Below are 53,588 nucleotides of genomic sequence, written 5' to 3'. Positions count from 1 at the left end.
GCCCTGGACCGCCACGCCAAACTGACATGGTTGCTTCTCCCGCAAGGGGAGAAGGGCTTTAATGGCGCATGGGTCACAGAAATCTCGTCATCCTGACCGGCGCCGGCATCTCGGCGGAGTCCGGCGTTCCCACCTTCCGCGCCGACGACGGTCTGTGGATGGGGCACCGGATCGAGGATGTGGCCACGCCCGAGGGGTTCGCGCGCGACCCGGCGACGGTGCAGGATTTCTACAACCAGCGCCGCCGCCAGCTGCCGACCGTACATCCCAACGCCGCCCATCAGGCCCTGGCCGAGCTGGCGGCGCGCTGGGACGGCGACATCCTGCTGGTGACCCAGAATGTCGACGACCTGCACGACCGCGCCCATGCCGCGACCCCGCCCGGGCCCGGCTTCGAGCTGATCCATATGCATGGTGAACTGCTGAAGGCCGCCTGCACCGCCACCGGCCGGGTCTGTGACTGGCCCGGCGATCTGGCCACGGACCAGCCCTCGCCCCACCATCCGGCGGGCCGACTGCGGCCGCATATCGTCTGGTTCGGCGAGATGCCGCTGCAGATGGACCGTATCGAGGCGGCGCTGGACCGCTGCGACCTGTTCGTCTCGATCGGCACCTCGGGTGCGGTGTTTCCGGCGGCAGGCTTTGTGCAGCTGGCCCGCCGGTCCGGGGCGCACACGGTGGAGCTCAACATTGAACCGACCCAGGGCGCGGGCCTGTTCGACGAGGGGCGGTATGGCCCCGCGACCGAGGTGGTGCCGGGGTTTTTCGGTGAACTGGCCTGATCCTCCCCTTCAGGGGGAGGTGGCGCGACGCGGAGCGTCGTGACGGAGGGGGTCTTTTCTCGCAACGATGCTGCGGCGTCAGCCCCCTCCACCGCTCCGCGGTCCCCCTCCCCCGTTGGGGGAGGATTTGGAAGCCGCCGCCAGCCTGGCCAGCACCCGGCCCCTCCCCTTCGACAGGGCGGTGATCACGCCGCGGAAGGTGGCGGCCTCCTGATCGGTGAAGGCGACGCGACCCGGCATGATGCCGGTTCTGCACCATCGATGGGCGCTTCTCGGGCGGGTGGAAGACGCCGCCGGCCCAAAAACCTGTTGCGTGCGCGACGCCTTGACTTCTATCTTAGGTGGTGAAACCGTAATGCCGATTACAACGTCATTGGAGTATCGGTTATGCGAATTTCCAGGATTCTTGTCGGCAGCGCCCTCGCTCTCGGCCTTACAGCCGCCGCGGCACCGCCCCCCCCGTCCGCACCGGTCCAATCGCGCACGTTTTTTATAGCCGGCACCTACAACTGGTACGAGAGCGATGCTCACATAAGGCTGGTCGGGTATCAGATCATCGAATGCGATGGCACAGTCCTGGGTCCGTACCCGGGTCCAGGTGGAACGTACGCGGAGATTACGCCGTATGAGGAATACATTCCCCTAACCTGCTGACCGCGACCCGGACCTGAGCCCGTTGTCATCCTCCGGAGGCGGCAGCCTGACCCGAGGATGACCACAACTATCTAGTCCTTCCCGGCCGCCTTCTTCGCCGCCAGCTTGGCCAGCACCCGGCCCCTCCCCTTCGACAGGGCGGTGATCACGCCGCGGAAGGTGGCGGCCTCCTGATCGGTGAAGGCGGCGCGACCCAGCATGACGCGCAGGTTCTGCACCATCGACGGGCGCTTCTCGGGCGGATGGAAGAAGCCGCCGGCGTCCAGTTCGCGCTCCAGATGCTCGTACATCCCCAGCAGGGTCTCGCCGGTGGCCGGGGGCTCGCCCTCGCGGAAGCGCGGCGGCGGGGCGTCGAGGATCAGGGTGCGCCACTCATAGGCGTTGATGGCCACCGCCTGGGCCAGATTCAAGGATTGATGACGCGGATCGATGGGGATGGTGACGATACCCTGGCACAGGGCGATGTCGCTGGTCTCCAGCCCGGCCCGCTCACCGCCGAACAACAGGCCGACGCCGAGGCCCGAGGCCCGGTCATCGTAGAGCACCCGGGCCGTTTCACGCGGCGTGCGCACCGGCTGGCGCGTGCCGCGCGACCGGGCCGTTGCGGCATAGACGGTGTTCAGATCGGCCACGGCCTCGGCGACGCTGTCGAACACCGTGATGCCGTCCAGCACCCAGTCAGCCCCCGAGGCCATGGCCCAGGCCCGTTCCTGCGGCCAGCCGTCGCGCGGCTGGACCAAACGCAGGTCGGTCAGGCCGAAATTGGCCATCACCCGCGCCACCGCACCGATGTTCTCGGCCATCTGCGACTTGTCGAGGATGACAACGGGGGGAAGCGGGTCAGACATGGAGCCTGACTAGCCCTTCCCCCATTTCGGGGGAAGGTGGCTCGCGAAGCGAGACGGATGGGGGCTATCTATTGCGAGCAGACCGCTGACTCATGTTGGCGAGGAAAGCGCCCCCATCCGAGCGGCTCCGCCGCCCACCTTCCCCCGAAATGGGGGAAGGACCCGAAGATCGTCGCGCTACCGGATCAGTCCTCGCCGATCATGGCCAGCCACGGATCGGCGGTGCCGGCCTCGACCTCAGCCACCTTGACCGCCGGCCAGCCGATCGACACCTCGGCCGAGGCGCGCCAGGCCAGCACGGTCAGGTCACGCAGCTCGGCCGCGCCCGCCGCCAGCCGCGCCGTGGCGAAGGTGCCGCCACGAGCGTCCGTCTCGACGAAGCCGCCGGCCTTCTCGAGCCGGTAGAAGGGGATGGTCTCGGCCAGCGAGGCCTTCAGATAGGCAGGCACCCGCAGGCGCAGGTCGAACCCGTCCAGTCGCGGCGCGGGCATGGCCGCCTCGACGGCGTCCAAGCGCACGGTGCGGCGCACGAAGGCCCCCTCAAAGCTGCCGTGCGTCTGCCGCGAATTGGTGAAGCCCTCGGGGTTCGGATAGGAGCCCCAGCCATTGTAGTGGATCGAGGTGTGCAGCGGCTGGCTGCCGTCGCCGACGTAGTGGGACAGATAGCCCATGTCGCGCAGGATCAGGGCCTCGCGGCGCAGTCGGTCCTCACGGTACCAGGCGCGTTTGCCCGGATCGCTCTCGCGCGCCTCGGCGGCGTTCAGCACCCGCCAGGTGGCGAAGTCACGCACCAGCTGCTGATAGCCGTCCATGATCGCATAGGGCAGGTAGCCGGCGTCATCGACGTCGATCCCCGCTGCCGCAAGAGCGGCGTCATATTCGGACTTCAGCACCGGCAGGGCGTCGATCGACAGGCCCTGACCGTTCAGCACATGGCCGTCGTCATCCATGTCGATGAAATGGGCCGTGTCGCGTTCGCGGTCATGCGGCTGGCCGCCGCCCTTGGTGCGGTCCGGTTCGCGCGACAGTTCTCCGACCTCGGCCGCGGCCCCCGGCGTGCGCAGAAAGGCCGGCAGTTCATCCGGCAGGGCGCGCACGGCGGCCATGCCGACCATGCGGTGGCCGGTATTGCCCCAGGCCGAGACCACGGCCGGTACCCCCAGGGCGGCGGCTCCCAGGGTCAGGGCGGACAGGGCGAGGGCGATACGCTTCATCGGACAGCTCCGGGTCATGACGACTGCGGTCGGGGTAAATCCGCACCGCCACCGCGTCCAGCGGATTATTACCCGGCTTGACCTCGGACGGCCACGCGGGTGACAGGTCGATGGTTATACCGGAGGTTACCATGTTCAGACGCAGCGCCGTCGCCGCCATCGCCGCCCTGGCGCTGTTCGCCGCCCCGGTCCGGGCCCAGACTGCCCCGGTCGTCGTCGATCCGGCCTGGGTCGCGGCCCATGAGGCCTTCCTCGCCGGGGATGTCCTGCGCGGCCGCGGCAGCGCCACCCATGACGAGGCCGTAGCCGCCGCCTATGTCGCCGCCCAGTTCCAGGGCTTCGGCCTGCAGCCTGCGCCGGGCATGGACGGCTATACCCAGACCGCCCCCGTGATCCGCACCACGCCGTCGGGTACGGCCAGCCTCAGCATCGGCGGTATCACCCTGTCGCAGATGGACGGGCTGGGCCTGCTGTCGGGGGCCGGAACGGCGCTGCGCGGCCGGGTCGAGGTGGTCACCGGCAACGATCCCGCCGCCCTCCCGGCCGCCGAAATCGTGATGATCGCCCCGCCGGAAGGCCCTGCGGTCGGGGCCTGGATCAATACCGCCTTTCGTCGGGGCAACCGGCTGGTGATCCTGCGCGAGACGGCGGCCCTGCGGGAGGCTGTAGCCCGGTCTTCCCCGAACCGGCCCGGCCTGACCCTGGCCGGGACCGCGCCCCGGTCGTCCCCGGTCCTCGTCGTCGTCCCCGCCATGACCTGGGACCGGATGGCGTTGATGCCCGGCACCGGCGCGGTCTGGGAACCCGGTCCGGCCCATGTCGAGGAGACGGTGACCACCAATGCCGTCGGCTGGCTGCCCGGCACCGACCCCGATGCCGGCGTTATCCTGATCAGCGCCCACCTCGACCATCTGGGCGTCCGTCCCGACGGGGTCATCATGCACGGGGCCAATGACGACGCCTCGGGCGTCACCGCCGTGCTGGAACTGGCCCGGGCCCTGTCGAACGGTGAGCCGCACCGGCGCGGCATCCTGTTCGTCGCCTATGGCAGCGAGGAGGTCGGCGGCCTCGGCTCGCACTGGTTCGGCGACCATCCGCCCGTGCCCCTGACCGACATCGTCGCCAATCTGGAGATCGAGATGATCGGGGCCCAGGATCCACAGATGCCCGACGGGGTGATGATGATGACCGGTTTCGACCGCTCGGACTTCGGTTCCACCCTGCAGGCCCGCGGGGCCCTGATCGCCCCGGACCTCTATCCGGAACAGAATTTCTTCGAACGGTCCGACAACTACCAGCTGGCCCTGCAGGGCGTGGTCGCCCACACGATTTCGGGCTGGGCCGTAACCCCGACCTATCATTCGGCCGAAGACGACATCGCCCACCTCGACATCCCGTTCATGACCCGCGCCATCCAGTCACTGGTCGAACCACTGCGCTGGCTGGCCTCCAGCGACTTCACCCCGGCCTGGACCCCGGGCGGACAGCCGCAACCCCGCTAGGTCGTCAGATCCAGGCGGCGATGGCGTCCAGCGGCTTCTTGTCCAGAGCGGCGACCGGCACGGTGGCGTCGGCGGCCGGATGACCCGCCACCAGCAGCAGGAAGGGCTTGTCTCCCGCCGGTCGGCCGCAGATCTCGGCCAGAAAGCTCATCGGGGCCGGCGTATGGGTCAGGGTCGCCAGCCCGGCCTCGTGCAGGGCCGCGATCAGCAGGCCGGTGGCGATGCCGACGCTCTCGGTGACATAGTAGTTCTTCCGATCATCGCCCGGCTTCGGCCCGCCGCGCTTCTGACCGAAAATGGCGATCAGCACCGGGGCCACCTCGAGGAATCCCTTGTCCGGATCGGTGCCCAGCGGGGCCAGGGCGTCCAGCCATTCCTGAGGGGCCTTCGAGGCATAGAATTCCTGTTCCTCGCTCTCGGCCGCCGCGCGGATGCGGGCCCGGGCCTCGGGACTGTCGATGACACTGAAGAACCACGGCTGGTGATTGGCCCCCGACGGCGCGGAACCGGCCGTCAGCAGGGCCTGTTCAACCACGGCGCGGGGCACCGGCCGATCGGAAAAGTCGCGGACCGTGCGCCGCGTCGCCATAAGGCTGCGGAAGGCCGAGACCCGCGCCAGACCGGTGGCGTCATCGATCGTCGCATAGCCGCTCAGGGGGACACAGGGGTGGTCACGCATCGATCAGGCTCCGGTCGGGTTCGGGACCCGGTCTAGCCGATGCCGGGCGTCGCCTCCACCCGGGCGATCCGATGACAACAGGGGGTGGATCGGGACGATTGTGGACAGACCGGCCTGCGGGGCGGGCGTGTCTGTATTTCGCCACATTTACGGCCAAAAACCCGTCCGCCGGCGCACCTCGACCGGAGTCTCCCCGAGTCGGCTCATGCCGGAAGCTGCCGCTGCCCTTGCCCTGATGCTGGCGCTGATGTTCCCCGTCGCGGGCGAACCGGCCCCCTATGCCTCAGTGGTGGCCGCGGATGCGGCGGCAGCGGAAACGGCATCCAACGTCGAGCTGAACGCCGAACAGGCCGAACTGATGGCCGGGGACCCGGACTGGCGGGCCTCGGCGCGGCTTTATCATGCAGGCGGTGGCGGGGCGACGGGCAACGACTCCCTCGGCTGCCGTCCGATCCCGATGCGTACCGTGGCCGTTGATCCCCGCGTCATCCCGCGTCGCACCCGGCTGTTCATCCGCGAAACCGTAGGCCTGCGCCTCGCCGACGGCACCCGGCACGACGGCTACTGGTACGCCTCCGACACCGGCGGCGCGATCAAGGGCAACAAGGTCGACCTGTATACCGGCACCGGCCGCGCCTCGATGCGACCGGCGATGAGCCTGAACATGCAGACCCTGTCGATCGCCGAAGCCGGCCGTTTCGACGGCTGCCCCCCGGCCTGGAACAACGCCTCAAACTAGAATTTGCGCCGGCCGCTGACGGTTTCGAAGAACAATCGCCAGTCACCCATCAGGCTCCACAGCGGATACTGGAAGGTGGCCGGGCGGTTCTTTTCGAAGAAGAAATGGCCGACCCAGGCAAAGCCGTAGCCGACCAGCGGCATGGCCAGCAGCCACCAGGCATTGGCCGTCACGATCGCCGTGATGAACACCGCAATGACCAGCGCCGTGCCGACCACATGGATGCGACGGCAGGTACGGTTCGAGTGCTCGTGGATGTAGTACGGATAGAAAGTCGAAAACGTCTGGAAGCGTCCGCCCGCCGGCTGTTGCGTGCTCATCGGCGAATGATGCCTCTCCGCCAGTCCTGAGGCAAGCGACCGGGCCCGTCACAACAGGGCTCAACGGTGCCTCACCCCCTGGACCGCCTCGGCGAGGTCAGGGGCCGCCAGATCTCCGGCCGAGACATCGGTGATGGCCTGTAGCAGGGACGCGGGGGTAATCGGCTTCGACAGATGAGCATCGGCACCGGCCAGCCGACCGGCCCGCACCTGTTCCGGCATGGCGTTGGCGGTCAGCATGATGATCGGCGTACGTGGGCCGTCGGTGCGCGCCTCGGTGGCCCGGATTTCAGCCACGGCCGTCATCCCGTCCATCACCGGCATCTGCATGTCCATCAGGATCAGGTCATAGGCACCGACGGCGTGGGCCTGCACAGCCTCAAGACCGTTCACGACCGAGGTCACCTCGATTCCAACATCCCGGAGAATGATCTCGACGACGCGGAGGTTGGTGGGATGGTCGTCGGCGACCAGCAGCCGCATCGCTGACATCATCGTGCCCGACGGGGCGTTCACGCACTCGGGCCCGGGGGCCTCGGCGACCGGCAGGGGCGCCTCGAACCAGAAGACCGAACCGATGCCGGGCGTGCTGTCGCAGTCCAGGGTTCCCCCCATCACCTTGGCCAGATGTTTCGAAATCGCCAGCCCCAGGCCACTGCCACCGAAGCGACGCGTGATCGAGCCGTCGGCCTGCTGGAACCGGTCAAACAGACGGGCCTTGAGCGCCGGCTCGAAGCCCTCCCCCGTATCCGAAACCTCGAAGCGTAGCCGGCCTTCGGTCCCGACCTTCAGCGCCAGCCTCACCTCGCCCGAGGTCGTGAATTTCACCGCATTAGACACCAGGTTGATGATCACCTGCCGGACGCGGACCGCGTCGCCGACATAGGTCCGGTCGGCCACAGGATCGATCTCGATCGTGATCGGCAGACCCTTTTCGTCTGCCCTGGGTCGGCACATGGCAACGACGTTGCGGACCAGGTCGCCCGCATGAAAGGGAGCCGCCTCGATCTCCAGCTGACCGGCCTCAACCTTGGCCAGGTCGAGAATGTCGGACAGCAGCCGCTCCAGCATCTCGCCGGAAGCGCAGATCATGCGCGCCGCCTCCTGCTCGCGCGGCCGCAGGTCGGCCTCGTTCAGCACATGGGCCATGGCCAGAACGCCGTTCAGGGGGGTGCGGATCTCGTGGCTCATATTGGCCAGAAACTCCGACTTGGCGACACTGGCCACCTCCGCCTCATGCTGTTTGTCGACCAGCACCCGGTGCGAACGCCAGGCGTTCAGACAGGAGCTGACGGCAAAGGCCACGACCAGGATCATCGACCAGATCAGGCCCAGCTCATTGGTGAAATCGGGCAGGGTGAATGGCAGCACCAGCAGCATCACGGACGGCGGCAGGCCGGTCACCGCCATATGGGCCAGCGACCGGTGGCAGCTGCGCACGACATACAGCAGCACGCCGGTGATCAGGGCCACCGCCACCACCTGGCTGTGCGCGCCCGGTGCCCACCACCACAGCCAGCCGATCGTCACCCAGGCGCAGGTCGACATGCAGGAGGCAAACAGGCGGAGAACGCGGAAGAATACCGGGTGTCGCGCCTGACGTTCCGGATCGGTGGCGACCCACAGGGTCGAATCGCCGATCAGATACATCGTTGCCCAGACCAGTAGCGAGGCCAGTGGAATTGCCGTCAATCCGGTCAGGAATACCAGTACGCTGATGACGATCCGGGGCGCGGCCTGACGTCGGGTTTCAACCGCCGTCCGGTCGAACGCCTCGTCGAGACCCAGTACTGAAAGGTTCATTGCAATCCTCGGCTGCTTTCCTAATGCACGTCAGCGATGAAGCCATGATTAAGGCCACCGGCATCCCGGATGGCCCGACAAACGGGAGGCGGTGCCTCAGACTCCCGTTCACCACCTTTGTACGCGCCTTGTTCAGCCTCTCCCGGGCACAGTCGGAACTAACGGAACGGGAGTCGCCCATGCAGTCGTTCGCCATCGCCGCCGGCGGTATCGCCGCCGCCACCGCCCGCTTTGACGCCAGCGCCCGCCGCACGGCGGCTGATCCGCTGGAAAATCTGGCCGAGGAAGTCGTCGACCGCCTCCAGTCCGAGGTCGCCCTCAAGGCCAATGTCGCGGTGCTGAAGACCGCCGACCAGATGACCGGCACCCTGCTCGACATGCTGGCCTGACGGCCGTCATCAGGGTAGCTCCGGCCTAATCCGCCAGAATTCGCGTGCATCCCGGATTGGGACCGATGCGCTCGACATAGGTCCGGCAAAGCTCCCGTGCGCCGGTCCGGTCGCCCTGACGATCCAGCAGCGCCGCCAGCCCGGACGTGCCGGCCGGGTGGAACGGGGTCGCGGCGAGCACCCGACGATACCAGGATTCGGCCGCATCCTGACGACCCGACGCTTCGTACCGGCGAGCAATCAGAATGCCGGTTTCGGGCTGCCAGAGCCGGACGCGCGGACCCTGCACCTGCCGCACCCGATCCATGGCCGCATAGGCACGCTCGAACCAGACGATGGATCCCGTCCGGTCACCCTGGATTTCCAGCAGATCGGCCCGGTTGATCATCGCCCCCCATGCGTTGGGATCGAGCGCGACCGCCCGGTCATAGGCTTTTCGCGCCGGTTCGAAATCCTGCTGGGCGGCGGCGACAAGGCCGAGAGACTGCTGCGCGAAGGCGTCATCGGGTTTCAATGCCACGGCCCGCTCGGCCAGCGACCGCGCCCGGTCCAGACGTTGTCGCGCCGCCGGCGTGCCGGTTCGGCCTGTGGCTATGGCCGCACCCAGTGTCGTACGGCTGAATTCGGTCTCACCCGGATCCCCCGGCCAGCGGATCACCGTCTGGACCAGGGTGTTGGACAACCCCGCCAGAGCCGATGACGCATCGGGATCGAGCGCGACGGCCCTTTCATACAGCGTCCGTGCCGCCTGGTTATCCGCCCGGCTGTACTGGAAATAGAAGTCGTGGGCCTGCTGGGTCAGTCGCACGGCCTCCGCACCGTCGGGCGACGCCCTGGACCCGGAGCTGAGCGCGAGGGACCCGATCCCGACCAGTGCGGCCACGACAAGTCCCGCTGCGATCATCGCCCAGCGCCCCGGCCGAAGGCCCTTCACCCGTCCGGCCGCAGGGCCCGTCCCCGAACGGACCGGCGCAACGGCGGCGACCAGCCGGTAGCCGCGCTTGGAAATGGTCTCGAGGTAAAGCGGTTGCCTCGCCTCATCGCCGAGCGCAGTCCTGAGCTTGGAGATGCATCGGGTCAATGTGTCCTCGCCGACCGTCACCCCGGGCCAGACACTCTCAAAAATCTGGTTCCGCCCGAACACCTGCCCCGGGCTCGAGGCCAGAAGGACCAGAACATCCATCATCTTCGGTTCGACCGACCGGATCTCCTGACCGCGAGACAGTCGCCCGGCAGCGGGATCGACCGTCCAGTCGCCGATGAGAAAGGGGTCGCGACCGGGCGCGTGGGCCCGCTCCGGCGGAATCGCGTCCGGGGGGGCTTCATCAGGAAAACAGGATATTTCCATCATTCCCTTATAGGCCTGTGCCGAACAGAAGATCATCATCTGGAACCCGTCGGCGACCGGTTCCGCGTTTTCGGGGGAGCGATGATGCTGAAATTCCTGACGGGCCTGCTGGTGGCCACACTGTCTCTGGCCGTTGCCGGCGTCGCCGGGGCCGCGCCCCAGTCCAACGGACCGCCGCCCGCGACCGACACGATCGGGGCCGCCGTGATCCGGGCCGATTTCGAGGCCCTGTATAGGGACCTCCGTCAGGCGCACTACGATCTGTATGTCCACACACCCCAGGCGGACTATGACCACCTGTATCAGCAGACCCTGGCGTCATTTGACCGTCCCCTGACCCTGTTCGAGATCCGCACCCGCTTTCAGAGATTTGTCGCGGCGGGTCATGTGGCCCACGCCAGTATCGCCTTCCCCGGTGAGGATTTCGGGGCCTACCGTCAGGGGGGCGGCACGGCGATCCCGCTCACCGTCGCCATCGATGACGGGCACATGTACATCGAGGCCAATCAGTCGGGGGTTGCCGGGCTCGATCCCGGCGACGAGATCATGAGCCTGAACGGCACCCCGGCGTCGGACTGGCTGACCCGCCTCGGGCGCAACATCTCTGCCGACACTGACTATCTGAATCAGGCTCTGGTCGAGCTGATGTTCCGGCAACTGCTGTGGCTTGAGGCCGACTCGCCCGGTCGATTCCAGCTCACACTGTCCAAGCCGGACGGACGCCGTGTGGACGTCGAAATCCCGGCCCTGACGCTTGCCGAAACCCGGGCCTTCGCCGATGCCAACCCGGGCACAGGCACCCTGTCCCTGGATCATTCCGGTCGCATCGCGCGCCTGATGGACGGTGGCGTCGCCTATCTGCGGCCGGGCCCCTTCTACAACGCCACGCCCGGCGAAGACTCCTTCGACGCCACGACGTTTCACGCCTTCATCGATGAGGCGTTCGCGACCTTCATCGCCGCAGGAGCCGGCGACCTGCTGATCGATCTCCGGCAAAACCCGGGCGGCTACGACAGTTTCAGCAATGCCATGATCGCCTGGTTCGCCGACGAACCCTTCCATTTCGCCTCCGACCTGCGGATCAGGGTCAGCCCCCAGGCGGTGGCCGAGAATGCCGCGCGTGTCGAGGCCGGAGCCGGCGCGGGCGACGACACATCGCTGCGACTGGCCGCCGCCTATGCCGGGGCACGACCCGGCGACATCATTCATTATGACGTACCCCTGATCGAGCCGCGACCGACGGGCCGGTACACCGGGCGGGTCTGGGTGCTGGTCGACCGCTATTCATTCTCCAATGCCGTCAATGTCGCCGCCGTCGTCCAGGACTACGGCTTCGGCCGGGTGCTGGGCGAACCGACCGCCGATCTGGCGACGACCTACGGGGCCATGGAGCATTTCACCCTGCCCCGCACCGGCATCACGGTGGGCTTCCCCAAGGCCCACATCATCCGTCCCAACGGCACCCTCGAGGCGGCCGGCGTGACACCGGACATCCTGATCCCGACACCGCGCATCGAGGGAAGTGACGACCCGGTCCTGATCGCCGCGCTGAAGGCCATTGCCGACAGCCCCTGATCCGGATGTCTGCGGTTCGCACCCGGTCGTGTCGGTGCTAAAATGTCGGACCCTGCCATCTGACGTCAGGCAATGACCGATGTCCGACCTTCACGAACTCAGTGTCACCCGCCTGATCAGGGCCACGCCCGAGACGATCTGGCGCATCTATACCGAACGCACCCGTGAGTGGTTCTGTCCCCGGCCATGGACCACGCCCGAGGTCGACTGGGACCTGCGTCCCGGCGGTCGTGCCGACGTCGTGCTGGCCTCACCCGAGGGCGAGCGTCACCCCTATCGGGGCGTCTTCCTCGAGGTGGTGCCCAACCACAAACTGGTCTCGACCAGCGCCATGACCGAGGGCTGGGTGCCTCAACCCGGTGAGATGAATTTCGTCCGCATAGACACCTTCGAGCCCGAGGGCGACGGCACTCGCTACACGGCCCGCGCCCGCCACTGGACCGAGGCCGCCATGCAGGCCCACCGCGACATGGGCTTCGAACAGGGCTGGGGTGCCGTCGCCGATCAACTGGCCAAATTGGCGGAGGCAGCGCGATGACCGACAAGATCGTTCCCTGCCTCTGGTATGACGGCGACGGCGAGGCGGCTGCGGCCTTCTACGTCTCGCTGCTGCCCGACAGTCGCATCGACCGCGTCATGCGCGCGCCCGTCGACACCCCCTCCGGTCCCGCCGACACGGTGCTGACGGTGGAGTTCACCCTGGCCGGACAGTCGTATCTGGCCCTCAACGGGGGGCCGCAATTTCATTTCACCCAGGCCGTATCGTTCCAGATTCTGACCGACGACCAGGCCGAGACCGACCGCCTGTGGGCCGCCCTGATCGCCGACGGCGGCCAGGCCAGCGACTGCGGCTGGCTCCAGGACCGCTGGGGTCTGTCGTGGCAGATCACGCCGCGCCGCCTGATGGCCCTGACGACAGATCCCGACCGCGACCGTGCCCGCCGCGCCATGACCGCCATGATGACGATGCAGAAGATCGACATCGCCGCCCTGAACCGTGCCGCCGACGGAGCCGACTGAACAGCCGACGGTCAACGAGCCATCCACCCGCGCTCAAGCAGCGAGCGACCGCGTCGCGAGCGCTAGCGCCCAAAAAAGGAAACCCACCGATGCCCTTCCTCGACATCACCGTCATCCCCGTGCCCACCGCCAACAAGACCGCCTATCTGGAGCATTCCCGCGCCTCCACACTCATCTTCAAGGAGAACGGTGCGACCCGTGTCACCGAGACCTGGGGCGAAGACGTTCCGGACGGCAAGGTCACCGACTTCAAGAAGGCCGTTCAGCTCAAGGACGATGAAACCGTCGCCGTCGGCTGGATCACCTGGCCCGACAAGGCCACGCGCGACGCCGGCTGGGAAAAGATGATGCAGGACGAACGCCTGTCGGCCCTGTCCATGCCGTTCGACGGCAAACGCATGATCTTCGCCGGCTTTGAAGTGTTGCTGGACGGCTAGACCGTCCTCAGACCACCGGCGCGAACCCGTGCGGCTGGTCCAGCGCCCGCCCGCCCCGGGCAATGAAGACCAGTTGTTCCAGCCGACTGAGCGTCGTCAAGACAGCCGCCAGCGGTAGCCAGACCTCCTGGCCGGTGATCGCCATCACCGGCCACAGGACGAACAGCAGCAGGGCCCCGGCCTTGGCCGACCAGAAGTGGAACATCAGCACCCGCCGGGTCAGCAACCAGGACACGGCCAGATAGGCCGGAGGCACCACCGCCAGAGCGATCAGGGCCAGTGCCTGACGCTCGCTCAGTCCCGGGAAGGCCAGCATCAGAAACACCAGGATCGCCAGCGAGAAGACATTGTCGACCGCGGCATCCAGCTGGGCCCCGAAGGTGGAGGCCTGGCCGCTGCGCCGCGCCAGCCAGCCGTCGACCGCGTCGGTCAGGGCGGCGATGACATAGAGACCCAGCGCCCAGACCGGGTGACCCGTCAGCAGTAGACCGAGGATCGGCACAATCAGCACCCCGCGCGACAGGGTCACCAGATTGGCGAGCTTCAGTCCGCCGCCCTCGTCGAGCAATCGCGACAGCGCCCGCCCGCTCATGTCGGCGCATTCGCCGCCCGCTCGTCCAGCCGGATGGTCGTCGGCAGGGCGATCAGGGCCGTGATGGGAAAAACACCGTTGTGCAGTGGACAGACGATGCGGTCCTCGTCATCAACGAAGCCGAATTTCAGCGGCCCGCCGCGATGCGGACAGCGATTGGCGACCAGATAGAGGACGCCGTCGTGGCTCAACAGGAAATACTCCTCGCCGTCGCGCCGGATCGGCGGCAGGTCGCGACCGATCCACGACTCCGCCATCAGACCCTTGCTCCCGATAGCCGACCCCAGGCTCCGGCCGGGAAACCGGTGAACGCCGCGGCATCCGTCACATAGCCGAGCCCCCCGATCTGGATCGGCCCGTCGGCGGCGGTCAGGCGCGCGGCCCCCTGCGGACTGACGCCCGGTCCGAAGCCGGTAAAGTCCGGGGCGGCGTAGACCGCCCGGCCCGCCTCAGCCGCGGCATCAAAGGCGCGACCGATGGCCAGCAGGGTCTCGCCGGCGCGGTCGAAGGCCTGACGGGTAAATTCGGCACCGACCATGATCTCGCGCCCGGCCTCCGCCCCATACTGATCGACCAGGGGCTGCGCGACCTCATCGATCACCATCCGGGTGTGGTGCAGGTCGATGTGCGCATGCTCACCGAAATAGCGGGCGTCGACGTCCGGGTGGTGACGCGACAGATAGCGGAAATGGTCCCGGGTCGACCGCTGGTAGGCGGTCTCGGCGAACAGCAGGAAGCCGATCTGGAGGAAGAAGTTGCGCGGGTTCTGGAACAGGAAATGGATGGTGTTGTGCAGCTCCAGCGCCGCCGTATCGAACAGGGGCCAGCCGGCGTTGTATTCGTCGGGGAGGCCGAAATCGCGCATCACCGCCCGGAACAGAACGCTGTGCTTCTTGGCATGGGAACCATAGCCGAACTCATCGATCAGGATGCGGAACAGGGCCGATTGCGGCGCGCCGAATTCGCCGATCACGCCCAGGGCCGAGGCCGAGGCCTCGGCCAGCAGGTCGGCCGACGACTGCAGCAGGAAATTGCGGTAATGGGCCTCGCGCTGCGGATGATCCGCCAGCCACTCGGTCAGTGGTACCTCGGGCGCGGCTCTCAGCTTCGCCACCAGAGCATCGGCCCAGTCTCCAAACGGGCGGTCATCCACGGCGGCGCGGGCCGGTATCAACAGCGGCGCGATCAGCTCCGCCTCCAGCCCGCGGCGCAGCTCTTCCAGCCCGGCCATCGCCTCGGGGTCATAGTGGCGGTTCAGATGGTCGATGACCGAGCCGGCCGGGGCCTCGCTCGGCAACAGCATATAGCGCGCCTGATAGGCTCGCATCAGCGTCTGGTGCCGGACATGCCGGGCCGCCGCCGCGTCGCCGTCAGCCGTGTCGACGCGCAGGTCCCAGACCGCAGTCGCCCCCGATCGACCGGCCAGGGCCCGACCGGTTCTCTGCAGCGTGACGGCGTCGATCACGCCGCCACGGCCTCGGCCAGCGGGCGGTAGATCGAGACCCCGACGCCACTCTTGACGAACATGTCGTCAAGCCGCCAACGCGACAGGCCCAGGGTTGACCCCGCCTCGCCCGCCTGCAGATAGGTCGGGGCGTCCAGCGCGCCCGATATGACCGGGATGTGCTTGATGATGATCTGGGCCACCAGACCGGCCTCAAACAGGCTGTGCAGCAGGTGCGAGCCACCCTCGACGATCAGGGTTCGCACTCCTCGTCCGTGCAGGATCGACGCCAGCTCGACCATGTCGGCCGTGTGCTCGCCGCAGCGCACCACCTCAACATTGGGCTTGGCCTCCAGAACCTCGACCGTCGCCTGCGGGCAGGCACGCGATACCGTCACCAGTGTCGGATAGCCGTCATTGAGCAGTCGCGACTCCAGCGGCAGCCGCCCCATCGAGGTCGGCACCACCCGCAACGGGTTCGGGCCTTCGCAATAGCGCACCGTCAGTTCGGGGTCGTCAGCCCGCACCGTTGCAGCCCCCACCATGATGGCGTCGCGGCTGGCCCTCTGACCGTGGAACCAGGCCTTCAGCTCGTCGCCATAAAAATCAAACAGATCCTTGCTCGACGCCCCCACGCCCAGAGACAGCTTCCCGTCGATGGTCAGCTCCGACAAGGTGGTGATCTCGATCATGGGCGCGCCCGCGTTGACAGTTGACTGTCGGCAACGGTCAAGGTCGCCATTTGTTGCCTCCCTGTCCAGCCTGACCTCTGATCACGGCACGGATGTCATGATGCAGGACCAGAGTCCGATTGCCGAGAACACGCCGCTCAACGGCAACGCCTGATCTTCGCGGAGTTCGAGGTGCTGTTAAAGGGGGGCCGCCCCCTCCAGCATAAATCGGAACCAACCCGGGAACCCGTAGCCGGTAGAGGTTCGTTCCCACCTCATGGACTATGACCTCGCCATCATCGGCTCCGGCACCGCAGCCTCCGTCGTCGCCGGTCGCGTTCGAAAGGCGGGCCAGACAGTGGTGATGATCGATCACCGCCCGCTGGGCGGGACCTGCGCCCTGCGCGGATGCGATCCGAAGAAGATGTTGCTGAGCGGGGCCGAGGTGGTCGACCAGGCGGTCCGGCTTCACGGCCACGGCGTCGCCGGCGACACCCGAATCGACTGGCCGGACCTGATGCGCTTCAAACACAGCTTCACCGACCCGATCCCCAACAAGAACGAGGCGCGCTGGGACAAGGCCGGCGTCGATGTCCTGCATGGCCGGGCCCGCTTCACCGGTTCGAACCGGCTGGACGTCGCCGGTACCACGGTATCGGCCCGCCACATCGTCATCGCCGCAGGGGCTGAAGCCGCCCCCCTCGACATTCCCGGCAACGCGCTGATGATCACCAGCGAGGCATTCCTCAACCTCGAACGTCTGCCGCACCGGATCGTGTTCATCGGGGGCGGCTACATTTCGGCCGAGCTGTCCAACATCGCCGCCCGTGCCGGGGCGCAGGTGACCATCCTGCAGCGCGGCGATCGCCTGCTGACCGGTTTCGATCCCGATCTGGTCGGCTGGCTGACCGAAGGGTTCGTGGCCGCGGGAATCGACGTTCGTCTCGGCGCGACAGCCAGCTCTGTTGAGCGGAGCGGCGACACCTTCCGGGTTCACGCCACAGGTCCGGACGGGGACATCGCCGTCGAGGCGGATCTGGTCGTCAACACAGCCGGGCGGCGACCGGCTCTGGATAAGCTGGATCTGGCCAAGGGCGATGTGGCCGTTGAAAACGGCCGGCTCAAGCTGAACGAATGGCTGCAGAGCGAGTCGAATCCGGCCGTCTATGCAGCTGGCGACGCAGCATCGGCCGGGCCCCCACTGACACCCGTTTCCGCCCATGACGGCCATGTCGTCGCCCACAATCTGCTGAACGGAAACAATCGCAGCCCGAACTACCAGGGTGTGCCCAGCGCAGCGTTTACCCTGCCACCGATCGCGGCCGTCGGCCTGTCCGAGGCCGGGGCCCGGGTTCTCGGCCGTCCGGTGACGGTGAAATGCGAACATACGCCAGGCTGGTTCACCGTCCGTCGGCTGGCCCAGCCGGTTTCTGGCTACAAGACCATCGTCGATCCGGAGACAGACAAAATTCTGGGGGCCCATCTGGTCGGCCCGGCCGCCGACGAGGTCATCAACATCTTCGCCCTGGCCATACGACACGATCTGACGGTGGCGGATCTGAAATCGACGATGTTCGCCTATCCGTCCGCAGCCTCCGACATCGGCTCCATGCTCTGACCCGCCCGGGGATCGTCCCCCAGCATCTCTATCAGGGGGCAGGCCGGATCCGCATGGGTCGCGCATCGGCGGACCGTCTTGTCCAGAACCGCCTCCAGCCGGGTCAGATCAGAGATCTTGGCACGCACCTCCGTCAGATGGGCCGTGGCCAGAATTTCGACCTGGTGGCAGGACAGGGCCTCAGTCCCGGACAGGCCGAGCAGGGCGCGCACATCATCCAGCGAAAACCCCAGCCCCCGCGCCCGCCGGATGAAGATCAGATGCTTGCGATGCGCGTCGGTATAGCTGCGGTGTCCACCCTCGGTTCGGTCGGGCTCGGGCATGACCCCGATCCGCTCGTAGAACCGGATGGTCTCGACCTTGACACCGGTTCCGGTCGCCAGGGCTCCGATCGAAAGCCGCGCCATGGTCACCTCCTGAAATAAGGACTTGAACCTGTAGTCACTACAGGGTGCAGGCTGGTTTTTAAAGCAGGAGACCGCCGATGACCGTCGATCCGTCGTCAGACCCGAACGCCCGCTCCGCCTCCGTCGATGGCTGGAGCCTTGCCGCCATCGGGGCCTCCCTCGCGGCGATCGTCGCTTGGGCCGCCTGCTGTGTTCTGCCGCTGGGTCTGGCCGCGACGGGCGTGACCTTGGCCGGAACTGCGGTCTTGGCCAACCAGCGCGGCTGGCTGACTGTGGCGGCCGCCGTGATTCTGGCAGCCGGCTGGCTGATGACCTGGCGACGGTGGCACCGCGCCCGGCTCAACCTGGGCTGCGCGCGCCCTTCCCGACTGAATGTGATCCTGCTGACGGTGGCGTCCCTGCTGCTGCTGATCGCCCTGATATGGCAACCGCTGCTGGAGCCGGCGCTCCTCAGCGCCCTGCTCCCGAGACAGCCCTGATGAGCGTCCTCACCGCCTCCACCCTCACCTGCCCGAAATGCGGTACACAGACGACGGGTGAAATGCCGCTGGACGCCTGCATCTATTTCTTCGACTGCCCCGGTTGCGGCACCCAGCTGAAGCCGCTGATGGGCGACTGCTGCGTCTATTGCTCGTACGGCGACGTCAAATGCCCCCCGATCCAGGAACAGCGTTCTTGTTGCGCCTGAGGAACAGCCCCTTGAGGACGCCTCAGCTCTTGAGTGTGGCGAGCGCCTCGGCCAGGTCCGTGAGGCGGTAGGGTTTGGGCAGCAGCGCAATGCCCTCCGCCTCAACCTCGCGTCGCACCGCCTCGGCGAAGCCGCTGGTCAGCAGTACCGGCAGGTCAGGTCGCCGTTGGCGGACCTCGCGCGCCAGATCGACCCCGTTCATGCCACCCGGCATCATCACGTCGGAGAAGACCAGATCGATGTCCCGGCCGTCGGCCAGGGCTCCGAGGGCAGCACCCGCGCTGGCGGCACGGATCACCTCATAGCCCAGCTGCATCAGCATCTCACCGACCAGCACGCCCACTTCAGCGTCATCCTCGACCATCAGGGCCACGCCGACCGAGCCCGGCGCGGCGCTGAAGGGCGCGAAGGCATGTTCGGGGGCCGACGGGGCCGCCACCGGGGCCACGCGCGAGCGGGGCAGCAGGATCGAGATGATCGTGCCGACGCCGACCTCGCTCTCGATCTTCAGCGCCCCGCCAGACTCCCGGGCGAAGCCATAGGCCTGGGCCAGGCCAAGACCGGAACCCTTGCCGATGTCCTTGGTGGTGAAGAAGGGCTCGCAGGCGCGGGCGATCACGGATTCCGGCATGCCGGCACCAGTGTCCGCGACCGTAATTCGCACGAACTCTCCGGTCAGCCCGTCCTCGTCCGCGAAACGGCAGTTGTCGCCGCCGATGGTAATCACCCCACCGTCGGCCAGCGCGTCACGGGCATTGACCGTCAGATTGAGCAGCACCAGTTCAAACTCGGTCGGGTCGGCCAACACCGGCCACAGGTCCGGCGCGAAATCAGTACCTACCTGCACCGCCCCGCTCAGCGAGCGGTCCAGAAGTTCGCGCATATCGCCGACCTGCCGGGCCACGTCGATCGGCTCGGGCTCAAGCGCGTGGCGGCGCGAAAAGGCCAGCAGCTGCCGGGTCAACCCGGCTCCGCGCTGGACCGCATTACGCATCCCCGCGAGCAGCCGCTCCTGTCGCGCCGGATCAGGTCCGCGCGCCAGCATGTCCAGGCCGCCTGACACCACCATCAGCAGATTGTTGAAATCATGCGCCACGCCGCCGGTCAGTTGGCCGATGGCCTCCATCTTCTGGCTCTGCCGCAGCAAACCTTCGGTGCGGCGCTGTTCCGTCAGGTCAGTGACCACGCAGCAAAGGGCCCCCGTGGGGCTGCCGGGCGCTGCATCGCCGAGTTCGGAGAAGGTGAAATGGGCCGGGACCGCGCCACCGTCGCCCGCCTTGATGGCGATCTCGCCCCTGCCCGTGCCCGCGCGGATCAACGCCTCCAGCGCCGGAATCTGGTCGTCGGCGACAAAGTCTTGCAGCCGGGAACCGACGATGCGCGTGGCCGCGACGCCCAGCAGGCGGGCCAGGCGACGATTGCAGTACAGCACCGTCCCGTCCGCCATCAGGGTCAGGGCCCCCTCCTGCATCTGTTCGACGAGGATGCGATAGGACTGGTCGGCGGTCTCCAGCGTATAGATCTGTGGCTGACCGTCGCCGCCGCCGATCACCACGGCATCGACATCACCCGAACGGATGGCCTCGAGGGTTTCCTCGGCCTCTCTCAGCCGCTCGCGCAGGCTCGCATTCTCGTGCGCGAGGTCGCCGGCACCCTTTTCAGGCGAGGCGGGAAGGTCAGGCCCGGCGCTCAATGCTCGCCCCCGATCTCGGGCAGCGCCTCCAGCCCCAGCCCCGCCAGCAGCCGGCTGTGGTCGGAAAGGTCGCCGATGATCCGGCGCATGGGCAGGGGGCTCATCTTGACGAGGGTCGGAGCCGCCAGGATCTGGTGGTCAGCGGCCGCGCCGGGTTCCTGATAGATATCGATCACCTCCAGCTCATAGCGGCCTTCCAGCCGCGACTCGCACACTTGCCGCAGGTTGGCGATCGCCTTGGCCGAGCGCGTCGTCGTGCCCGTCACATAGAGGCGCAGGGCATATTCGAAGACCGGTGGGGGCTGGGAGGCAGGCATCATGTCACTGATCGGTCGGACGCAGATCCAGACCCACGAGCACCCGCTCGGTGTCGGACAGATTGCCGATGATCCGCTTCAACGGCGGCGGCAGGCGCCGCACCAGCGTCGGCACGGCCAGGATCTGGTCCCCCGCCGCCAGCTGCGGATGCTCCAGCAGATCGATCACCTCGATGCGATAGCGTCCGGCCAGGTGTGCCTCGCACAGCGCCTTCAGATTGGTCAGCGCCGCCGTCGACTTGGGCGTCTGTCCCGCGACGTAGAGGCGGAGATTGTAATGGCCGTCATCGACGGCTTCCTCGGCATTGTCGCCGATATGATCCTGGAGAGTCATTCTGCGGCTCCGCGACGCACGGCCATCGCCGCCCTGTCCTCAGTGATGGAGCGCTCCTGGGCCTCATCCTGTTCCAAGGCCTCGCGCACCGCGTCTTCCTCGGACGCCAGCTCGGCCTGGAGTTCGGCGATCTGTCGCTCGACCACGCTGCGTTTGCGCTCGATCTCGCGCAGCTTGCGGGTCGAGGCCTGGGCGCGGCGCACCTTGTCCGAACGGTCCGCAGCCTCCTGGGCCAGCCGGGCCGAACCGGTCAGCACCCCCGCGCTGCCCAGATAGGCCTCGATCATAGCGATGCCCTGATCGCTCAGCTGGTATTCGCGGATCTGGTTGGAGTGGCTCATGCCGCGCGACTTCAGCACATAGAGGCCACGGTTGCGCTCGCCATTGGTCTCGATGTGGACCAGCGACAGCCAGGTATCCATCAGCGACGACATGCCGATATCGGTGGTGTCCGTGGCCTGACCGCCCGAGACCAGATTGGTCAGCAGCGCCGTGATCCCCCGGCTCTTCAGCAGGTCGATGATGCGCAGCAGCGCCGAATTGACCTCGCCGTGCTCGCCCCGCAGCGACGAGATCGGGTCCAGCACCACCGCTGTTGGCTTGAACGCCTCAATGTCGCGATACATGCGCGCCAGATGCATCTCCAGCCCGTACAGGCTGGGCCGGGCGGCATCGAATTTCAGCAGTCCCGCCTCGACCCACGGGGCCAGGTCCAGACCGACCGAGCGCATGTTGCGGATGATCTGGTCCGGCGATTCCTCAAAGGCGAAATAGATGCAGCGCTCGCCCCGGGCGCAGGCGGCGTCAACAAAGCGCGCGGCCAGACTGGTCTTGCCGGTCCCCGCCGTGCCCGAGATCAGCACGCTGGATCCGCGATAGAAGCCGCCGACTCCCAGCATGGCGTCCAGCCCGCTCACCCCCGTCGACACCGTCTCGTTCGAGGTCGAATGGCCCAACCCGGCCGAGGTCACCGGCAGCACCGAAATGCCCTCGGCGTCGATCAGGAACGGATACTCATTGGTCCCGTGCGCCGAGCCCCGGTATTTGACCACCCGGATGCGCCGCGTCGAAATCTGGTTCTCGACCCGGTTGTCCAGCAAGATGACGCAGTCCGAGACATACTCCTCCAGCCCGAACCGGGTCAGATCGCCGTCGCCGCGCTCGGCGGTGATGATGGCGGTCACGCCCTGGTCCTTCAGCCAGCCGAACAGCCGGCGCAGTTCGGCCCGCAGCATCGGCGTGTCGCCCAGGCCGGCGAACAGCACCTCCAGCGTGTCCAGCACCACGCGCTTGGCGCCCACGGTCTTGATCGCGTGGCCCAGCCGCACGAACAGCCCCTCGAGGTCGTATTCGCCCGACTCCTCGATCTCGCTGCGTTCGACCCGGACATAGTCCATCACCAGCCGCCCGTCGGCGATCAGCCGCTCCAGGTCATAGCCCAGCGAGGCGACGTTGGCGGCCACGTCGCCACTGGTCTCCTCGAAACTCATGAACACGCCGGGCTCGTCGTACAGCGTCGCCCCGTTGACCAGCACCGTCATGGCCAGCAGCGTCTTGCCGCAACCCGGCCCGCCGCAGATCAGCGTCGGCCGCCCCGCCGGCAGCCCGCCAAAGGTGATCTCGTCAAACCCGGTGACGCCCGTCGGCGCCTTGGCCAGCCCCGGCTCCGTGCGCGCGCCCTGCGCGTCCCCGTCCCGGCCTCTGGATGCACTACCCATTTACACTCTGACTTCTTCTCGTGGCGACAAACGCAGCCGCGCGGACCATGAGCGCCCCCCACCATGGGCGCAAGACACTCAAGCTTTGGCGGACCAAACCGTTCCACAGGCGCGTTCACGAAGCAAACCGGCTCTGACCCTGTCGTCGCCTTCCTACCCCCAAGCCCTAAGCCTCCCCTTCCCCCGCCTCCCCCACGACCACCCCCCGCTCGGCCAGCATCTCCCGGGCCCGTTCTTCGGCCCGGGCCTCGACGATCCGGGCCAGCTTGGCGTCGACGGCGTCCGCCTCGGCCCTGAAATCGAAACCGGACGCGGCGTCCTCGGCCCCCAGCCGGGCCAGCAGTTCGGCGGCCTTCAGCTGGGCCACGGCCTCGGCCGCCCGGCCCCGGGCCAGCAGGGCCCCGGCGCGGGCGATGGCCTCGCGACGCAGGGCGGGCACGTCGGCCGGGTCGGCACCCGGCTCAGTGAACGGGTCGACGACGGGGTCGGTGAACGGGTCCGTCAACGGGGTCGGGGCCGCGCCCAGGGCCCGGTCGGCGGCGGCGGCCTGGTCCTTGCGGCTCCAGCCCTCGCGCCGCGCCTTCTTTCTCAGATTGGCCAGGCCGACGTCGAAGCGCCGCGCCACCGACGGCCCGCTTTCGCCGGCCTCATAGGCCTGACGCACCCGCGCCCACACCTCAGCCCCGCGATATTTCCTCAGCCGGAAATGTTCCATGCGCAGGCGTATGACGGCCGCCTGCGTCAGGGCCGGACGCCCGGGTATCCGGAGTCGTCGAAATCGCGCGAGCTGTAGCCGAAATCTCGCTTCCGGCGTCGTCGAATTCCCACAAAAAGCCCGCCCACTTGAGGGGGGAGGGTTGGGTGAGGGTGAAGGCGATCGGAGCAGGCGGCGCTGACAGCCCTTCATCCGGACAGGCTGTCACCCCCAACCCCGGCCCTTTCCCCATCAAGGGGGAAGGGAGCACAGCCCTAATTCCTAATTCCTAAGCCCTGCCGCCTAACTACCCAGGAACGACCGCAGTTTCCGCGAGCGGCCGGGTGTTTCAGCTTGCGCAGGGCCCTGGCCTCGATCTGGCGGATATATTCGGACGTGGCGGGCTCCTTGACGGTATTGGAAATTCCCGGACGTCCTTCACGCGGGGTCCGCAAGCCGTTCTCCGAATATCGCCATCGCTACGATTACCGGCTCAATTTCGCGGCCCAGGTCAGTGATCCTGTACTCGGTCTTTGGCGGCACGGTCGGATAAATTTTCTTTGAAATCAGCCGATTGCTCTCCAGCATTGCAAGGCGTGACGCCAGCATACGGGGGCTTATGCCCACCACCGAACGCTGTAGTTCTGAATAGCGTCTGGTCCCGGCCAGAAGATCCCTGAGGATGAGAGTGGTCCACTTGCCGTCCAGAATTTGCGCCGCCCGGGCCACCGGACATCCATCATCGCAAGTGTCGGAGGTGGTGGTTGGCATGCATTTCCCACTATACAATTGGTAACTACTTCCTTTTGTATGGCGCCTCGCCTACCTCTCCGCAATCCATCGTGGAAAGGAAATTAGATGAACCGGCTTCGTATCGTTCTCTGGATGGTCGCGATCTCGCAACTCGTGCTCGGTGTCCTGACCCTCTTTGTCCCTGCCCAATTCTTCGATCTGATCGGCTTGAGCACCCCGCCCGCGGACAACCAGTATATGCTCGCGATGCTCGGGGCCCGTTTTCTGGCTTACGGATTCGGGTTGATAGTCCTGGCTCGCTCTACAGAGATCAAATCGTTCTGGATTTGGAACATGGTCGCCGTTCAGCTCATCGACCTGGCTGCCGGCATTTACTACACCGCGAACGACACCCTGACACTCTCGGTTTCAGCGTTCCCGATGTTCAATGCCGCCCTGTTCGCGGCGCTCCTGACAGTTTTCGCCTGGCCGTTGGCGGCACGCCGCAGCGTAGGTTCCGGACCACGATCCGCTTAGCACCAACTCAACAAGGGACGGGGCATCCTTGTTTTTCTATTCGCACCAAGTCCTGTTTGCCGGGAAAGCTGTGTGCCTTCGGATCAGGTCCGGAGTCGAAATTTCAAGAATCCAGGAACGACCGCAGCTTCCGTGACCGGCTCGGGTGCTTCAGTTTGCGCAGGGCCTTGGCCTCGATCTGGCGGATGCGTTCGCGGGTGACCGAGAATTGCTGGCCGACCTCTTCCAGCGTGTGGTCGGTGTTCATGCCGATGCCGAAGCGCATGCGCAGCACCCGCTCCTCACGCGGCGTCAGCGAGGCCAGCACGCGGGTGGTGGTCTCGCGCAGGTTGGCCTCGACCATTTCCTTCTTAGCCTGACGGGCCAGGACGCGCCCTCCGACAGCAAGCGCATAAACGTCACAGAGTTTGGAGGGGGCTGGAAAGGTAAACGATAGAAAAAGGCCCGGCGCGAACGCCGAGCCTCCTCGTAGAAGATGCGGTATTGAACCACATCCCTCAGGCAGCAACTGCAGCCGGTTTAATGCGCTGCCAGAGTTCTTGACCTGCGGCTTCCCAAGCCGGTCGGCCTGAGCCCATCGCTCCGGTTTCCCGGTCGATGAGATTGCCGGCAAAAGGCGTTTCATCCTTCGTCAGCGGTTTTTCCTCACTGGGCTGGCGAGCAGGACGGTCGAAATTGATCGAGGCCATCAGTTCGGCGGCTTCCTCAGCCGTTTTGCCCTCATCTATTGACAGATGAATCGCGTAGGCGATCGCATATTGAACACCCGCTGCCGCCAGCAGGCTGCCTTCTCTCAACTCGGCGACGGTGGAATCTCCATCCAACACCGCCTTAATGGCCGGAACTTTTCCAAGACCACGCCACATCCCAGCCAACGAGGTCATGACCCCCTCAGCGTCCGCTTCTACGGCCTTATTGACGGCAGCCTCCCATCCCTTGGTGCTACGTTCTTTCACGCCGATCAGGGCGGTCCCGCTCGCATACCGGACAGATTTGAAGCTAAAAAGCTTCGTGCTGAACTTCCCGGGAGAGTCCTTCAGGAACTCGACACGGTCGCCACCGCCAAACATGGCAACCGTCTTATTCTGAATCAGGTCGATCATCAGTCGATTTATCGGCTGTCTGCGATCCATGCTCATTCCGAGACTACCGGTGGGTGGCTTCGAATTTCGCTGAAGATCAGTAAAGTCTTGGGCGCGATTTAGATGATTGTCGTCGATCACCACGACTGCCGGTTGGCCGGACTTGCGCAGTCTCAGACGAATGGGGTCATCTTCGTCTTGATGCCGGACGAGGACGTCGGAGTAGGCACCGATACGGTGTTGGCCATCTCCCACATCAAACTGCGCACCGTAGTTCATACGAAGCTTTCCAGACCGAATGTAAGCTTCCTCCGGCTGACCGCTATCCGCGACGAACGCTGCATCCTTAGGGCTTGCATACAAGACGACTGAGCCAAGAACGAAGTTCGTTTCGTCCTCAAGATATTTCCCGATGCCTTCGCGGTGCGCTCGGTCTTGAGGTCGGTTCCCGTGAGCCTGTTGGCCGAGCGGACTCCAAGTGTCAGGGGACTGCACTGCCTTCACGAGCGCGATCGGATCCAATGCGGTGACGACCATTTGGCGATTGCCCTGCTGATAAGCGATCGCGGGAAGTTCGAGGTACATGACAAAATCTCCAAGAGCGGCTGCCCTTGGGTTCTACATCGTATTTGACGTAGCGCAAGTCAATTTTTGCGTAGCGAGGTAAAAATTTCGCGTAGCTAGCTGTCGAGGAAGCTGCGCAGCTTCCGTGACCGGCTCGGGTGCTTCAGTTTGCGCAGGGCCTTGGCCTCGATCTGGCGGATGCGTTCGCGGGTGACCGAGAATTGCTGGCCGACCTCTTCCAGGGTGTGGTCGGTGTTCATGCCGATGCCGAAGCGCATGCGCAGCACCCGCTCCTCGCGCGGCGTCAGCGAGGCCAGCACGCGGGTGGTGGTCTCGCGCAGGTTGGACTGGATCGCCGCGTCGATCGGCAGGATGGCGTTCTTGTCCTCGATGAAGTCACCGAGGTGGGAGTCTTCCTCGTCGCCGATCGGGGTCTCGAGACTGATCGGCTCCTTGGCGATCTTCAGCACCTTGCGCACCTTCTCCAGCGGCATGGCCAGCTTCTCGGCCAGCTCCTCCGGGGTCGGCTCGCGGCCGATCTCGTGCAGCATCTGGCGGCTGGTGCGGACGATCTTGTTGATCGTCTCGATCATATGCACCGGAATACGGATGGTGCGGGCCTGGTCGGCGATCGAGCGGGTGATGGCCTGACGGATCCACCAGGTGGCGTAGGTGCTGAATTTATAGCCGCGGCGGTACTCGAACTTGTCGACCGCCTTCATCAGGCCGATGTTGCCTTCCTGAATGAGATCAAGGAACTGCAGGCCGCGGTTGGTGTATTTCTTGGCGATGGAGATGACCAGGCGCAGGTTGGCCTCGACCATTTCCTTCTTGGCCTGACGCGCCTCGCGCTCGCCCTTCTGCACCGTCTGGACGATGCGGCGATAGTCGTCGATCGGCAGGCCGGCCTCGCTGGCCACGGCGGCGATGTCACCCCGGATGCGGGCGATCTGGGCGGCTTCCTTGTCGGCGAATTTGGCCCAGCGCACACCCATTTCGCGCACGGTCTCGGCCCAGTTCGGATCCAGCTCGGCCCCGAAATAGGCCTTGAGGAATTCCGGACGCGAAATGCCGTAGCCGTCGGCCAGGCGCAGCAACCGGCCTTCCAGTCCCATCAGACGCTTGTTGATCGCATACAGCTGCTCGACCAGGGCCTCGATGCGGTTGTTGTTCAGCTTCATCGTCTTCAGGCGATCCGAGATCGCCTTGGTCAGGCCGGCATAGGTCTTCTGGTCCTTGGTCGACAGGGTCTCGCCCTTCAGGCGCGCCTCGACCAGCTTGTCCTGCAGCTTGCGGAAGCCGCCGAAATCGCCGGCCACGGCGTCCAGCACCTCCATCACCCCGTCACGCAGTTCGGCTTCCAGCGCCGAGATCGACAGACCACCGCCGTCGTCGAAATCCTCGTCGTCGTCGTCGTCCCCCTCAGGCTTGTCAGCCTCGGCCTTGTCGCCTTCGGCGGGCTTGGCGGTCTCTTCCTCGGGTTTGGGCTCCGGCTCGGGCTGGGGCGCGCCGGGCAGGGACGAGGGATTGATGACGCCATAGGTGGCGTCCAGATCGATGACTTCGCGCAGCAGGATGCGGTTGTTTTCCAGCTCGTCGCGCCAGACCATGATGGCCTCGAAGGTCAGGGCGCTTTCGCACAGACCCGAGATCATCGCGTCACGGCCGGCCTCGATGCGTTTGGCGATGGCGATCTCGCCCTCGCGGCTCAGCAGTTCGACCGAACCCATTTCGCGCAGATACATGCGCACCGGGTCATCGGTACGATCATAGGCCGACTTGGCCGGCGCTCCGGCAACGGCAGTGCCCGCGGCGGCGGCGACATCGGTGCTCTGGGGTTCGGCGGCGTCCTCTTCGGCTTCAACGACGTTGACGCCCATTTCGGACAGCATGGCCAAGGTGTCCTCGATCGCGTCGGGGGTCACCTCGTCCGACGGCAGGACCTTGTTCAGCTCCTCCATCGTCACATAGCCCTTGGTCTTGGCCTGTTTGATGAATTTCTTGACCCCGGCGTCGTTCAGATCGAGCAGCGGCCCGTCAGTGGTGGTCTCGGTTTCCTGCGTCTCGGTCTGCGCGCTCATAAACTCGGTCTCCGCAACCAGACAGGGTGATCAATCCCGTCGGTAAAAATACAACGTGTCACGCGCCCGATGGTTACGAACCCGCGTCGTCATTCCAAATCGTCCCGGCTTTGATCGCATGGCGCAAAGCATCGCGCTCGGCCTTAAGCCGGCGGAACGCCTCATCCTGCCCCGGCACATTGCGTGCCGTGACCAAGGCGCCCTCCAACGCCGCTACGCGGGTCAGAGCGTCAAACGCCTGCGACCATCGGGTCCGTGCTTCGGCGAGGGGCGCATTCGCGGCCAGGAAAGGCGCGCCGGACTTTGCCGCCGCCTTCTCGACCTCGCGCACTAAAGCATCGTGTCCCGACTGGGCCAAATGGCGTCGCAAGGCCGCACTGTCAAGGGTTTGACCGATTCCCTGCTGGGCGAAGCGTAACCGCACCAACTCTTGCGCCAGACCATCAAGGGCCGGTTCGCCGAAACCGTGCGCCGAAATCGCTTCCAGATGGTCATCCATCCGTTCCGGGTCCTCGATAGCCCCGTGGGCCAGGGCAGCGGCCACCGGCTCGATCGAACGCGTCAGGGCATGCATGGCATGCGCCCCTTCGGCGGTCTGACCCAATTTAGGCGGTGGCCCCGGCTTCCAGCGCCCGCCGACCGTCTGGCCCCGCGCCGCCGGAGCCCGTGACCGGGCCGGAAACAGGGCGTCGAACCGGTCGAACAGCTCGTGCCGGTACTGTTCCGCCAGATCCTTGTCCTGAATGGCCGCCGCCGCCTGACGCAGCCGTCCCTTCAGACCGGCACGGCGCTCTGGCGTATCCAGCGTCTCGATCTCGGCCTCGCGCCGGAACAGCACCTCGGCGAAGGGCCGGGTGTCGGTCAGCGCCTGACGCAGGGCCGGAGCCCCCTTGTCGCGCAGGATGTCGTCAGGGTCCTGGCCACCATCCAGCAGGGCGAAACGGAACGAGCGCCCGGCCTTGAGCATCGGCAGGGCCCGTTCGATGGCGCGCCAGGCCGCGCGCTGACCGGCACCGTCGCCGTCGAAACACAGCACCGGCTCGGACGAGACCCGCCACAACCGCTCCATCTGCTCCTCGGTCAGGGCCGTGCCCATCGCCGCCACGGCCGGAATGCCCGCCCGCTGACAGGCGATCACATCCATATAGCCCTCGACCACCACGATCGACTGGTCGGACTTGCTCTCGGCCCCGAGGATACGGCGCGCCTCGGGCAGGCCGTACAGGGTTGCGCCCTTGTGAAACAACGGACTCTCGGGACCGTTCAGATATTTGGCCCGGTCGTCGGGGTTCATGGCCCGGCCGCCGAAGCTGACGATACGGCCGCGGGCGTCGAGGATCGGGAAGATCAGCCGGTCGCGAAACCGGTCATAGGGCTGACCGCCGCCCTCGGGCGCGATCAGCAGTCCGGCCTCGACCAGTTCCGCGGGCCGGGCTCCGCGCTGCACCAGCGCGTCCTTCAGCCCACCCCGGCTCTCGGGCGCATAGCCCAGGCCGAACCGGTCCCACTGGTCCTCGGGCAGACCACGCTTGTGCAGCACCTCGCGTGCCGCCTGACCGACAGAGCGACGCAGATTGGCGGCGAACCATTTCTGGGCCAGATCCATCCAGTCCGACAGACCCTGACGCTTCTGCTCGCGCTCAGCGGCCTGCGGATCCTCGGCCGGCAGGGCCATGCCCGCCTCCGCGGCCAGCCGCTCGACCGCCTCGGGAAAGCTCAGCCGTTCGGTCTCCTGCAGGAAGCTGATGACGTCACCATGCTTGCCCGAGCTGAAGTCGTGAAAGAACCCCTTGTCGTCATTGACGAAGAACGACGGCGACTTCTCTTTCGAAAAGGGCGACAGGCCGACGAACTCGCGCCCCTGACGCTTAAGCTTCACCGACCGCCCGATGACATCGGACGGGCGAAGGCGGGCCTTCAGTTCTTCCAGGAAACGGTCATCGAAACGCACCACGCCTCTATAGCCCGGAAACGGCGGGGACGTCAGACTTCGCTGCCGTTAAGGTTTCGCTAACCATTATGTCCGGATCGTGGCCATAACCATCTGAATTTTAGCGTATTTTTTGACTATCCACGGAACCATCCACACCGTTGTGGGTTATTTTCAGTGTCCCGCGCCAGAAGGCAGCGGATTCCGGTGATGCCGGCGCAAAGGTGCAGGCTCGCCAGCCAGAAAGACCCGACTACCATGTTCATCGCCATCGCCCGCCCGGCGGTGGAGCCCACCGGCCCCGATGCTGTCGCCGTTCCCGGTTCCCCCGCCGTCGCCCCCCTCACGCCCCGTGCCCTGCACGCGCGCCTGCTCGACAATGCCGCCGCCAGGCGGATGCGGGCCCAGGAACGGCGCCGCGCCCACCGCGACGAGGACGCCCTCTACTGGTTCGCGGCCGCCCCGATGGCGGTCCGCAAGGCCGGTGAATTGCGCCGTGAGAACCGCAGCTTCGCCCCCCTGCCCTGAAACTCCCGCCGACACCTAGCGCCAGATCGAGCCGTCCAGCGCCCCGGCGCGGCCGACGTCATAGACGCCCTGCATCGCCTCCATGCTGAAATCCAGCGGGTCGGCGGCGTTGTCGTCCGGCAGGGCGGCGTAGTGGAATTCCAGACCGTTGCGTTCCGCAAAGGCGCGGTTGCCGGCCAGGGTGCTGGCGATTGAGGTCCGCAGCATGATGTCGAGACTGCGGCCCAGCACCGTGCCCAGACTGTCGCGGGTGATCTTGAAGCCCGGTCCTGTGCGGCCGTTGACGATCACATGGATACGGCCGCCCCTCAACTCACCGGTGTCGTCCTGATAGGACCAGAAGGTCTCCGGCAAGGCCAGAAAGGGCGTGGCTACCCCGCCGTCGACGTGCATCTCCTCGAAGCGGTGACCGCCGCCTTCGGATGGAATCAGCACCGGTGGAAAGGCCCCCGGCACGCTGGCCGAGGCGATCAGCACAAGGCGGAAAAGGGCCAGGGCCTCCGGTCCGCCCCGCTGGGCGATCACGCCCATATCCCAGACTACGCCGCGCTGGGAATCCAGGTCGGTGGTGGCGACCAGCAGCATCCGCCCCTTCGCCGCCTCGACCGCCACGGCCCGCAGGACCCGGTCGTCGATATAGTGTTCGATCAGGGCGCGCAGGGGCTCGCCGCGGTAAATACCCGATCCGAACAGGGCTCCCAGCCCTTGGGTTTGCAGCAACCGGCTGGCCGCACCGCCGGTGTAGGCCTCGGTCAATTCGTCGTCCCAGTCCGGGCCGAGGAAGACGAAGGACGCGGCCAGAGCTCCGGTTGAGACGCCGGTGACAACCTCCATGTCGGGCCGACTGCCCGAGGCGGTCCAGCCGGCCATCAGCCCGGCCGCGAAGGCCCCATTGGAGCCTCCCCCGGACAGGGCCACCAGGTCGCGACGTCCGTCGGGCCCGATCGGCATTCCGGCATGCAGTCGCGCCTCGAACACCGCCACCTGGGCGGGGTCATCAAGATAGAAGCGATACGGCTTGTGGTCCGGAGCGACGACGCCCATCGGGGCCGCGCCCAGACGATCTTCGGGCCCGAAGCTGGACCGGGCACCGCTGATACAACCCGTCGTCGCCAGCAGCAAACACAACAGGATCAACGCCCGGGCCATCAACGTCGCTCCGCATCCGTCGGATCAATGCCGAAGCGTGAGCCTCCGGCGCGCATTCGTCTAGCCGCGCGGGCCCATCAGGTCACGGAAGCGGTCGAACAGATACAGACTGTCGGTCGGCCCGGGTGAGGCCTCGGGGTGATGCTGCACGCTGAACACCGGCCGGTCCTTCAGGGCGATACCGCAATTGGTGCCGTCGAACAGACTGACATGGGTCTCGACCACGGCGTCCGGCAGACTGTCGCGATCGACGGTGAAGCCATGGTTCATCGACACGATCTCGACCTTGCCCGTGGTCAGATCCTTGACCGGGTGGTTGGCCCCGTGATGGCCCTGCTCCATCTTGACGGTCTTCGCCCCGAGGGCGAGGGCGAGCATCTGGTGGCCGAGGCAGATGCCGAACACCGGCTTGCCGCTGTCGACCAATTTCAGGATCTCCGGCACCGCATAGACACCGGTCGCGGCCGGGTCGCCCGGGCCGTTCGACAGGACGACGCCATCGGGATTGCGCGCCAGAATGTCCTCGGCCGAGGTCGTGGCCGGGACCACGGTGATCTTCGCCCCCGTTGAGGCCAGGGCCCGCAGGATGTTGCGCTTGACCCCGTAGTCGATAACCACCACCGACTTGCCGGCGGCGTCAACGCGCGGATAGCCCTCGGGCCAGTCCCACAGACCCTCGTCCCAGTCGAACGATTGCAGGGTCGAGGCGTCCCTGGCCAGATCAAGCCCGACCAGTCCGGTCCAGGCCTTCGCCTGGGCCACCAGGGCCTCAATGTCGAAATTGCCGTCCGGATCATGGGCAATGACCGCATGCGGCGCGCCGCCGTCGCGGATGCGCGCGGTCAGGGCCCGGGTGTCGACGCCTGACAGGCCGACCACGCCACGCCGCTTCATCCAGCCGTCAAGATCGCCGCCACCGGTCTGCTCCGCGCGCCAATTGGCCGGATCCGTCGGCAGATCGCGGAAGATCGCGCCCCGGGCCGAGGTTTCCGCCCCGCCGCCGATCTGCTCGACATCCTCCATATTTACGCCGGTGTTGCCGACATGCGGGAAGGTGAAGGCCACGATCTGGCTCATGTATGACGGGTCGGTCAGGATCTCCTGATAGCCGGTCATGGCGGTGTTGAAGACCACCTCACCCAGGGCCGTACCGGTCGCGCCGGAGCCGATTCCCTGCAGGACTGTGCCATCCGCGAGGACGAGGACGCCGGTGGCGCCGGAGAGAAGCTGGGTCATGGCGCGTTCCTATCACCGAATCCGGGCGGACAAACGGCGCGTTTGAAAGGGCGCGGCGGCTCCTTCGTCAAGGTGAATCTCGAATTCCATGTCGGCCAGGTCACCATTCCCGTGCGAAGGTCAGGTTTTTCAGCTGTTTTTCAGGTGATTGTCGCACCCGTATCCCGCCATAAATTTGACGCAACACCACCAGAGGTTCAATCGCATTGAACGTCTTTCATGCATCGTTTCATAACCCGCCAGAGTCGGGCCGCACCACCACCCCTTCAAGGACATTGTCGATGCGTGCACGTTCCGGCTGGCTGAATCCAGCATTCGCCGCCCTCTGCGCCACTGGAGGCCTGCTGGCCGTTTTCGACCCGGCATCGGCGCAATCAGTGCCCTCGGTCCTGCCGGATATCGTCGTCAATTCGCACCGCGCACCGGCCGGTGAAACCTTCGTGGTCGAGCGCGCCGAACTGTCGCCCGATGGTCGGCGCATCGCCTATGTGGCAGCCTTGGGCAACGTGCGTCGCCTTAGGGTTGAGGCATTGGACGGCAGCGCCTCAACGACATCGGATCTCGCCGGAATCGACCTGCGCGATCTGACCTGGGCGGGCAACACCCACATTCTTCTAACCCTGATGCGCCAGAGCCTGACCGACACCAATGTCGACAACGGCATCTTCAGCGCCATGGCCTTCAACGTCGATCGCAACGCCTGGGAAACTCTGCTGCTGAACCGGACGGCAGGCAACGAGCTCGGCGTTGCGTCAATGCACGCCATCGGAACCCGTATACCCAACCAGCCGCGCCTCCTTCCGATCATCTTCGAACGCCCCTCCGTCCGCACCGTCGACGGACGAACCGAAGTATTCATCAGCACGCTCAGCCTCGACGGTTCATGCCGCTATGGTGTCTACAGCATCGATCTCGACACATCCGCGACCCGCCGCAGCGACACGGGCACCACGCGAACGGACGCCATGGTGCTGCACGGCAACGGCGAACTGGGAGCCCTGACCCAACAGGGGCACCTGCGCATCCGCGATGGCGTTGCCCTGCGTACCGTCAACCTGCCGCGGGACGTGGCGATAGAACTGATCGGGCCGGGCCGGGCCGACGGCACATATCTGATCCGCCTCGGAGCCGGTGAGGCAACGCAGCTGGTCGAGGTTTCCGGCAGCCGTGGCGAACAGCGCACCATTGTCGACACGGGTGGTATGGTCGACCCCCTGCCTCTGCTCGATGATCAGAGCGGTCGACTGATGGGGCTGATCGGCCATGATCGTGAAGGGCACACGGCCCATCTCTTTTTCGACACGACTCTCGCGATTCACTGGTCGGACATCAAAGCCGCCTTCCCGGATGACGAACTGACCATCGCCTCGTGGTCGGCTGATCTCGACAAGATCATCGTCTACGCCGAGCGGGAAGATGGTGCCGATTTCCATCTGGTCGATTTTTCAAGCGGCGTTTCCCGGCTGCTGGCCCCCAGCTACCTTCCGCGCGGAGACTTCGACCTGGACCGCACCGGCAATACGGCATCGATCGACATCCGGCGAGCAGCGGCTGCCCGCATCGTAGACCCCCGGATCCTGTGCCGGGACGCCCGGGATCCCGGGGAATAGATTGTCCCGCCGCCATCTGATCCACGGGGTGCCGTGGATCAGTCGCTAGGCAGCGGGCACCGTCGACACCCGCACGTTTTTCCGCACCCACAGCCAGGCCAGGCTGGTCACCGCAAAGAAAGCGACTGTCGGCAGAATATAGCCCGGCGCGGCCGCGGCCACGGCGGCCACGCTGAACGCCAGCCCCAGGATCGCGACCACCCGGTCACGCGGCCGTCCGGCCAGCCGGAACAGACTCACGGCGCACAGACCGTAGATGGCCAGGCTCAGCACCGAGGTCAGGCCGACCAGGACGCCGAACTGACCACCCAGGGTCGGTTGGTTCGAAATCACCGCCACCACCGACATGATCGCCCCGCCCAGCAAAGGATTTGCGATCGGAGTCTTGTCTCCAAGACCGAAGCCCGACGGCAGGAAGCCCTGCCGTGCCGCCGCCCGCGCCGTCTCTCCGCCCAGCATGACCCAGCCACTGAGGGTGCCAGTAGCCTTGATTACGGTGCAGGCTGCCGCCACCCCGCCGATTGAGGCCCCGAAGACCCGCGCGATCAAGTCGGCATAGGGGCTGGACGACTGGACCAGCACACCGGCCGGAATGACTCCGAACACGGCCACGGTCGCGGCGATATAGACCACGGCCGCCAGCAACACCCCGGCGATCGTCGCCCGGCCGACGTCGCGAGCCGGATCCTTGACCCGGGCCGACAGCACCGCGGCGCTCTCCACCCCCAGGAAGGCCCAGAAGATAATCGCCAGCGAGGCCGGTACGCTCTGGGCCAGCGGGGCATTTGACGGACTCCACGAGGCGGCGAAAACCGCGGGGTCGAAGGCCACTACGCCCGCGGCCACGGCAACGGCGATCGGGGCCAGACCAATGGCCAGGGCCAGGGCAGCGAACCGCGCCGCGACCCGCGCGCCGACGATATAGGCTCCGGTCGTCAGCCAGATCAGCGCCAGACAACTGAACACGGCCCCGACGGGCGTCTTCAGCACGGGAAAGAAATAGCCGAGGTAGCCGGTGGCCGCCACGGCGATGGCGACGTTGCCGACGAGGCAGGCGGTCCAGAAGGCCAGAGCCGTCTGAAAGGCGAAGAACCGCCCCAAGCCCCGCTCGGCATAACCTGACAGGCCGTCCGCGTCCGGCTGCAGTCGGCCGAGCGCGGCGAACACCAGGGCCAGGGTGACGGCCCCGATCGCCGCCACGACCCAGCCGACAATGCTGGAGCTCCCGGTCGGGGCCAGGGTCGCGGGCAGCAGGTACAATCCCGAACCGATCATGTTACCGGCCACGACCAGGGCGGCCAGGCCCCAGCCCAGATGATGGGCAGAGTCGGTCGTGTCGGTCATGGGTGGACCTTTCCTATGCGGTCCTGAAACCAGGCCACCGCGACTTCATGTTTCGGACTCAGTATGCCCCGATCATAGGCCCCGGCTGACAGATTGCGCTGCACCGCCTCGCAGATCGTCGCATCCTCGGCCGTCAGCCGGTCCGATGCGGACAGGACCTCGCCCAGGGCCGCCGCACCGCCGTCATGCAGGAACAGATAGTCGAGCCGGGTTCGGCCGGGCCCGGTCGGGGTGATGCGCTCAATCATGGCGCTGTCACGATAGACGTTGATACCGAGATTGGGCCACAGCCAACCCCAGACCCCGGCCTGTGGACCGTCATTGACCCCGACCGCATCCTGTACCACCAGATCGTCGTCGATGCGGACGCGGTAGTCGGCCCCGCCCAGCTCATCGGCCAGCATCGGGTGGACGGCCCCGATGTGGTAACCTTCGAGATAGTTCTCGGCATAGACCTTCCAGTCACAGTCGAGATCGTGGCTGCGGCGCAGCGCCGGAGGAGCGATGGTCAGACCCCGCTCGTCGAGCAAGGCTTCCAGCGGGGCTACCAGATCAGACAATGGCCCGGCTTCAGGGTCAGTATTAACGAACACCAGCCCGCTCCAGGTCTCCAGCCTCAGGGGGAACAGGCCGAATTCGCGCGGGTCGAACCCCTCGGCCGCCCCGAAGCCGGTCGCCGCCCGTAGCCGCCCGTCCAGCGCATAGCGCCAGCCGTGATAGGCGCACACCAGTTCGCCGTCACACCGGCCGCGTTCGCCGGTGACCAGTGGCCCGGCCCGGTGGCGGCAGACGTTGTGAAAAGCCCGCAACGTCCCGTCGGCCCCGCGCACCACCACCAGACGCAACCCGGCCATGTCCGTGGCGATCCAGTCTCCGGGATCCGCCGCCTCGGCCTCATGGCCGATGAACAGCCAGGCGCGCCTGAACACCCCCTCGCGTTCGCGAGCCCAGGCCTCGGGGTCGCCATAGAGGTGGGCGGGAAGCGTGAGTTGCATCCAGTGACAAGGCCCTCCCCCCGGCGCGAGGTCAACGGTACCGCTGGCCCCCCTTGCGTTTCGCCCCGGTCCCGGGCGATGGACTCGTCATGAGCATCACCACGGTCGGCCTCGATGCCGACGACACCCTCTGGCACAACGAAACCATCTTCCGCCTGACCCAGGCACGGTTCCTCGACCTGCTGACCGACCACGACAATGACGCCATCGCCGCGCGTCTGGCCGAGGTCGAGCGCCGCAACCTGCGGCTCTACGGCTACGGGGTGAAGGGCTTCACCCTGTCGATGATCGAGACGGCGATGGAGCTGTGCGACGGCGATCCGCCGCCGCGGGCCCTGCGTGAAATCCTCGCCGCCGGGCGCGAGATGCTGGCCCATCCGGTCGAAACCCTCCCGGGCGTGGCCGAAACCCTCGCCGACCTGGCCGACCGCTACCGGCTGGTGCTGATCACCAAGGGCGACCTGATGGACCAGGAACGCAAGCTGGCCGCCTCGGGCCTGGACGAACTGTTCAGCGGCGTCGAGATCGTCTCGGAAAAGGATCGCGCGACCTATGACCGGGCCTTCACCCGCCACGGCACCGGCGCGGCGCAGGCGGTGATGGCCGGCAATTCGATGAAGTCCGACGTGATACCGGCGCTGGAGGCCGGGGCCTGGGCGGTCCACATCCCCTATCACATCACCTGGGCCCACGAGCTGGCCGACGCCCCCGAGGCCCATCCGCGCTTCGGCCTGCTGGACACCATCGCCGCCCTTCCGGCATGGATCAACGACCGGCCGGACCGATAAGCGCTTGTCGCGCGGCGGTCGCGTCTCTAAACGGACCGCTTAACCGACAACCAGAACGCCAAGGGCCCGCATTGCGCGTCCCTGACCGTTCGCGCGCGAGGATCCGAGGCCCTGTCCGACGCCCTGACCAGCCACGAAGACCGGGATGCGATGATCCGCGCCTCGCTCGCGTCGCATGGGGATTCGGGGGTCACGCCGCGCCACACCCTGTTCTATTTCTACGGTGAGGGTGACCACGACGATTTGAACGAGGTGGCGCGTCGCGCCGGCTTCCTGACCCGGGGCCAGGACGACTGTACCATCCTCGAAACCACCATGGCGGTGGACGCGGCCTCGTTCGCGCCCGTTTCTTCCATGATGCAATCCTGGGCCGCGGCCTTCCAGCTGGACTATGACGGCTGGGAGTGTGCGGTCGTGACGAACTGAAGACCCAAGAAGAAGAGCCTCAGGCCCATGCCCAAACGTACAGACATCCAGTCGATCCTGATCATCGGTGCCGGACCGATCGTGATCGGGCAGGCCTGTGAATTCGACTATTCGGGCGTGCAGGCATGCAAGGCGCTGAAGGCCGAGGGCTACCGGGTCATCCTGGTCAATTCCAACCCCGCCACCATCATGACCGACCCGGAGGTGGCCGACGCCACCTATATCGAGCCGATCACCCCGGAGTTCGTCGAGCGCATCATCGCCAGGGAACGCCCCGACGCCCTGCTGCCGACCATGGGCGGGCAGACGGCCCTGAACACCGCCCTGGCGCTGGACGCTTCGGGCGCGCTGAAAAAATGGGGCGTCGAGATGATCGGCGCGAAAGCCGACGTCATCGACAAGGCCGAGGATCGCCAGAAATTCCGCAACGCCATGGACAAGCTGGGCCTGGAATCGCCCCGCTCCAAGGCCATCCACAACATCGACGAGGCCGAGGACGCCCTCGCCTTCGTCGGCCTGCCGGCCATCGTCCGACCCAGTTTCACCCTGGCCGGCACCGGCGGCGGCATCGCCTACAATGTCGAGGAATACTACGAGATCGTCGCCCACGGCCTCGACCTGTCCCCGACCACCGAGGTGCTGGTCGAGGAGTCGGTGCTGGGCTGGAAAGAATACGAGATGGAGGTGGTCCGCGACACGGCGGACAACTGCATCATCATCTGCTCGATCGAGAACATCGATCCGATGGGGGTGCACACCGGCGACTCCATCACCGTGGCCCCGGCCCTGACGCTGACCGACAAAGAGTACCAGCGGATGCGCACGGGCTCGATCAATGTGCTGCGCGAGATCGGCGTCGAGACCGGCGGGTCGAATGTGCAGTGGGCCATCAACCCGGCCGACGGCCGCATGGTGGTGATCGAGATGAACCCGCGCGTGTCGCGCTCCTCGGCCCTGGCCTCCAAGGCCACCGGCTTCCCCATCGCCAAGGTCGCCGCGCGGCTGGCCGTCGGCTACACGCTGGATGAGCTGACCAACGACATCACCAAGGTCACCCCGGCCAGCTTCGAGCCGAGCATCGACTATGTCGTCACCAAGATCCCGCGCTTTGCCTTCGAGAAATACCCCGGTGCCGAGGCCACCCTGTCGACCTCGATGAAGTCGGTCGGCGAGGTCATGGCCATCGGCCGCACCTTCCAGGAGTCGATGCAGAAGGCCCTGCGCGGGCTGGAGACCGGCCTCAACGGCTTCGACGAGATCGAGATCGAGGGCGTCGCCGGGGCCGAGGACGACGCCGGGGCCCGCGCCGCCGTGCTGCGCGCCCTGGGCCAGCCCACCCCCGACCGCATCCTCGTCATCGCCCAGGCCTTCCGCCACGGCCTGACCGTCGAGGAGATCAACGCCGCCTGTTCATACGAGCCGTGGTTCCTGCGCCAGATCGCTGACATCGTGCGCGAAGAGGGACATGTGAAGGTCAAGGGGTTGCCGGGGGGCGACCTCAACAAGCCCTTCCCCCTTGATGGGGGAAGGGTTGGGATGGGGGTGAAACCGGCCGGAGCAGACTCCACCGCCACCGCCTCATCGTCCGACACTTTCACCCCCATCCCCGGCCCTTCCCCCATCAAGGGGGAAGGGGGCGATGTGGCGGCGAAGGAGTTCAGGCGTTTAAAATCCAAAGGCTTCTCCGACGCGCGTCTGGCGCAACTGACCGGCACGACCGAGGCCGCCGTCCGCACGCTGCGCCGGTCTCTGAACGTCCGCCCGGTGTTCAAGCGCATCGACACCTGCGCGGCCGAGTTCGCCTCGGCCACCGCCTATATGTATTCGACCTATGAGACCGGGGCCCTGGGCCAGGTCCCACAGTGTGAGTCCGCGCCAACCGACAGAAAAAAGGCGATTATTCTGGGTGGCGGGCCGAACCGGATCGGGCAAGGCATCGAGTTCGACTACTGCTGCTGCCACGCGGCCTTCGCCTTCGCCGACATCGATGTCGAAAGCATCATGGTCAACTGCAATCCCGAGACGGTCTCGACCGACTATGACACCTCGGACCGGCTGTATTTCGAGCCGCTGACGGCCGAGGACGTGCTGGAGCTGATCGATGTCGAGCGGTCGAACGGCAATCTGATCGGCGTGGTCGTCCAGTTCGGCGGCCAGACGCCGCTGAAACTGGCCCATGCGCTGCAGGAGGACGGCGTGCCGATCCTGGGCACCAGCGTCGACTCGATCGACCTGGCCGAGGACCGCGAACGTTTCCAGAAGATGCTCAATGACATCGGTCTGATCCAGCCGCCCAACGGCCTGGCCCGCTCGGCTGAAGAGGCCGCGCAGAAGGCCGATGAGGTCGGCTATCCCGTCGTGCTGCGACCCTCCTATGTGCTGGGCGGGCGCGGCATGGTCATCGTCCACGACCGCGAACAGCTGGACCGCTATGTCGGTGAGGCCATGCGGGTCTCGGGCAAGGATCCCGTACTGATCGACCACTATCTGAACCGCGCCACCGAGGTCGACGTCGACGCCCTGTGTGATGATGAGACGGTGTTCGTGGCCGGGGTGCTGGAACACATCGAAGAAGCCGGCGTCCATTCCGGCGACAGCGCCTGCTCGATGCCACCCTTCTCGCTGCGGCCCGAAATCATCGACGAGCTGAAGCGCCAGACCGAGGCCATGGCCCGGGCCCTGAAGGTGCGCGGCCTGATGAACGTCCAGTTCGCCATCGAGGAGCCGCACAGCGCCGAACCGCGCATCTTCGTGCTCGAGGTCAATCCGCGCGCCAGCCGCACCGTGCCGTTCGTGGCCAAGACCATTGGCCATCCGGTCGCCTCGATCGCCGCCAAGGTCATGGCCGGGGTACCGCTGAAATCCTTCGGCCTGACGGACCAGCCGTACGACCATATCGCGGTCAAGGAGGCCGTCTTTCCGTTCGCCCGCTTCGCCGGGGTCGACACCATCCTCGGCCCCGAGATGCGCTCGACCGGCGAGGTCATGGGGCTGGACTGGAAACGCGACGGTGAGGCCGACATGGCCCCGGCCTTCGCCCGCGCCTTCGCCAAGTCCCAGATCGGCGGCGGCACCACCCTGCCCGTCTCCGGCTGTGCCTTCGTTTCGGTCAAGGACGCCGACAAACCCTTCATCGTCGAGGCGGTGAAGACCCTGATCGGCGAGGGTTTCACCATCTTGGCCACCGGCGGCACCCACAGCTATCTGGTCGAGCAGGGGCTGGAGGTCGGTCATGTGAAGAAGGTGCTGGAAGGCCGCCCCCACATCGTCGACGCGATGAAGAACGGCGAGGTCCAGCTGGTGTTCAACACCACCGAGGGCAAGCAGTCGCTGCAGGACAGCTTCTCCCTGCGCCGCACCGCCCTGATGATGAAGATGCCCTATTACACCACCGCCGCGGGGGCCCTGGCCGCCGCCCAGGCCATCGGGGCCATCAAGGCCGGCGAGCTGGATGTGCGCCCGATCCAGGACTACGCCCACTGAAGGGACGAAACGGTCAGTTCGTGACCATTTTGACCAGTCAGTCGGGCCGGGACCGGCGGTAATCCGGCCAGTCCGGCCAGAGACATGGGCCACAACCGGGGTCGATAAGCGCGACAATCCGGGGGGACACCGGAGACAATCCCGGGACAAACCGGCGACAACGGGCCGCGACAACAGGGACAACGGGGACAAGGGCGCGCCAGCAGCGGCGTGCGGCCGTTCCTGACGCAGGCACGGGCCATACTGTCGGCATGGAGCACCATCGTCTGCGCAAATATCGCGGGCCGGAAACCTGGGCCATGGTCAAGGCCGCCTATGTCGCCGGAGAATCGGCCCCGTCCGTGGCCCGGCGTTTCGACGTCGGCCTGTCCAATCTGCGGCGGCGGGCCATGGCCGAGGGCTGGACCCGCAGCCGCATCGCCGAACATCTGGACCTGAAACCGGTGCGCGGCGGGGCCGATGGACCGGGGCCGGGGCTGGGGCCCCTGACTCCCTCGCCGTCGCCCGCCGATGCGGCCGAGCCGCCGTGGATCGATCCGGACCTGGCCGTGGCGCGCGCCATCCGCCGCGCCGCCTGGCTGGTCAGCGAAGGCCGCGCCGGTGAGGCCCGGGCCTTGATCCGGGCGGCGGAGGCATTGAGGCAGCTGGACGCACGACGTGGTACCTAGAACCTCCGCCCCCGCGACCGGGCGCGGCAGGGGCACGGACAGAGCACAGACCATGACATTCCCGCCGGTTATCGCCCTTGCCCTGTCCGGTCTGACAGTGACCAGCCTCGGCAGTTTCGGCCTGTTCTGGTTCGACAAGGTCCGGGCCCGCAACCACGGCCGCCGGGTGCCCGAACGCACCCTGCTGTGGGCCGCCCTGTTCGGCGGCACCGGGGCATGGCTGGGCCAACAACTGCTGCGTCACAAGACCCGCAAACAGCCGTTCCGTTCGTGGCTGGGTCTGGTGTTGATCCTGCATGGGCTGCTGGTCGCGGCGGGTCTGGTGGTCCTCGTCCTGCGCTGACACCAACGCCGCGGCAGATGAACCAGACGTAACTCGACCCCGTCACATGACCGTGGTCTCTGAAGCGTCCATCGGGGAGCGGGTTCATGCGAAATGTCACACGGGTCAGTCCCGGCTTCTATCTGCTGCTGTTCGTCGTCGCCTTCGTCACCTTCGTCCTGCACGAAGGGGCGCACTGGCTGGCCGGAACCACGCTCGGCCATGACATGGTCGTCAGCCTGAACGGCAGCCACGCCACCACGCCCACCAGCGCGCTGGACGGCATGCTGATCTCGGCCGCCGGTCCGGTGGTGACCCTGATTCAGGGCCTCCTCGCCCTGGTTCTGGTCCGGATGTTCAACAGCACGGCCGCCTATGCCTTCCTGTTCTTCGCCGCCTTCATGCGGTTGATGGCCGCCGGGGTCAGCCTGTTCAATCCCAATGACGAGGCCCGGATCAGCCTCTATTTCGGTCTGGGTCAATGGACCCTGCCCCTGCTGATGGTCGCGGTTCTGGGGATCATGACCGTGATCGGCAGTCGGCACCTGCGGCTGTCATGGCAGACCAATGCCCTCGCCTGGTTGACGGCGTCGGTCGCCGTCTCGGCCATCGTCGGCCTCGACATGCTGCTGACCCGGGGCTGACGACCTTGGCCGGTCCGGGACCGGCCGCTAATGTGCGGTCTGTTGGCCGGACGGAGCCGCCCCCGATGACAGGATCGCCGATCAGTGCCGGGGTCGTGCATGCAGGCGTCGACATCGGCCGCACGGCACCGCTGCGCCGTTGTCATCCCGGACGCCGCGCAGCGGTGATCCGGGACGCTTGAGCGCAGAAATTCGATCCTCCCGGAAGCGGCGTCAGCCGCTATCCGGGAGACAGGTCAGGATCCAGCGCGGCGGAACCCGTCTCCCGGACAATCGCGCCGCGATTTCCGGGAGGTTCGGATCTATGCGGGCATGCCGTCCCGGGTCGCCGCCTTCGCGGCGTCCGGGATGACAAGGTGGCTGGCCTTTGCGCAGGTCGATTCGCCGCTACCGACCCGTTGCGGCCCTAACGGGAAAGCGGGCCAGCACGCGGCCTCATCCGCGCATAGCGGCCAGTTGTCGTTCGAGACTTTTGCTCAACGGGGCCGTGCAGGCGGCGAACAGTTCTTCGAATTCGGCCGGGGCCACCGCCTGCTGAGCAGCTTTCGCTGATGCGGTCCATTTTCCTTCCGGGTCGCCTGCGTCGAGCTTCCCCGTGTAGTAGGACTGCATAATCAGGAGGTCAGGGTTGCTGGGCCGTCCTTTGGACGCCAAGCTGGCGACGGCCCAGCACTTCAAGTCAGCTTCCTGTGAAGTTCCGCTGCAGCCCGCCAGCAAGAACCCTAACAGGCTGAGCAGCAAGAACCGAGGCATCATCTCACTCCATTGGGCGAACGCGTGTCGTTCGAAGCTTGTGAGTAGAGACCGGCGCTGAATGAATGGTTAGCGGTTGGAGCAAGTCGGCATTTTGCCAAGTTTTTGGGCCGCTTCCCCCCTTAGCTGACCTTCCGCGAGTCCGCTTTTGGCGACTTCCCAGCGGCGACCGGACTGACTTGTCCTGCCCCCCGCACGGCCTCACTCCAGCCCGCTGACCATCTCCGCAATCACCCCCGCCGCCCGCGCCTGATCTTCGACATCGAGCGTCGTCAGCGCCACCGTGCCCAGCACGGTGCGGTCGCGGCGGTCGCTGGTGCGGGCATAGGCGGGGTCGTAGTGGGCCTCCATCAGCTGGGCCGCCAGAGGTTCAATCTCGCCGCGCGTGGCCATGGCCCGCCAGTCGCTGATCGTCGCCTTCGCATGGTGGCGCGGCAGGCGGCTCAGCGCCCGGTCCAGCCGTGCGGGGTCGGCGGCGATCTCGACATAGGTCTCGACGATATGACGGGCGCGCGCCGCCAGCGGGGCCGACAGGGTGATGACCTGTCCCGTGCCCATGGCGGCCCACAGGCCGGGCGGCACGGTGCGCTCGCCGACGCGACTGCTCTCGGCCTCGACCACGATCGGCCGCGCCGGGTCGAGGCGCTGGATAGCGTCATACAGCCGGCTCTCAAACGCCTTTTGCGACGGCTGGCCGTCCGGCATGGCTCCGAACAGCGAACCGCGGTGATTGGCCAGCCCCTCCAGATCGATCGTCTGGACCCCGTGGGCCGCCAGTCGCTTCAGAATCTCGGTCTTGCCGCAGCCGGTCGGGCCGTCGATCAGCACGATGCGCAGGGCCGGCGGGGCGTCATACAGGCCCGCCACCACCTGCCGTCGCCAGGTCTGGTAGCCGCCCTCCAGCAGGGTCACCGGCCAGCCGACCTGATCCATCACCGTGACCATGGCCCCCGAGCGCTGGCCGCCGCGCCAGCAATAGACCAGCGGCTGGAAACTGCCGTCGCGGTCGGCCAGCGCGCCTTCCAGATGGTCGGCGATATTGCGGGCGACGATGGCCGCGCCGCTGCGCCGGGCGAGGAATTTCGAGGTCTGGACATAGGTGGTGCCGACTTCGGCCCGCTGGGCGTCGTCCAGCACCGGCAGGTTGATCGCGCCCGGCACATGGTCCTCGGCGAACTCGGCCGGGCTACGCACATCGATGATGGCGTCAAAGGCCTCGCGCGCGGCCGGGTCCAAGTCGGTGGTGCGCCGGATCATTCAGCCGAAAACCCGGACCACGGCCGGACCCGCGACCACCCGGCCGACCACCGCTGCCCGGTCGAAGCCGTCGGCCCGCACCAGATCCAGCACCGCCCCGGCCCGGTCCACCGCCACGGCGATCAGCAGGCCGCCGCTGGTCTGGGGGTCGGTCAGCAGGTCGCGCCGCCAGTCGTCGAAGCCGTCAGGCAGGACCACGCCCTCGCCATAGCTGGCCCAGTTGCGGCCCGAGGCCCCGGTGCGCATGCCGTCCCGGGCCAGGGCCTCGACCCCGTCCAGCAGCGGCGCGGCGGCGGCCTCGATCTCGACCGTCAGGTTCGAGCCGCGCGCCATCTCCAGCCCGTGCCCCAGCAGGCCGAAGCCGGTGACGTCGGTGACCGCATGGACCCCGGTCCTCCCAGCCAGTTTCGCCCCCGGGGTGTTCAGCTGTGTGGTCGAGCCGATCAGGGCGGCATAGCCGGCCTCGCGCAGCTTCTCCTGTTTGAAGGCGGCACTGAGGATGCCGACTCCCAGACCCTTGGTCAGGATCAGCACGTCCCCGGCCCGGGCCCCGCGATTGGTCAGGACCTGATCGGGATGCACCAGCCCCAGGGCGACGAGGCCATAGATCGGCTCGACACTGTCGATCGAATGGCCGCCCGCCACCGGAATGCCCGCGGCGGCGCAGACGCTGGCCCCGCCGGCGAGAATCTGCCCGATGGTCGCCGTCGACAGGGTGGCGACCGGCATCCCCACCAGGGCCAGGGCGAAGATCGGCGTCGCCCCCATCGCATAGACATCGGACAGGGCGTTGGTCGCGGCGATCCGGCCGAAGTCGAACGGATCGTCGACCACCGGCATGAAAAAGTCCGTGGTCGCCACCAGCGCCTGCTGATCATTCAACCGCCACACCGCCGCGTCGTCGCTGGTCTCGGTCCCGACCATCAGATTGGCGAACACTGCCGCCTGCGGCATGCCCGACAGAATGTCGCGCAGCACGGCCGGGGCCAGCTTGCAGCCACAGCCGCCACCATGGGCGAGGGAGGTCAGTCGGGGTTCGGGCGTGCTCATGGATGCAGCCATAGCCGACCCGGGCCCGCCGCCAAAGCCCGACGCCGATTGACCGCCCTGCGGCGATGGGCAACGGTGGCCGGACATTCACAGGCGGGGGCTGACACCATGCGATTCCGGACCACACTCGCGGCGGCGACCGCCGTCCTGGCGCTTGCCGTCGCCCTGCCGGCCTCGGCCCAGGACGCGGCGCTGAAATCCGCCATCCAGCAGGACTACGACGCCAACCTGGCCGCCCTGTTCGATGACTTCCACCGCCATCCCGAGCTGTCGGGGCTGGAGGTCCGCACCGCCGGCATCATCGCCGCCCAGCTGACCGCCCTCGGCTATGACGTCACCCCCGGCGTCGGCGGCACAGGCGTGGTCGCCGTGCTGCGCAACGGCGACGGGCCCACTGTGATGATCCGCGCCGACATGGACGGCCTGCCGCTGCAGGAGGCGACCGGCCTGGCCTATGCCTCGACCGTGCGTCAGGTCGACAGCGACGGGGTCGAGAAGCCGGTCATGCACGCCTGCGGCCACGATGTGCACATCACCGCCCTGATCGGCACCGCCCGCCAGCTGATGGCCCGCCGCGCCGACTGGTCCGGCACCCTGGTGCTGATCGCCCAGCCGGCCGAGGAACGCATCTTCGGGGCCCGGGCCATGGTCGAGGACGGCCTCTACACCCGCTTTCCCAAGCCCGACTATGCCCTGGCCTTCCACGTCGCCGCCGGTGTGCCCGCGGGCCGGGTCTCGGTACCGCTGGCCATCCATTCCTCCAGCTCGGACAGCGTCGACATCGCCGTTCACGGCGTCGGCACCCACGGGGCCTACCCCAATCTGGGCGTCGACCCGGTGCTGGTCGCCTCGACCATCGTCGTCAATCTGCAGTCGCTGCGCAGCCGTACGGTCAACCCGCTGGAAGGGGCCGTGGTCACGGTCGGGGCCATCCACGGCGGCATCAAGCACAACATCATCTCCGACCGGGTCGACATGCAACTGACCGTCCGGGCCGACAGCCCCGAAGTCCGCACCCTGCTGCTGGACGGCATCGACCGCGTCGCCCGCGGCACCGCTATCGCCCTGGGCGTGCCCGAAAACCTGATGCCGACCGTGGTGCGCTCGGCCACCGAGACCACGCCGCCGACCCTCAATGACACCCCGACCGCCACGCGGGTCCGCGCCGCCATCGCCGGGGCCATGGGCGAGTCGACGATGATCGATGAACCACGCAAGGGCATGGGGGCCGAGGATTTCGCCTATTTCGTCACGCCCGAGAGCGGGGTGAAAGGCGTCTATTTCGACGTCGGCGGCACGCCCGTGGCCGATCTGGACACCGCCGCCGGTCACCATTCGCCCCTGTTCCGCATCGCACCCGAACCCTCGGTCACCGCCGGGGTCGAGGCCATGGTCGTGGCAGCCGAGAGCCTGATGCCGAAGGGGTGAAGGCCCTTGCCGGACGTCGCGTCACCCGCCCATGGTGATGTGACAGTCCGGAGCGCCCCCATGATCATCGTCCATCACCTGAACGACTCCCGCTCGCAGCGGGTGCTGTGGCTGCTCGAGGAGCTGGGCCTGGCCTATGAGGTCAAACGCTATCAGCGCGATGCGAAGACCAGCCTGGCCCCGGCGGCGCTGAAGGCCATCCATCCGCTGGGCAAGTCGCCGGTGATCGAGGACGGCGACGTCCGCGTGGCCGAGACTGGGGCCATCATCGACTATCTGCTGGACGCCCACGGCAACGGCCGGCTGAAACCGGCCGCCGGCACGGATGCGGCGCGGCGCTTCACCTACTGGCTCCACTATGCCGAGGGTTCGGCGATGACGCCGCTGTTGCTGAAACTGGTGTTCAGCCAGTTGCCGAAACGCTCACCCCTGCTGATCCGCGGCGTGGTCAAGGCCGTGGCGAACAAGGTGCAGCAGACCTTTATCGATCCGCAGATCGCCACCCACACGGCCTACTGGGAAGATGAACTGGGCCGGTCCGCCTGGTTCGCCGGCGACGAATTCAGTGCCGCCGACATCATGATGAGCTTCCCGCTGGAAGCCGCCGGCAGCCGCGTGCCGTTCGGACGGGACAAGCCGCGCATCACCGCCTTCCTCAAGACCATCCACGCCCGGCCCGCGTGGCAGCGGGCGCTGGAACGCGGCGGACCCTACAGCTACGGCTGAGCGACCCGCGGTCTGCAACCGCCCGCCAGGTTCGGCGTTAACCGGCCATGCACCTGCACACCACCCACGTTGTCGCCGGCCTGCTTGCCGCGATCGCCTTCTGCCTCGCCTTTATGGCGGCGGGGGTGTTTTTCGTCTCGTTCCTGTTCATGGGACTGGGACTGGTCGCAGTCGGCTGGCTGGCCTGGAGCCTGATCCGTCAGGTCCGTTCAGGGTCACGAAATCGAGTGGCTTGAGTCTTGGGCTCCGGTGCCCTACCCTCTTTGGCCGGTCGCTAGCGCCCAGCGACTATCAGTGCCGAGTAAGTCTCTCAGTCGGGCGAAGCAAGAAACTCACGACACTATGGAAAAAGTGCCCATGACGGGCGAGGGCTACCGTGTCCTCGACGATCAGCTGAAGCAATTGAAGTCGGTCGAACGGCCAAGCGTCATCGCGGCAATCTCCGAGGCGCGCGCGCACGGCGACCTGTCCGAAAACGCCGAATACCATGCCGCCAAGGAGCGGCAAGGCTGGATCGAGGGTCAGATCGCTGACATCGAGGACAAGATTTCGCGCGCCCAGGTCATCGACGTGTCGAAACTGTCGGGCTCCACGGTCAAATTCGGAGCCACGGTCACCGTGGTCGACGAGGACACCGAGGAAGAGGGTCGCTACCAGATCGTCGGCGAACATGAAGCCGATGTGAAACAGGGGCGGATCTCCGTCTCCTCGCCAATCGCCCGCGCCATGATCTCGAAAGAGGTCGGCGACGTGGTCGAGGTCAACACCCCCGGCGGGGTCAAGGCCTATGAGATCCTCAAGGTCGAGTGGAAATAGACACCGCCACGCGACCGCTCACGGTCTGGGTCGTCTCCGACGGCCGGGCCGGAATCGAGAATCAGGCGCTGGGTCTGGCCGAGGCCGTCCAGCGCCTGACCCCGGCCGATATTGTCGTCAAACGCATCCGCTGGCGGCCCCGGGCCGACTGGCTGCCGACCGCGCTCAAAATTCCGGCCCTGCTGGACCCGTCCTCGGATTCCGTCACCCCTGACCCCGGTCAGGCCTGGCCCGATCTGTGGATCGCCACCGGCCGTGCCACCCTGCCCCTCAGCCTGACCGCCCGTCACCGCTCCGGTGGTCGCACCTTCGTGGTCCAGACCCAGGACCCGCGCCTGTCACCGTCGCGCTTCGACATGGTGGTGGCCCCGGCCCATGACGAACTGGCCGGCGACAATGTCTTCCGCATCACCGGCTCGCCGCACCGGGTCACGCCCGGCCGGCTGGCGGCGGCGGCCCCGGCCTTCGCCGAACAGCTGGACGCCCTGCCGCGTCCGCGCGTCGCCGTGCTGATCGGTGGCCGTTCGAAGGCATTTGACCTGCCCGCGGCCCACGCCGCCGGCCTGGCCGACCGCATCACCCGGGCCGTTCGCGCGGCCGGTGGCTCCATAATGCTGACGTTCTCGCGCCGCACCCCCGCCGCGGCCCGGGCCATCATGATCGACCGCCTCAAGGCCCTGCCCGGTCTGATCTGGGACGATCAGGGAGCCAATCCCTATTTCGCCTTCCTGCACGCCGCCGACCACGTGCTGGTCACCGAGGACAGCGCCAACATGGCCGCCGAGGCCGCCGCGACCGGCCACCCCGTCCACATTCTGCCGATGGTGCCGCTGAAGCCCGGCGGCAAATTCGCCCGGTTGCACGCCGATCTCGAGCACCGTGGGGCGACCCGGCCGTTCGCCGACGGCTTCCAACCCTGGACCTATACGCCCCTGACCGAGACCGACCGCGCCGCGCGCGCCGTGCTCGAGGCCATGGCGGCACGTTAGGCACCGGTTCGCTTCAACCGCGAAGGCAGTGCCCCATACAGGGTAGCCGGTGTCGTCTGGAGCACGCCCGCCGCAGGGCGACGACGGAGACCACCCTGTTTTGCTCTAGCTGAGGGCGATCCGCGCCAGGTTGCGGTCGCGACGCTCGCAGGTCGGTCCGTCGGCCTCGGCCAAGGCCACGCCCATCGTGGTCAGGGCGGCGACGAACCGGGCCTGCGCCCCCGGCGGCGCGACCGTGCCTTCGGCCACCTCGGCTGCCGGTTCGGGGCGGCAGAAGCTGACCCGGGGCCGGGCCCGCCAACGCCCCAGGGCCCAGGCGGCCAGCTGAACCGCTTCGGGGTCGCCCAGATCGACCGTGTTCAAGGCCGTCAGCGGCGGCGTGACCCATATGGCCACACCCTCGAAACGCCCCTGCAGCCCCTTCTCCAGCGCATAGGCGCTGGCCAGATCGAGGCCGGCGTCAGGACGCAGAAGCACAATGGCCTTGGTGCCGGAATCGTCGGTCATCACCGCGTCGGTGGCGAAGGGTACGGCGTCGGTCAACCGGGTTCGCAGGGTCTCGGCGGCCGTGGGGGTCGACACCGGACTGGCCTGGACCGCCCGCGCCGCCGCGCGCGGATCAGCGACCACGATCTGGTCGAGGCTGACCTTGACCGGGGTATGCAGGGCCGCATTCAGCCGCTCCTGCAGCCGTGACTGGGCATCGGGGATCAGGGTGCGGGTGCTGATCAGGGCCGAAACCGTGGTCTCGTTGTGGGCGCTGCGGACCTCCAGCAGGGTGACCCGCGAATCCGCGCCGCTGAAGATGTTGGCGACCGCGATCCGGGTCTCGGCCGTCGCCCGGCTCTCCAGTCCGATCGAGCGCAGCGACACCACCAGCGGGGCAGCGAGGACGGCGAATACCAGCAGCACGGCGATGCCCTGCCACGGAGCCGGGCGTTCGCCCAGCCGCGGCCGGAAGCCGAAGAAGCCCGCCGTCAGGGTCGCGGCCAGGGCGATGGCCACCAGATTGGTCATGAACAGGAAGAAGGCCCCGCCGGCGATACGCCAGTCTGCGGTCCCCAGGCCGAAACCGATGGTGGCGATAGGCGGCATCAGGGCGGTGGCGATGGCCACGCCGATGATGGTCTCGCCCCTCTGGCGGACCACGGCATAGGCCCCGGCCACGCCCGAGAACACCGCGATCAGCAGGTCGAAGAAATTGGGACGGGTCCGGGCCAGAATCTCCGCCGTCGGCTCCTTCAGCGGCGACACCCACGTCAGCAGCAGGGCGACGAACAAGGCCACGGCCAGACCGATGCCGACGGCCGTCAACGCCCGTTTCAGCTCGTCCCAGTCCAGCAGGGTCAACGAGAACCCCAGGGCCACGATCGGCCCCATCATCGGCGACACCAGCATGGCCCCGATGACCACGGCCGGCGAACCCAGCATCAGGCCCAGGGTGGCGATCGCCGCCGAGATCACCGTCATGATCAGATAGCGGCCGCTCATCCCGCCGTTTTCGTAGACACTCAGCGCCACGCCATCGTGATCCACGCCGCGCCGGGAAAGGGCCAGCATCCGGTGGGTGAAGCTGCGGACGTTGCGCATACCCGCGCCGGTGTCGGTCATTCGAAAGGTCCTGAACAGATAGGGGTGAGACCGGCGGCCGTCACTCGCCGCCGCGGCGGCGGTCCAAACGATCCAGCAACAGGCCGACGATGATACCCGCGGCGGTGCCGACGGTCAGGCCGATGATCAACTCGCCCAGCAGCAGGCCGGTGACGGCTCCGACAGCCAGACCGAGTGCCAGACCAATTCCGATGAAACTGCGTCCGTCCACGATGATCTCCCGTGCTTTGCGACTTCCGTACCATCCTAGCATCGCGCGCGGGGGAATCAGCGCCTAAATAGAGGCCATGAACACTCTCCGTACCGTCCGCGTCGCCATCATCGGTTCCGGCCCCGCCGGCTGGACCGCCGCCATCTATGCCGCCCGCGCCATGCTGGAACCGGTGATCATCGCCGGCCTGCAACCCGGCGGCCAGCTGACCATCACCACCGATGTCGAGAACTATCCCGGCTTCGCCGAGGTCATCCAGGGCCCCTGGCTGATGGAACAGATGAAGGCCCAGGCCGAGCATGTCGGCACCGAAATCATCGAGGACATCGTCGTCTCGGCCGACCTGTCGCAACGACCGTTCCGTCTGAAGCTGGATTCCGGCACCGAGATGCTGGCGGAAACGGTCATCATCTCCACCGGGGCCCAGGCCAAATGGCTGGGGCTGGAGAGCGAGCAGACCTATCAGGGCTTCGGTGTTTCGGCCTGTGCCACCTGCGACGGCTTCTTCTATCGCGGCAAGGAAGTCATCGTCGTCGGTGGCGGCAATACCGCCGTCGAGGAGGCGCTGTTCCTGACCAATTTCGCGTCGAAAGTCACCGTGGTCCACCGCAAGGCCGAGTTCCGCGCAGAACGCATCCTGCAGGACCGTCTGTTCGCCAATCCCAAGGTCGAGGTGATCTGGGATCATCAGGTCGACGAGATTCTGGGTGTCACCGCCGACGGCGGCAGCAATGTCACCGGCGTCCGGCTGAAACACGCGCAGACGGGGGAAACCCGCGAAGTCGCCGCCGACGGGGTCTTCATCGCCATCGGTCACGCTCCGTCGTCGGAGCTGTTCAGGGATCAGCTGGAAACCAAGACCGGCGGCTATCTGGTGGTCAAGCCAGGCTCCACGGCCACGGCAATCGAAGGGGTCTATGCCGCCGGGGACGTCACCGACGACGTCTATCGTCAGGCGGTTACGGCTGCGGGCATGGGCTGTATGGCGGCGCTGGAGGCGGTGCGTTTCCTCGCCGAGGAAGACCACAAGGCGGCCCACAAACCGATCAGCCACCACGAGGCTGAAAAGATCGGGGTCTGGTGACGTCCTAGATGTGGAGCCTCAACAGGTTGTCCTCGGCGAGGGCGAGTCTGCTGATGGG

At 66.8% G+C, this 53,588-nt stretch carries 55 protein-coding genes and 2 pseudogenes; 26 read left to right on the top strand and 31 right to left on the bottom strand.

Features of this window, described 5'->3' with window-relative positions:
- Positions 1-68: 68 nt before the first annotated feature.
- Positions 69-782: an NAD-dependent deacylase gene (locus AAC050_RS12630; protein ID WP_339915443.1), complete on the top strand. Its 714-nt coding sequence runs from the start codon at positions 69-71 to the stop codon at positions 780-782.
- A 78-nt stretch (positions 783-860) separates the two neighbouring features.
- Here AAC050_RS12630 and AAC050_RS12625 read toward each other — a convergent pair.
- From AAC050_RS12625 to AAC050_RS12615, 3 genes and pseudogenes are all read right to left on the bottom strand, one after another.
- Positions 861-1,074, bottom strand: a pseudogene (locus tag AAC050_RS12625) (RNA methyltransferase); the annotation flags it as partial.
- Between the two features lie 433 nt (positions 1,075-1,507).
- Positions 1,508-2,284 carry an RNA methyltransferase gene (locus tag AAC050_RS12620; RefSeq protein WP_339915442.1) on the bottom strand — a complete coding sequence of 259 codons (777 nt, stop codon included), beginning with the start codon at positions 2,282-2,284 and terminating at the stop codon, positions 1,508-1,510.
- Between the two features lie 185 nt (positions 2,285-2,469).
- On the bottom strand, positions 2,470-3,498 hold the full coding sequence (locus AAC050_RS12615) for a S1/P1 Nuclease (RefSeq protein ID WP_339915441.1): 1,029 nt from the start codon (positions 3,496-3,498) through the stop codon (positions 2,470-2,472).
- A gap of 131 nt (positions 3,499-3,629) precedes the next feature.
- Here AAC050_RS12615 and AAC050_RS12610 point away from each other — a divergent pair, with 131 nt between their 5' ends.
- On the top strand, positions 3,630-5,000 hold the full coding sequence (locus tag AAC050_RS12610) for a M28 family peptidase (RefSeq protein WP_339915440.1): 1,371 nt from the start codon (positions 3,630-3,632) through the stop codon (positions 4,998-5,000).
- 4 nt (positions 5,001-5,004) lie between these two features.
- Here the strand turns inward: AAC050_RS12610 and AAC050_RS12605 are convergent, their stop codons facing one another.
- On the bottom strand, positions 5,005-5,679 hold the full coding sequence (locus AAC050_RS12605) for a nitroreductase family protein (protein WP_339915439.1): 675 nt from the start codon (positions 5,677-5,679) through the stop codon (positions 5,005-5,007).
- 205 nt (positions 5,680-5,884) lie between these two features.
- Between AAC050_RS12605 and AAC050_RS12600 the strand changes: the two genes are divergently transcribed.
- On the top strand, positions 5,885-6,418 hold the full coding sequence (locus tag AAC050_RS12600; protein WP_339915438.1) for a 3D domain-containing protein: 534 nt from the start codon (positions 5,885-5,887) through the stop codon (positions 6,416-6,418).
- Here the strand turns inward: AAC050_RS12600 and AAC050_RS12595 are convergent.
- Both AAC050_RS12595 and AAC050_RS12590 read right to left on the bottom strand, forming a co-directional pair.
- Positions 6,415-6,738, bottom strand: coding sequence for an Mpo1-like protein (locus tag AAC050_RS12595; protein ID WP_339915437.1), 324 nt, complete (start codon positions 6,736-6,738; stop codon positions 6,415-6,417). The two genes, AAC050_RS12600 and AAC050_RS12595, sit on opposite strands and share 4 nt — an antisense overlap.
- Positions 6,739-6,798: 60 nt before the next feature.
- The gene (locus tag AAC050_RS12590) at positions 6,799-8,541 is read right to left on the bottom strand and encodes an ATP-binding protein (protein ID WP_339915436.1); all 1,743 of its coding nucleotides are present in this window, start codon (positions 8,539-8,541) and stop codon (positions 6,799-6,801) included.
- A 179-nt stretch (positions 8,542-8,720) separates the two neighbouring features.
- On the opposite strand from AAC050_RS12590, the gene AAC050_RS12585 reads away from it, so the two are divergent.
- On the top strand, positions 8,721-8,930 hold the full coding sequence (locus AAC050_RS12585) for a flagellar hook protein FlgE (RefSeq protein ID WP_339915435.1): 210 nt from the start codon (positions 8,721-8,723) through the stop codon (positions 8,928-8,930).
- A 25-nt stretch (positions 8,931-8,955) separates the two neighbouring features.
- Here the strand turns inward: AAC050_RS12585 and AAC050_RS12580 are convergent, their stop codons facing one another.
- Entirely contained in the window at positions 8,956-10,278 is a 1,323-nt protein-coding gene (locus tag AAC050_RS12580; protein WP_339915434.1) for a tetratricopeptide repeat protein, read from the bottom strand.
- Between the two features lie 84 nt (positions 10,279-10,362).
- On the opposite strand from AAC050_RS12580, the gene AAC050_RS12575 reads away from it, so the two are divergent.
- The 4 genes from AAC050_RS12575 (at position 10,363) to AAC050_RS12560 (ending at position 13,310) form a co-directional block, all read left to right on the top strand.
- Positions 10,363-11,853: a S41 family peptidase gene (locus AAC050_RS12575; protein ID WP_339915433.1), complete on the top strand. Its 1,491-nt coding sequence runs from the start codon at positions 10,363-10,365 to the stop codon at positions 11,851-11,853.
- A gap of 79 nt (positions 11,854-11,932) precedes the next feature.
- Positions 11,933-12,391: an SRPBCC family protein gene (locus AAC050_RS12570; RefSeq protein ID WP_339915432.1), complete on the top strand. Its 459-nt coding sequence runs from the start codon at positions 11,933-11,935 to the stop codon at positions 12,389-12,391.
- Positions 12,388-12,873 carry a VOC family protein gene (locus AAC050_RS12565; RefSeq protein ID WP_339915431.1) on the top strand — a complete coding sequence of 162 codons (486 nt, stop codon included), beginning with the start codon at positions 12,388-12,390 and terminating at the stop codon, positions 12,871-12,873. The genes AAC050_RS12570 and AAC050_RS12565 overlap by 4 nt, the downstream gene beginning before the upstream one ends.
- An 89-nt stretch (positions 12,874-12,962) precedes the next feature.
- Positions 12,963-13,310: a DUF1428 domain-containing protein gene (locus AAC050_RS12560; protein WP_339915430.1), complete on the top strand. Its 348-nt coding sequence runs from the start codon at positions 12,963-12,965 to the stop codon at positions 13,308-13,310.
- 7 nt (positions 13,311-13,317) lie between these two features.
- On the opposite strand, the gene AAC050_RS12555 is transcribed toward AAC050_RS12560, so the two are convergent.
- Genes AAC050_RS12555 through AAC050_RS12540 form a run of 4 tightly spaced genes read right to left on the bottom strand, consistent with a single transcriptional unit; the run spans position 13,318 to position 16,038 of the window.
- Positions 13,318-13,902, bottom strand: coding sequence for a CDP-alcohol phosphatidyltransferase family protein (locus tag AAC050_RS12555; RefSeq protein ID WP_339915429.1), 585 nt, complete (start codon positions 13,900-13,902; stop codon positions 13,318-13,320).
- Positions 13,899-14,159, bottom strand: coding sequence for a Rieske 2Fe-2S domain-containing protein (locus AAC050_RS12550; RefSeq protein ID WP_339915428.1), 261 nt, complete (start codon positions 14,157-14,159; stop codon positions 13,899-13,901). Before AAC050_RS12550 ends, AAC050_RS12555 begins: the two co-directional genes overlap by 4 nt.
- Positions 14,159-15,367 carry an iron-containing redox enzyme family protein gene (locus tag AAC050_RS12545; protein ID WP_339915427.1) on the bottom strand — a complete coding sequence of 403 codons (1,209 nt, stop codon included), beginning with the start codon at positions 15,365-15,367 and terminating at the stop codon, positions 14,159-14,161. The genes AAC050_RS12550 and AAC050_RS12545 overlap by 1 nt, the downstream gene beginning before the upstream one ends.
- Positions 15,364-16,038: a dihydrofolate reductase family protein gene (locus AAC050_RS12540; protein ID WP_339915426.1), complete on the bottom strand. Its 675-nt coding sequence runs from the start codon at positions 16,036-16,038 to the stop codon at positions 15,364-15,366. Before AAC050_RS12540 ends, AAC050_RS12545 begins: the two co-directional genes overlap by 4 nt.
- A 256-nt stretch (positions 16,039-16,294) precedes the next feature.
- On the opposite strand from AAC050_RS12540, the gene AAC050_RS12535 reads away from it, so the two are divergent.
- The gene (locus AAC050_RS12535; protein WP_339915425.1) at positions 16,295-17,635 is read left to right on the top strand and encodes an NAD(P)/FAD-dependent oxidoreductase; all 1,341 of its coding nucleotides are present in this window, start codon (positions 16,295-16,297) and stop codon (positions 17,633-17,635) included.
- Here the strand turns inward: AAC050_RS12535 and AAC050_RS12530 are convergent.
- Positions 17,596-18,042 (bottom strand): helix-turn-helix domain-containing protein, encoded by a 447-nt coding sequence (locus AAC050_RS12530; RefSeq protein ID WP_339915424.1) that lies wholly within the window; start codon positions 18,040-18,042, stop codon positions 17,596-17,598. The genes AAC050_RS12535 and AAC050_RS12530 overlap by 40 nt on opposite strands.
- 77 nt (positions 18,043-18,119) lie before the next feature.
- Here AAC050_RS12530 and AAC050_RS12525 point away from each other — a divergent pair, with 77 nt between their 5' ends.
- Complete coding sequence (locus AAC050_RS12525; RefSeq protein ID WP_339915423.1) at positions 18,120-18,521, top strand: MFS transporter permease; 402 nt, start codon at positions 18,120-18,122, stop codon at positions 18,519-18,521.
- On the top strand, positions 18,518-18,730 hold the full coding sequence (locus AAC050_RS12520; protein ID WP_339915444.1) for a GDCCVxC domain-containing (seleno)protein: 213 nt from the start codon (positions 18,518-18,520) through the stop codon (positions 18,728-18,730). Before AAC050_RS12525 ends, AAC050_RS12520 begins: the two co-directional genes overlap by 4 nt.
- A 22-nt stretch (positions 18,731-18,752) precedes the next feature.
- On the opposite strand, the gene AAC050_RS12515 is transcribed toward AAC050_RS12520, so the two are convergent.
- The 6 genes from AAC050_RS12515 to AAC050_RS12490 form a co-directional block, all read right to left on the bottom strand.
- Positions 18,753-20,423, bottom strand: a complete 1,671-nt coding sequence (locus AAC050_RS12515) for a response regulator (RefSeq protein WP_339915422.1) — start codon at positions 20,421-20,423, stop codon at positions 18,753-18,755.
- Complete coding sequence (locus AAC050_RS12510; protein WP_339915421.1) at positions 20,420-20,743, bottom strand: circadian clock KaiB family protein; 324 nt, start codon at positions 20,741-20,743, stop codon at positions 20,420-20,422. The genes AAC050_RS12515 and AAC050_RS12510 overlap by 4 nt, the downstream gene beginning before the upstream one ends.
- 1 nt (position 20,744) lies before the next feature.
- Positions 20,745-21,074, bottom strand: a complete 330-nt coding sequence (locus tag AAC050_RS12505; RefSeq protein WP_339915420.1) for a circadian clock KaiB family protein — start codon at positions 21,072-21,074, stop codon at positions 20,745-20,747.
- Positions 21,071-22,792 carry a circadian clock protein KaiC gene (kaiC, locus tag AAC050_RS12500; RefSeq protein ID WP_339915419.1) on the bottom strand — a complete coding sequence of 574 codons (1,722 nt, stop codon included), beginning with the start codon at positions 22,790-22,792 and terminating at the stop codon, positions 21,071-21,073. The genes AAC050_RS12505 and kaiC overlap by 4 nt, the downstream gene beginning before the upstream one ends.
- Positions 22,793-22,958: 166 nt before the next feature.
- Positions 22,959-23,507 carry a hypothetical protein gene (locus AAC050_RS12495; protein WP_339915418.1) on the bottom strand — a complete coding sequence of 183 codons (549 nt, stop codon included), beginning with the start codon at positions 23,505-23,507 and terminating at the stop codon, positions 22,959-22,961.
- Between the two features lie 417 nt (positions 23,508-23,924).
- Entirely contained in the window at positions 23,925-24,257 is a 333-nt protein-coding gene (locus tag AAC050_RS12490) for a helix-turn-helix domain-containing protein (protein WP_339915417.1), read from the bottom strand.
- An 87-nt stretch (positions 24,258-24,344) separates the two neighbouring features.
- On the opposite strand from AAC050_RS12490, the gene AAC050_RS12485 reads away from it, so the two are divergent.
- Complete coding sequence (locus AAC050_RS12485; protein ID WP_339915416.1) at positions 24,345-24,755, top strand: hypothetical protein; 411 nt, start codon at positions 24,345-24,347, stop codon at positions 24,753-24,755.
- 103 nt (positions 24,756-24,858) lie between these two features.
- Here the strand turns inward: AAC050_RS12485 and AAC050_RS12480 are convergent.
- From AAC050_RS12480 to dnaG, 4 genes and pseudogenes are all read right to left on the bottom strand, one after another.
- Positions 24,859-25,095, bottom strand: a pseudogene (locus AAC050_RS12480) (sigma-70 family RNA polymerase sigma factor); the annotation flags it as partial.
- Positions 25,096-25,252: 157 nt separating this feature from the next.
- Positions 25,253-26,422: a DNA sulfur modification protein DndB gene (locus AAC050_RS12475; protein WP_339915415.1), complete on the bottom strand. Its 1,170-nt coding sequence runs from the start codon at positions 26,420-26,422 to the stop codon at positions 25,253-25,255.
- 95 nt (positions 26,423-26,517) lie between these two features.
- On the bottom strand, positions 26,518-28,482 hold the full coding sequence (gene rpoD, locus AAC050_RS12470) for an RNA polymerase sigma factor RpoD (RefSeq protein WP_339915414.1): 1,965 nt from the start codon (positions 28,480-28,482) through the stop codon (positions 26,518-26,520).
- A 73-nt stretch (positions 28,483-28,555) separates the two neighbouring features.
- Complete coding sequence (dnaG, locus tag AAC050_RS12465) at positions 28,556-30,433, bottom strand: DNA primase (protein ID WP_339915413.1); 1,878 nt, start codon at positions 30,431-30,433, stop codon at positions 28,556-28,558.
- Positions 30,434-30,670: 237 nt separating this feature from the next.
- On the opposite strand from dnaG, the gene AAC050_RS12460 reads away from it, so the two are divergent.
- Positions 30,671-30,940: a hypothetical protein gene (locus AAC050_RS12460; protein ID WP_339915412.1), complete on the top strand. Its 270-nt coding sequence runs from the start codon at positions 30,671-30,673 to the stop codon at positions 30,938-30,940.
- Positions 30,941-30,955: 15 nt separating this feature from the next.
- On the opposite strand, the gene AAC050_RS12455 is transcribed toward AAC050_RS12460, so the two are convergent.
- Both AAC050_RS12455 and carA read right to left on the bottom strand, forming a co-directional pair.
- Complete coding sequence (locus AAC050_RS12455) at positions 30,956-32,089, bottom strand: patatin-like phospholipase family protein (protein WP_339915411.1); 1,134 nt, start codon at positions 32,087-32,089, stop codon at positions 30,956-30,958.
- 60 nt (positions 32,090-32,149) lie between these two features.
- Complete coding sequence (gene carA / locus AAC050_RS12450; RefSeq protein ID WP_339915410.1) at positions 32,150-33,325, bottom strand: glutamine-hydrolyzing carbamoyl-phosphate synthase small subunit; 1,176 nt, start codon at positions 33,323-33,325, stop codon at positions 32,150-32,152.
- 281 nt (positions 33,326-33,606) lie between these two features.
- Between carA and AAC050_RS12445 the strand changes: the two genes are divergently transcribed.
- Positions 33,607-34,935, top strand: a complete 1,329-nt coding sequence (locus AAC050_RS12445) for a hypothetical protein (protein WP_339915409.1) — start codon at positions 33,607-33,609, stop codon at positions 34,933-34,935.
- Positions 34,936-34,980: 45 nt separating this feature from the next.
- Here the strand turns inward: AAC050_RS12445 and AAC050_RS12440 are convergent, their stop codons facing one another.
- Both AAC050_RS12440 and AAC050_RS12435 read right to left on the bottom strand, forming a co-directional pair.
- Positions 34,981-36,279 (bottom strand): amino acid permease, encoded by a 1,299-nt coding sequence (locus AAC050_RS12440; protein WP_339915408.1) that lies wholly within the window; start codon positions 36,277-36,279, stop codon positions 34,981-34,983.
- Positions 36,276-37,274, bottom strand: a complete 999-nt coding sequence (locus AAC050_RS12435; RefSeq protein WP_339915407.1) for an SRPBCC family protein — start codon at positions 37,272-37,274, stop codon at positions 36,276-36,278. The genes AAC050_RS12440 and AAC050_RS12435 overlap by 4 nt, the downstream gene beginning before the upstream one ends.
- An 89-nt stretch (positions 37,275-37,363) precedes the next feature.
- Between AAC050_RS12435 and AAC050_RS12430 the strand changes: the two genes are divergently transcribed.
- The 6 genes from AAC050_RS12430 to AAC050_RS12405 all read left to right on the top strand — a co-directional run bounded on the left by AAC050_RS12430 (position 37,364) and on the right by AAC050_RS12405 (position 43,605).
- Positions 37,364-38,062, top strand: a complete 699-nt coding sequence (locus tag AAC050_RS12430; RefSeq protein WP_339915406.1) for an HAD family hydrolase — start codon at positions 37,364-37,366, stop codon at positions 38,060-38,062.
- Positions 38,063-38,212: 150 nt separating this feature from the next.
- Positions 38,213-38,488, top strand: coding sequence for a ribonuclease E inhibitor RraB (locus tag AAC050_RS12425; RefSeq protein ID WP_339915405.1), 276 nt, complete (start codon positions 38,213-38,215; stop codon positions 38,486-38,488).
- A 27-nt stretch (positions 38,489-38,515) separates the two neighbouring features.
- Entirely contained in the window at positions 38,516-41,971 is a 3,456-nt protein-coding gene (gene carB, locus AAC050_RS12420) for a carbamoyl-phosphate synthase large subunit (RefSeq protein WP_339915404.1), read from the top strand.
- A gap of 251 nt (positions 41,972-42,222) precedes the next feature.
- Positions 42,223-42,639: a hypothetical protein gene (locus AAC050_RS12415; RefSeq protein WP_339915403.1), complete on the top strand. Its 417-nt coding sequence runs from the start codon at positions 42,223-42,225 to the stop codon at positions 42,637-42,639.
- A gap of 52 nt (positions 42,640-42,691) precedes the next feature.
- Positions 42,692-42,982: a DUF1294 domain-containing protein gene (locus AAC050_RS12410; protein ID WP_339915402.1), complete on the top strand. Its 291-nt coding sequence runs from the start codon at positions 42,692-42,694 to the stop codon at positions 42,980-42,982.
- A gap of 86 nt (positions 42,983-43,068) precedes the next feature.
- Positions 43,069-43,605: a hypothetical protein gene (locus AAC050_RS12405; RefSeq protein ID WP_339915401.1), complete on the top strand. Its 537-nt coding sequence runs from the start codon at positions 43,069-43,071 to the stop codon at positions 43,603-43,605.
- A gap of 435 nt (positions 43,606-44,040) precedes the next feature.
- Here the strand turns inward: AAC050_RS12405 and AAC050_RS12400 are convergent, their stop codons facing one another.
- The 3 genes from AAC050_RS12400 to selD all read right to left on the bottom strand — a co-directional run bounded on the left by AAC050_RS12400 (position 44,041) and on the right by selD (position 46,665).
- A complete protein-coding gene (locus AAC050_RS12400; RefSeq protein ID WP_339915400.1) occupies positions 44,041-44,346 on the bottom strand; it encodes a hypothetical protein in 306 nt (101 codons plus the stop codon).
- A 213-nt stretch (positions 44,347-44,559) separates the two neighbouring features.
- Entirely contained in the window at positions 44,560-45,615 is a 1,056-nt protein-coding gene (gene mnmH / locus AAC050_RS12395; RefSeq protein ID WP_339915399.1) for a tRNA 2-selenouridine(34) synthase MnmH, read from the bottom strand.
- Positions 45,616-46,665 (bottom strand): selenide, water dikinase SelD, encoded by a 1,050-nt coding sequence (selD, locus tag AAC050_RS12390; RefSeq protein ID WP_339915398.1) that lies wholly within the window; start codon positions 46,663-46,665, stop codon positions 45,616-45,618.
- A gap of 108 nt (positions 46,666-46,773) precedes the next feature.
- On the opposite strand from selD, the gene AAC050_RS12385 reads away from it, so the two are divergent.
- The 5 genes from AAC050_RS12385 to AAC050_RS12365 all read left to right on the top strand — a co-directional run bounded on the left by AAC050_RS12385 (position 46,774) and on the right by AAC050_RS12365 (position 50,624).
- Complete coding sequence (locus AAC050_RS12385; protein ID WP_339915397.1) at positions 46,774-48,093, top strand: amidohydrolase; 1,320 nt, start codon at positions 46,774-46,776, stop codon at positions 48,091-48,093.
- Positions 48,094-48,153: 60 nt separating this feature from the next.
- On the top strand, positions 48,154-48,819 hold the full coding sequence (locus AAC050_RS12380) for a glutathione S-transferase (RefSeq protein ID WP_339915396.1): 666 nt from the start codon (positions 48,154-48,156) through the stop codon (positions 48,817-48,819).
- Between the two features lie 47 nt (positions 48,820-48,866).
- Positions 48,867-49,055 (top strand): hypothetical protein, encoded by a 189-nt coding sequence (locus tag AAC050_RS12375; protein ID WP_339915395.1) that lies wholly within the window; start codon positions 48,867-48,869, stop codon positions 49,053-49,055.
- Positions 49,056-49,161: 106 nt separating this feature from the next.
- A complete protein-coding gene (greA, locus tag AAC050_RS12370; RefSeq protein WP_339915394.1) occupies positions 49,162-49,635 on the top strand; it encodes a transcription elongation factor GreA in 474 nt (157 codons plus the stop codon).
- Entirely contained in the window at positions 49,626-50,624 is a 999-nt protein-coding gene (locus tag AAC050_RS12365; protein WP_339915393.1) for a mitochondrial fission ELM1 family protein, read from the top strand. The genes greA and AAC050_RS12365 overlap by 10 nt, the downstream gene beginning before the upstream one ends.
- A 105-nt stretch (positions 50,625-50,729) precedes the next feature.
- Here AAC050_RS12365 and AAC050_RS12360 read toward each other — a convergent pair whose 3' ends face one another.
- Both AAC050_RS12360 and AAC050_RS12355 read right to left on the bottom strand, forming a co-directional pair.
- Positions 50,730-52,235: a DUF389 domain-containing protein gene (locus tag AAC050_RS12360; protein WP_339915392.1), complete on the bottom strand. Its 1,506-nt coding sequence runs from the start codon at positions 52,233-52,235 to the stop codon at positions 50,730-50,732.
- Between the two features lie 40 nt (positions 52,236-52,275).
- Positions 52,276-52,446 (bottom strand): hypothetical protein, encoded by a 171-nt coding sequence (locus AAC050_RS12355; RefSeq protein WP_339915391.1) that lies wholly within the window; start codon positions 52,444-52,446, stop codon positions 52,276-52,278.
- Between the two features lie 76 nt (positions 52,447-52,522).
- On the opposite strand from AAC050_RS12355, the gene trxB reads away from it, so the two are divergent.
- Positions 52,523-53,530, top strand: a complete 1,008-nt coding sequence (gene trxB, locus AAC050_RS12350) for a thioredoxin-disulfide reductase (RefSeq protein ID WP_339915390.1) — start codon at positions 52,523-52,525, stop codon at positions 53,528-53,530.
- Positions 53,531-53,588: the final 58 nt, after the last annotated feature.

Source organism: uncultured Brevundimonas sp. (genome assembly GCF_963974615.1).
Taxonomy (GTDB): domain Bacteria; phylum Pseudomonadota; class Alphaproteobacteria; order Caulobacterales; family Caulobacteraceae; genus Brevundimonas.
This window is presented reverse-complemented; position numbering and strand designations above follow the sequence as displayed.

What these genes read in the sequence shown, in the direction of transcription:
- AAC050_RS12475 (WP_339915415.1), bottom strand. Translation starts at nt 26,422, where the DNA reads ATGTACCTCGAACTTCCCGCGATCGCTTATCAGCAGGGCAATCGCCAA.
- AAC050_RS12535 (WP_339915425.1), top strand. Translation starts at nt 16,295, where the DNA reads ATGGACTATGACCTCGCCATCATCGGCTCCGGCACCGCAGCCTCCGTC.
- AAC050_RS12620 (WP_339915442.1), bottom strand. Translation starts at nt 2,284, where the DNA reads ATGTCTGACCCGCTTCCCCCCGTTGTCATCCTCGACAAGTCGCAGATG.
- selD (WP_339915398.1), bottom strand. Translation starts at nt 46,665, where the DNA reads ATGAGCACGCCCGAACCCCGACTGACCTCCCTCGCCCATGGTGGCGGC.
- AAC050_RS12550 (WP_339915428.1), bottom strand. Translation starts at nt 14,159, where the DNA reads ATGGCGGAGTCGTGGATCGGTCGCGACCTGCCGCCGATCCGGCGCGAC.
- AAC050_RS12455 (WP_339915411.1), bottom strand. Translation starts at nt 32,089, where the DNA reads ATGGCCCGGGCGTTGATCCTGTTGTGTTTGCTGCTGGCGACGACGGGT.
- AAC050_RS12430 (WP_339915406.1), top strand. Translation starts at nt 37,364, where the DNA reads ATGAGCATCACCACGGTCGGCCTCGATGCCGACGACACCCTCTGGCAC.
- carB (WP_339915404.1), top strand. Translation starts at nt 38,516, where the DNA reads ATGCCCAAACGTACAGACATCCAGTCGATCCTGATCATCGGTGCCGGA.
- AAC050_RS12505 (WP_339915420.1), bottom strand. Translation starts at nt 21,074, where the DNA reads ATGACTCTCCAGGATCATATCGGCGACAATGCCGAGGAAGCCGTCGAT.
- AAC050_RS12630 (WP_339915443.1), top strand. Translation starts at nt 69, where the DNA reads ATGGGTCACAGAAATCTCGTCATCCTGACCGGCGCCGGCATCTCGGCG.
- AAC050_RS12415 (WP_339915403.1), top strand. Translation starts at nt 42,223, where the DNA reads ATGGAGCACCATCGTCTGCGCAAATATCGCGGGCCGGAAACCTGGGCC.
- AAC050_RS12490 (WP_339915417.1), bottom strand. Translation starts at nt 24,257, where the DNA reads ATGCCAACCACCACCTCCGACACTTGCGATGATGGATGTCCGGTGGCC.
- AAC050_RS12585 (WP_339915435.1), top strand. Translation starts at nt 8,721, where the DNA reads ATGCAGTCGTTCGCCATCGCCGCCGGCGGTATCGCCGCCGCCACCGCC.
- AAC050_RS12560 (WP_339915430.1), top strand. Translation starts at nt 12,963, where the DNA reads ATGCCCTTCCTCGACATCACCGTCATCCCCGTGCCCACCGCCAACAAG.
- greA (WP_339915394.1), top strand. Translation starts at nt 49,162, where the DNA reads ATGGAAAAAGTGCCCATGACGGGCGAGGGCTACCGTGTCCTCGACGAT.
- trxB (WP_339915390.1), top strand. Translation starts at nt 52,523, where the DNA reads ATGAACACTCTCCGTACCGTCCGCGTCGCCATCATCGGTTCCGGCCCC.
- AAC050_RS12375 (WP_339915395.1), top strand. Translation starts at nt 48,867, where the DNA reads ATGCACCTGCACACCACCCACGTTGTCGCCGGCCTGCTTGCCGCGATC.
- AAC050_RS12600 (WP_339915438.1), top strand. Translation starts at nt 5,885, where the DNA reads ATGCCGGAAGCTGCCGCTGCCCTTGCCCTGATGCTGGCGCTGATGTTC.
- rpoD (WP_339915414.1), bottom strand. Translation starts at nt 28,482, where the DNA reads ATGAGCGCGCAGACCGAGACGCAGGAAACCGAGACCACCACTGACGGG.
- AAC050_RS12380 (WP_339915396.1), top strand. Translation starts at nt 48,154, where the DNA reads ATGATCATCGTCCATCACCTGAACGACTCCCGCTCGCAGCGGGTGCTG.
- AAC050_RS12385 (WP_339915397.1), top strand. Translation starts at nt 46,774, where the DNA reads ATGCGATTCCGGACCACACTCGCGGCGGCGACCGCCGTCCTGGCGCTT.
- kaiC (WP_339915419.1), bottom strand. Translation starts at nt 22,792, where the DNA reads ATGGGTAGTGCATCCAGAGGCCGGGACGGGGACGCGCAGGGCGCGCGC.
- carA (WP_339915410.1), bottom strand. Translation starts at nt 33,325, where the DNA reads ATGACCCAGCTTCTCTCCGGCGCCACCGGCGTCCTCGTCCTCGCGGAT.
- AAC050_RS12410 (WP_339915402.1), top strand. Translation starts at nt 42,692, where the DNA reads ATGACATTCCCGCCGGTTATCGCCCTTGCCCTGTCCGGTCTGACAGTG.
- AAC050_RS12575 (WP_339915433.1), top strand. Translation starts at nt 10,363, where the DNA reads ATGCTGAAATTCCTGACGGGCCTGCTGGTGGCCACACTGTCTCTGGCC.
- AAC050_RS12435 (WP_339915407.1), bottom strand. Translation starts at nt 37,274, where the DNA reads ATGCAACTCACGCTTCCCGCCCACCTCTATGGCGACCCCGAGGCCTGG.
- AAC050_RS12425 (WP_339915405.1), top strand. Translation starts at nt 38,213, where the DNA reads ATGATCCGCGCCTCGCTCGCGTCGCATGGGGATTCGGGGGTCACGCCG.
- AAC050_RS12570 (WP_339915432.1), top strand. Translation starts at nt 11,933, where the DNA reads ATGTCCGACCTTCACGAACTCAGTGTCACCCGCCTGATCAGGGCCACG.
- AAC050_RS12555 (WP_339915429.1), bottom strand. Translation starts at nt 13,902, where the DNA reads ATGAGCGGGCGGGCGCTGTCGCGATTGCTCGACGAGGGCGGCGGACTG.
- AAC050_RS12405 (WP_339915401.1), top strand. Translation starts at nt 43,069, where the DNA reads ATGCGAAATGTCACACGGGTCAGTCCCGGCTTCTATCTGCTGCTGTTC.
- AAC050_RS12440 (WP_339915408.1), bottom strand. Translation starts at nt 36,279, where the DNA reads ATGACCGACACGACCGACTCTGCCCATCATCTGGGCTGGGGCCTGGCC.
- AAC050_RS12360 (WP_339915392.1), bottom strand. Translation starts at nt 52,235, where the DNA reads ATGACCGACACCGGCGCGGGTATGCGCAACGTCCGCAGCTTCACCCAC.
- AAC050_RS12565 (WP_339915431.1), top strand. Translation starts at nt 12,388, where the DNA reads ATGACCGACAAGATCGTTCCCTGCCTCTGGTATGACGGCGACGGCGAG.
- mnmH (WP_339915399.1), bottom strand. Translation starts at nt 45,615, where the DNA reads ATGATCCGGCGCACCACCGACTTGGACCCGGCCGCGCGCGAGGCCTTT.
- AAC050_RS12485 (WP_339915416.1), top strand. Translation starts at nt 24,345, where the DNA reads ATGAACCGGCTTCGTATCGTTCTCTGGATGGTCGCGATCTCGCAACTC.
- AAC050_RS12610 (WP_339915440.1), top strand. Translation starts at nt 3,630, where the DNA reads ATGTTCAGACGCAGCGCCGTCGCCGCCATCGCCGCCCTGGCGCTGTTC.
- AAC050_RS12510 (WP_339915421.1), bottom strand. Translation starts at nt 20,743, where the DNA reads ATGATGCCTGCCTCCCAGCCCCCACCGGTCTTCGAATATGCCCTGCGC.
- AAC050_RS12530 (WP_339915424.1), bottom strand. Translation starts at nt 18,042, where the DNA reads ATGGCGCGGCTTTCGATCGGAGCCCTGGCGACCGGAACCGGTGTCAAG.
- AAC050_RS12595 (WP_339915437.1), bottom strand. Translation starts at nt 6,738, where the DNA reads ATGAGCACGCAACAGCCGGCGGGCGGACGCTTCCAGACGTTTTCGACT.
- AAC050_RS12605 (WP_339915439.1), bottom strand. Translation starts at nt 5,679, where the DNA reads ATGCGTGACCACCCCTGTGTCCCCCTGAGCGGCTATGCGACGATCGAT.
- AAC050_RS12590 (WP_339915436.1), bottom strand. Translation starts at nt 8,541, where the DNA reads ATGAACCTTTCAGTACTGGGTCTCGACGAGGCGTTCGACCGGACGGCG.
- AAC050_RS12615 (WP_339915441.1), bottom strand. Translation starts at nt 3,498, where the DNA reads ATGAAGCGTATCGCCCTCGCCCTGTCCGCCCTGACCCTGGGAGCCGCC.
- AAC050_RS12495 (WP_339915418.1), bottom strand. Translation starts at nt 23,507, where the DNA reads ATGGAACATTTCCGGCTGAGGAAATATCGCGGGGCTGAGGTGTGGGCG.
- AAC050_RS12540 (WP_339915426.1), bottom strand. Translation starts at nt 16,038, where the DNA reads ATGATCGAGATCACCACCTTGTCGGAGCTGACCATCGACGGGAAGCTG.
- AAC050_RS12525 (WP_339915423.1), top strand. Translation starts at nt 18,120, where the DNA reads ATGACCGTCGATCCGTCGTCAGACCCGAACGCCCGCTCCGCCTCCGTC.
- AAC050_RS12580 (WP_339915434.1), bottom strand. Translation starts at nt 10,278, where the DNA reads ATGGAAATATCCTGTTTTCCTGATGAAGCCCCCCCGGACGCGATTCCG.
- AAC050_RS12445 (WP_339915409.1), top strand. Translation starts at nt 33,607, where the DNA reads ATGCGTGCACGTTCCGGCTGGCTGAATCCAGCATTCGCCGCCCTCTGC.
- AAC050_RS12460 (WP_339915412.1), top strand. Translation starts at nt 30,671, where the DNA reads ATGTTCATCGCCATCGCCCGCCCGGCGGTGGAGCCCACCGGCCCCGAT.